Origin of the sequence: Algoriphagus chordae, from assembly GCF_003254055.1 — a bacterium.
In the GTDB taxonomy this organism is placed as follows: domain Bacteria; phylum Bacteroidota; class Bacteroidia; order Cytophagales; family Cyclobacteriaceae; genus Algoriphagus; species Algoriphagus chordae.
The window spans coordinates 1-57,671 of sequence record NZ_QKZT01000026.1 but is presented as its reverse complement, the minus strand read 5'-3'; the positions used below and the strand labels follow the sequence as shown (position 1 = coordinate 57,671).

Annotated in this window: 50 protein-coding genes and 1 pseudogene (1 of these 51 running past the window's edge); 17 read left to right on the top strand and 34 right to left on the bottom strand. The window is 41.1% G+C overall.

The genetic code is table 11. From position 1 onward, the window contains the following. The 8 genes from LV85_RS20210 to LV85_RS20175 all read right to left on the bottom strand — a co-directional run. Positions 1-900: the 5' portion of an adenosine kinase gene (locus LV85_RS20210; protein ID WP_111322842.1), read on the bottom strand. 96 nt of this gene lie to the left of the window's left edge; the window shows 900 of its 996 coding nt (coding positions 1-900); it begins with the start codon at positions 898-900; its stop codon lies off the left edge, out of view. Positions 901-1,146: 246 nt separating this feature from the next. Further along, positions 1,147-2,310 (bottom strand): hypothetical protein, encoded by a 1,164-nt coding sequence (locus LV85_RS20205; RefSeq protein ID WP_111322840.1) that lies wholly within the window; start codon positions 2,308-2,310, stop codon positions 1,147-1,149. Positions 2,311-2,444: 134 nt separating this feature from the next. Continuing rightward, the gene (locus LV85_RS20200) at positions 2,445-3,119 is read right to left on the bottom strand and encodes a LytR/AlgR family response regulator transcription factor (RefSeq protein ID WP_111322838.1); all 675 of its coding nucleotides are present in this window, start codon (positions 3,117-3,119) and stop codon (positions 2,445-2,447) included. After that, positions 3,116-4,117, bottom strand: coding sequence for a sensor histidine kinase (locus tag LV85_RS20195; RefSeq protein ID WP_111322836.1), 1,002 nt, complete (start codon positions 4,115-4,117; stop codon positions 3,116-3,118). Before LV85_RS20195 ends, LV85_RS20200 begins: the two co-directional genes overlap by 4 nt. Positions 4,118-4,125: 8 nt before the next feature. Continuing rightward, a complete protein-coding gene (locus LV85_RS20190) occupies positions 4,126-4,734 on the bottom strand; it encodes a hypothetical protein (RefSeq protein WP_111322834.1) in 609 nt (202 codons plus the stop codon). Between the two features lie 263 nt (positions 4,735-4,997). Beyond that, on the bottom strand, positions 4,998-5,543 hold the full coding sequence (locus LV85_RS20185) for an REP-associated tyrosine transposase (protein WP_111322832.1): 546 nt from the start codon (positions 5,541-5,543) through the stop codon (positions 4,998-5,000). 139 nt (positions 5,544-5,682) lie between these two features. After that, positions 5,683-6,996: a 30S ribosomal protein S12 methylthiotransferase RimO gene (gene rimO, locus LV85_RS20180; RefSeq protein ID WP_111322864.1), complete on the bottom strand. Its 1,314-nt coding sequence runs from the start codon at positions 6,994-6,996 to the stop codon at positions 5,683-5,685. A 369-nt stretch (positions 6,997-7,365) separates the two neighbouring features. Beyond that, positions 7,366-8,460 carry a hypothetical protein gene (locus tag LV85_RS20175; RefSeq protein WP_111322830.1) on the bottom strand — a complete coding sequence of 365 codons (1,095 nt, stop codon included), beginning with the start codon at positions 8,458-8,460 and terminating at the stop codon, positions 7,366-7,368. Positions 8,461-8,959: 499 nt separating this feature from the next. Between LV85_RS20175 and LV85_RS20170 the strand changes: the two genes are divergently transcribed. Beyond that, positions 8,960-10,960 carry an alpha-ketoacid dehydrogenase subunit alpha/beta gene (locus tag LV85_RS20170; RefSeq protein ID WP_111322828.1) on the top strand — a complete coding sequence of 667 codons (2,001 nt, stop codon included), beginning with the start codon at positions 8,960-8,962 and terminating at the stop codon, positions 10,958-10,960. Between the two features lie 173 nt (positions 10,961-11,133). Here the strand turns inward: LV85_RS20170 and LV85_RS20165 are convergent, their stop codons facing one another. The 7 genes from LV85_RS20165 to LV85_RS22420 all read right to left on the bottom strand — a co-directional run bounded on the left by LV85_RS20165 (position 11,134) and on the right by LV85_RS22420 (position 16,873). Next, positions 11,134-12,261 (bottom strand): hypothetical protein, encoded by a 1,128-nt coding sequence (locus LV85_RS20165; RefSeq protein ID WP_111322826.1) that lies wholly within the window; start codon positions 12,259-12,261, stop codon positions 11,134-11,136. Then, the gene (locus LV85_RS20160; protein WP_111322824.1) at positions 12,258-12,512 is read right to left on the bottom strand and encodes a hypothetical protein; all 255 of its coding nucleotides are present in this window, start codon (positions 12,510-12,512) and stop codon (positions 12,258-12,260) included. The genes LV85_RS20165 and LV85_RS20160 overlap by 4 nt, the downstream gene beginning before the upstream one ends. A 292-nt stretch (positions 12,513-12,804) precedes the next feature. Beyond that, positions 12,805-13,965: a cellulase family glycosylhydrolase gene (locus LV85_RS20155; RefSeq protein ID WP_111322822.1), complete on the bottom strand. Its 1,161-nt coding sequence runs from the start codon at positions 13,963-13,965 to the stop codon at positions 12,805-12,807. Positions 13,966-14,031: 66 nt separating this feature from the next. Then, positions 14,032-15,147: a hypothetical protein gene (locus tag LV85_RS20150; protein WP_111322820.1), complete on the bottom strand. Its 1,116-nt coding sequence runs from the start codon at positions 15,145-15,147 to the stop codon at positions 14,032-14,034. Next, positions 15,147-15,539 carry a hypothetical protein gene (locus tag LV85_RS20145; RefSeq protein WP_146260515.1) on the bottom strand — a complete coding sequence of 131 codons (393 nt, stop codon included), beginning with the start codon at positions 15,537-15,539 and terminating at the stop codon, positions 15,147-15,149. The genes LV85_RS20150 and LV85_RS20145 overlap by 1 nt, the downstream gene beginning before the upstream one ends. A 165-nt stretch (positions 15,540-15,704) precedes the next feature. Next, complete coding sequence (locus LV85_RS22425; RefSeq protein WP_317046475.1) at positions 15,705-16,370, bottom strand: glycoside hydrolase family 5 protein; 666 nt, start codon at positions 16,368-16,370, stop codon at positions 15,705-15,707. Continuing rightward, positions 16,328-16,873, bottom strand: a complete 546-nt coding sequence (locus tag LV85_RS22420; RefSeq protein ID WP_317046474.1) for a cellulase family glycosylhydrolase — start codon at positions 16,871-16,873, stop codon at positions 16,328-16,330. The genes LV85_RS22425 and LV85_RS22420 overlap by 43 nt, the downstream gene beginning before the upstream one ends. A 147-nt stretch (positions 16,874-17,020) precedes the next feature. Here LV85_RS22420 and LV85_RS20135 point away from each other — a divergent pair, with 147 nt between their 5' ends. After that, positions 17,021-17,671: an outer membrane beta-barrel protein gene (locus tag LV85_RS20135; protein WP_111322816.1), complete on the top strand. Its 651-nt coding sequence runs from the start codon at positions 17,021-17,023 to the stop codon at positions 17,669-17,671. A 60-nt stretch (positions 17,672-17,731) separates the two neighbouring features. Here LV85_RS20135 and LV85_RS20130 read toward each other — a convergent pair whose 3' ends face one another. Together LV85_RS20130 and LV85_RS20125 are read right to left on the bottom strand one after the other, a co-directional pair. Continuing rightward, positions 17,732-18,868, bottom strand: a complete 1,137-nt coding sequence (locus tag LV85_RS20130) for a hypothetical protein (RefSeq protein WP_111322814.1) — start codon at positions 18,866-18,868, stop codon at positions 17,732-17,734. 116 nt (positions 18,869-18,984) lie between these two features. Further along, the gene (locus LV85_RS20125; protein WP_111322812.1) at positions 18,985-20,175 is read right to left on the bottom strand and encodes a hypothetical protein; all 1,191 of its coding nucleotides are present in this window, start codon (positions 20,173-20,175) and stop codon (positions 18,985-18,987) included. A 202-nt stretch (positions 20,176-20,377) separates the two neighbouring features. Between LV85_RS20125 and LV85_RS20120 the strand changes: the two genes are divergently transcribed. Continuing rightward, complete coding sequence (locus tag LV85_RS20120) at positions 20,378-21,529, top strand: ATP-binding protein (protein ID WP_111322810.1); 1,152 nt, start codon at positions 20,378-20,380, stop codon at positions 21,527-21,529. A gap of 353 nt (positions 21,530-21,882) precedes the next feature. On the opposite strand, the gene LV85_RS20115 is transcribed toward LV85_RS20120, so the two are convergent. The 4 genes from LV85_RS20115 to LV85_RS20100 form a co-directional block, all read right to left on the bottom strand. Beyond that, positions 21,883-25,083, bottom strand: coding sequence for an efflux RND transporter permease subunit (locus tag LV85_RS20115; protein ID WP_111322808.1), 3,201 nt, complete (start codon positions 25,081-25,083; stop codon positions 21,883-21,885). Position 25,084: 1 nt separating this feature from the next. Then, positions 25,085-28,129, bottom strand: a complete 3,045-nt coding sequence (locus LV85_RS20110; protein ID WP_111322806.1) for an efflux RND transporter permease subunit — start codon at positions 28,127-28,129, stop codon at positions 25,085-25,087. 3 nt (positions 28,130-28,132) lie between these two features. Then, a complete protein-coding gene (locus tag LV85_RS20105) occupies positions 28,133-29,203 on the bottom strand; it encodes an efflux RND transporter periplasmic adaptor subunit (protein WP_111322804.1) in 1,071 nt (356 codons plus the stop codon). Positions 29,204-29,284: 81 nt separating this feature from the next. Then, positions 29,285-29,779, bottom strand: a complete 495-nt coding sequence (locus LV85_RS20100; RefSeq protein WP_111322862.1) for a septal ring lytic transglycosylase RlpA family protein — start codon at positions 29,777-29,779, stop codon at positions 29,285-29,287. 276 nt (positions 29,780-30,055) lie between these two features. Here LV85_RS20100 and LV85_RS20095 point away from each other — a divergent pair, with 276 nt between their 5' ends. Both LV85_RS20095 and LV85_RS20090 read left to right on the top strand, forming a co-directional pair. Continuing rightward, the gene (locus LV85_RS20095) at positions 30,056-31,285 is read left to right on the top strand and encodes a metallophosphoesterase family protein (RefSeq protein ID WP_211318449.1); all 1,230 of its coding nucleotides are present in this window, start codon (positions 30,056-30,058) and stop codon (positions 31,283-31,285) included. After that, positions 31,282-34,311, top strand: a complete 3,030-nt coding sequence (locus tag LV85_RS20090; RefSeq protein WP_111322802.1) for an SbcC/MukB-like Walker B domain-containing protein — start codon at positions 31,282-31,284, stop codon at positions 34,309-34,311. Before LV85_RS20095 ends, LV85_RS20090 begins: the two co-directional genes overlap by 4 nt. Positions 34,312-34,641: 330 nt before the next feature. Here the strand turns inward: LV85_RS20090 and LV85_RS20085 are convergent, their stop codons facing one another. The 6 genes from LV85_RS20085 to ettA form a co-directional block, all read right to left on the bottom strand. Continuing rightward, positions 34,642-35,838 (bottom strand): ATP-binding protein, encoded by a 1,197-nt coding sequence (locus LV85_RS20085; RefSeq protein WP_111322799.1) that lies wholly within the window; start codon positions 35,836-35,838, stop codon positions 34,642-34,644. A 245-nt stretch (positions 35,839-36,083) separates the two neighbouring features. Beyond that, positions 36,084-36,692 (bottom strand): alpha/beta hydrolase, encoded by a 609-nt coding sequence (locus LV85_RS20080; RefSeq protein ID WP_111322858.1) that lies wholly within the window; start codon positions 36,690-36,692, stop codon positions 36,084-36,086. Next, positions 36,685-37,635, bottom strand: a complete 951-nt coding sequence (locus LV85_RS20075) for a ring-cleaving dioxygenase (RefSeq protein WP_111322797.1) — start codon at positions 37,633-37,635, stop codon at positions 36,685-36,687. Before LV85_RS20075 ends, LV85_RS20080 begins: the two co-directional genes overlap by 8 nt. 111 nt (positions 37,636-37,746) lie before the next feature. Continuing rightward, positions 37,747-38,274: a YceI family protein gene (locus tag LV85_RS20070; protein WP_111322795.1), complete on the bottom strand. Its 528-nt coding sequence runs from the start codon at positions 38,272-38,274 to the stop codon at positions 37,747-37,749. Between the two features lie 77 nt (positions 38,275-38,351). After that, a complete protein-coding gene (locus LV85_RS20065) occupies positions 38,352-38,804 on the bottom strand; it encodes a MarR family winged helix-turn-helix transcriptional regulator (protein WP_111322793.1) in 453 nt (150 codons plus the stop codon). 327 nt (positions 38,805-39,131) lie between these two features. Further along, a complete protein-coding gene (gene ettA, locus LV85_RS20060; RefSeq protein ID WP_111322791.1) occupies positions 39,132-40,811 on the bottom strand; it encodes an energy-dependent translational throttle protein EttA in 1,680 nt (559 codons plus the stop codon). A gap of 132 nt (positions 40,812-40,943) precedes the next feature. Between ettA and LV85_RS20055 the strand changes: the two genes are divergently transcribed. Both LV85_RS20055 and LV85_RS20050 read left to right on the top strand, forming a co-directional pair. Then, positions 40,944-42,191 (top strand): DUF349 domain-containing protein, encoded by a 1,248-nt coding sequence (locus LV85_RS20055; protein ID WP_111322789.1) that lies wholly within the window; start codon positions 40,944-40,946, stop codon positions 42,189-42,191. A 78-nt stretch (positions 42,192-42,269) separates the two neighbouring features. Next, entirely contained in the window at positions 42,270-42,491 is a 222-nt protein-coding gene (locus LV85_RS20050; RefSeq protein ID WP_111322787.1) for a DUF2795 domain-containing protein, read from the top strand. Between the two features lie 288 nt (positions 42,492-42,779). On the opposite strand, the gene LV85_RS20045 is transcribed toward LV85_RS20050, so the two are convergent. From LV85_RS20045 to queA, 5 genes are all read right to left on the bottom strand, one after another. After that, positions 42,780-43,505, bottom strand: a complete 726-nt coding sequence (locus LV85_RS20045; RefSeq protein ID WP_111322785.1) for a LytR/AlgR family response regulator transcription factor — start codon at positions 43,503-43,505, stop codon at positions 42,780-42,782. After that, complete coding sequence (locus LV85_RS20040; RefSeq protein ID WP_245942389.1) at positions 43,502-44,542, bottom strand: sensor histidine kinase; 1,041 nt, start codon at positions 44,540-44,542, stop codon at positions 43,502-43,504. Before LV85_RS20040 ends, LV85_RS20045 begins: the two co-directional genes overlap by 4 nt. A 26-nt stretch (positions 44,543-44,568) precedes the next feature. Beyond that, entirely contained in the window at positions 44,569-45,399 is an 831-nt protein-coding gene (locus LV85_RS20035) for a LiaF transmembrane domain-containing protein (RefSeq protein ID WP_111322783.1), read from the bottom strand. Between the two features lie 127 nt (positions 45,400-45,526). After that, positions 45,527-46,216 carry a 2-C-methyl-D-erythritol 4-phosphate cytidylyltransferase gene (locus tag LV85_RS20030; RefSeq protein WP_111322781.1) on the bottom strand — a complete coding sequence of 230 codons (690 nt, stop codon included), beginning with the start codon at positions 46,214-46,216 and terminating at the stop codon, positions 45,527-45,529. 100 nt (positions 46,217-46,316) lie between these two features. Then, positions 46,317-47,366 (bottom strand): tRNA preQ1(34) S-adenosylmethionine ribosyltransferase-isomerase QueA, encoded by a 1,050-nt coding sequence (gene queA, locus LV85_RS20025; protein ID WP_111322779.1) that lies wholly within the window; start codon positions 47,364-47,366, stop codon positions 46,317-46,319. A 117-nt stretch (positions 47,367-47,483) separates the two neighbouring features. Between queA and LV85_RS20020 the strand changes: the two genes are divergently transcribed. Further along, the gene (locus tag LV85_RS20020; RefSeq protein ID WP_111322777.1) at positions 47,484-48,731 is read left to right on the top strand and encodes an ABC transporter permease; all 1,248 of its coding nucleotides are present in this window, start codon (positions 47,484-47,486) and stop codon (positions 48,729-48,731) included. Between the two features lie 88 nt (positions 48,732-48,819). On the opposite strand, the gene recA is transcribed toward LV85_RS20020, so the two are convergent. Next, positions 48,820-49,851: a recombinase RecA gene (recA, locus tag LV85_RS20015; protein ID WP_111322775.1), complete on the bottom strand. Its 1,032-nt coding sequence runs from the start codon at positions 49,849-49,851 to the stop codon at positions 48,820-48,822. A 181-nt stretch (positions 49,852-50,032) separates the two neighbouring features. Here recA and LV85_RS20010 point away from each other — a divergent pair, with 181 nt between their 5' ends. The 8 genes from LV85_RS20010 to tsf all read left to right on the top strand — a co-directional run bounded on the left by LV85_RS20010 (position 50,033) and on the right by tsf (position 56,380). Further along, the gene (locus LV85_RS20010) at positions 50,033-50,824 is read left to right on the top strand and encodes a DUF3108 domain-containing protein (protein WP_111322773.1); all 792 of its coding nucleotides are present in this window, start codon (positions 50,033-50,035) and stop codon (positions 50,822-50,824) included. A 140-nt stretch (positions 50,825-50,964) separates the two neighbouring features. Next, positions 50,965-51,648, top strand: a complete 684-nt coding sequence (locus tag LV85_RS20005; protein ID WP_111322771.1) for a response regulator transcription factor — start codon at positions 50,965-50,967, stop codon at positions 51,646-51,648. A 9-nt stretch (positions 51,649-51,657) separates the two neighbouring features. Continuing rightward, positions 51,658-52,734, top strand: coding sequence for a sensor histidine kinase (locus tag LV85_RS20000; protein WP_111322769.1), 1,077 nt, complete (start codon positions 51,658-51,660; stop codon positions 52,732-52,734). A gap of 78 nt (positions 52,735-52,812) precedes the next feature. Then, the gene (locus LV85_RS19995; protein ID WP_111322767.1) at positions 52,813-53,523 is read left to right on the top strand and encodes an RluA family pseudouridine synthase; all 711 of its coding nucleotides are present in this window, start codon (positions 52,813-52,815) and stop codon (positions 53,521-53,523) included. Between the two features lie 181 nt (positions 53,524-53,704). Further along, positions 53,705-54,148 (top strand): 50S ribosomal protein L13, encoded by a 444-nt coding sequence (rplM, locus tag LV85_RS19990; RefSeq protein WP_111322765.1) that lies wholly within the window; start codon positions 53,705-53,707, stop codon positions 54,146-54,148. 11 nt (positions 54,149-54,159) lie between these two features. Continuing rightward, positions 54,160-54,546: a 30S ribosomal protein S9 gene (rpsI, locus tag LV85_RS19985; RefSeq protein WP_111322763.1), complete on the top strand. Its 387-nt coding sequence runs from the start codon at positions 54,160-54,162 to the stop codon at positions 54,544-54,546. A 40-nt stretch (positions 54,547-54,586) separates the two neighbouring features. Beyond that, positions 54,587-55,348 (top strand): 30S ribosomal protein S2, encoded by a 762-nt coding sequence (gene rpsB / locus LV85_RS19980; protein ID WP_111322761.1) that lies wholly within the window; start codon positions 54,587-54,589, stop codon positions 55,346-55,348. 201 nt (positions 55,349-55,549) lie between these two features. Then, a complete protein-coding gene (gene tsf / locus LV85_RS19975; protein ID WP_111322759.1) occupies positions 55,550-56,380 on the top strand; it encodes a translation elongation factor Ts in 831 nt (276 codons plus the stop codon). A 95-nt stretch (positions 56,381-56,475) separates the two neighbouring features. Here tsf and LV85_RS19970 read toward each other — a convergent pair whose 3' ends face one another. Next, positions 56,476-57,321, bottom strand: coding sequence for a 6-bladed beta-propeller (locus LV85_RS19970; RefSeq protein WP_158531216.1), 846 nt, complete (start codon positions 57,319-57,321; stop codon positions 56,476-56,478). 113 nt (positions 57,322-57,434) lie between these two features. On the opposite strand from LV85_RS19970, the pseudogene LV85_RS19965 reads away from it, so the two are divergent. After that, positions 57,435-57,671, top strand: a pseudogene (locus tag LV85_RS19965) (hypothetical protein); the annotation flags it as partial.

Here is a 57,671-nt window from a genome sequence, read left to right as displayed (position 1 = left end):
TTTGCCACTGGAAGCATAGCTGTGTCCATTGGTGATGCCATACATAAAGGCTCCTGCAAACATATCTCCTGCTCCGTTGGAATCGATCGCCGTAGTCGCATAAGGCTCGATATCGATAAAAGTATCTCCATCGTAGATCATCGCGCCATTTTTGCCTTGTGTGATCACAAAGTGCTTGGCTACTTTCTTCAATTCTTCCCGTGCCTCCAACAAATTATCCTTACCAGTGAAAGTCATCGCTTCTTCTTCATTTGCAAAAAGCAAATCCACGCTTGCTCCCACGACTTCAGTCATTGGCTCTTTGAAATACTTTACCATCGCTGGATCAGAGAAAGTCAGGGCTACTTTTACGCCATTTTCTTCAGCAATTTTCTTGGCATGCTTCATCGCTTGCTTGCCATTCTCAGAAGTGATCAGGTAACCTTCTATATATAAATATTGCGAATCTTTGATTGCAGCTTCGTTTACATCAGCAGTAGAATAGGTCGCTGTAATGCCCAAGTAAGTATTCATTGTACGCTCAGCATCATCGGTCACCATCACGAGGCATTTACCTGTGATACCTTCAGCCAAATTGCTTTCGTTCAGATTATGAGAAACTCCAGCATCCTTCATGTCATTCATGTAGAAATAGCCTAGCTCATCATTGGCCACCTTGCAGGAATAGTAGGATTTGCCGCCAAACTGAGAGAGGGCAATCACCGTGTTACCGGCCGATCCACCACATTGTTTCTTGGCATGCTCAGTATCGATGACTTGCATCAAGGCGTTCTGGCGATCCTCATCTACCAAAGTCATCAAGCCTTTCTCTACACCATTGTCAGTAAAAAACTGATCTTTTACCTTGAATTCTATATCTACTAAGGCATTTCCTATGCCGGTTACGTCGTATTTTTTCATTTTTTATTCTGTATTGGAAAATTGAAATATTTTAAAATTGGAAGATTGGGTTTCAAAGGCGGTAAAGTTGAAAGATGGAACATGTCAGGCTGAGCGAAGTCGAAGTCTATAATCAAAGTCTACAATAAATAGTCCTCGACTTCGCTCGGACTGACACCAGTCAAAGTACATCTTGCTCACGATTCGAAAGGATAGAATTGGAAAATAGAGTCAAACACTACTTTGAATCTCGTACTTCGTAAATCGTCAATCAAATATGCGATGTCTCTCAAACTCTTTCTCTCTATCAAATAAGAACCTATACGTATGATGCGTCTTGTAAATATCTGCCAAAAGCTGTTCACAAACACGCATCATCTTTGGATTGAAATCTCCAATCCAGTTCATCTCGATGGTTTTGTATTGAAAATCAGGCTTGCCGCTCATCTTGTCGTAGGTGATGATCATTGCAGACTCCACCCCTTTTCCCTGATGCTCCGGCACTACTCCAAACACCAAACCAAGCATTTTGTTAGGCGGTGAAAAGGTTTTGTACCAAAGGAATTTGAGTTTACCGATCAAGTCCATTTTGCCATTCACATGCTTAAAGATCTGGTTGATTTCAGGAATCTGGATAAAGAAGGAAACGGGCTCGCCTTTATAAAAGCCAAAGTAAATCAGCTTTTCGTCGATGATCGGCTTCATTTTGGCAAACATCATCTGGGCTTCCTTGAGCGCAAGTGATTTGCCCATATGTCGCGCCCAGGCTTTATTATATACGGTCATGAAATATTCTGGAGCTTTTTCCTTCAGCTCCTTGCCTTTCAGGTAGTGAAATTCGTAATCCGGATTATCCGTAACCACCTTGGCTCTGGCGATCATTTTCTCATCAAAGCCTAAACCCTGAACATTTCTGGCGTAGGTAAATTGCTTGAAGTAAATCTGAAATCCATAATCCTCAAAGAATTTTTGGTAGTACTTGAAGTTCCACGGCATATTGTAGTTGGGCTCGGTGAATCCATCCACGAGCAATCCCCACCATTTGTCGCGCTCTCCAAAATTGATCGGGCCATCCATGGCTTCCATTCCTTCACTTTCAAGCCAGGATTTCGCCGTATCAAAAAGTAGAAAAGCTGCTGACTGATCATTGATACACTCGAAGAAGCCTAAACCTCCTGTAGGTTGTTTTTCCTTCATCTTTGGATTGATGAAAGCAGCTACACGACCGATGGTTTCTTGTTTGTCATTTTGCAAAAGCCAGCGCTTGGCTTTGGCTCCATTACGAAAAAGCTTGTTTGTTTCCTTGTGAAAAAGCCCCTCGATATCTGCGTCAAGAGGCCGGATCCAATTTTTTTCATTTTTATACAACCTGACCGCCATCTCGATAAATTCTTTCTGATGGGCTGGCGTGGTGACTTCGATCAATTGCATTCGGGTGATTTTAGAATGCTAAATTAGGCAGATCGGCTGAAAGGGCAAAAAGTGAGTTGTCCTGCTTCTCCAGAAGCTGGACTTAAAGGAGCTTTATGCTGCTTCTGGAGAAGCAGCATAACTCGCAATTCTCTTCAATTCAACTGCTTCAGCAGATTCTCACGGTACCGCATTCCAATTGGGATCATTTTACCTGCAATTTTGATCTGATTGCCTTCGATAAATTCCACTTTGGAAGTATTAATGATAAAGGATTTATGTGTTCGAACGAAAAGCTCCTTTGGTAATTCTGCCTCCATTTTTTTCATAGTCGAAGTAATGATCAACACCTGACTTTCCAAATACACTTTAGCATAATCTCCAAAAGCCTCAAAAAATAAAATATCCTCAAAAGCTGTACGATATAACTTCTTATCCACCTTCAGCATAATAAACTCAGGTGAATCCTGCTGAGTCTTCAGTCGCTCTTTTACCTTCTGAATGGCTTGCAAAAAGCGATCAAATGGAATAGGCTTCATCAGATAATCGACAGCATTGAGTTCGAAACCGTCCAAGGCAAATTCCGGATAAGCTGTAGTGAAAATCACCAGAGGTTTATTCGTTAAGCTTTTATAAAAATTGATACCAGAAAGCTTAGGAAGATTGATATCTAGCAGAAGCAAATCAACGGGATTTGACTCAATTCCAGGAATTGACTCTAGCGCATCTTTGTATTCCCCAGCTAGAATTAGATCTGGATGATCTGAGATAAATTGTCTTAATACATCTCGGCTAAGTGGTTCGTCATCTATGATGGCACATCTGATCATACAAGCGTTAAGTTAACCTGAAATTCGGTTTCGGTTTTTAGAATCTCCATTTGATGCCCATTCGGATAAATAAGTTCCAGTCTTCTTTTTACATTTTCTAGCCCAATTCCTCCATATTTTCCTTTTTCTATATCATCGATCTGTCCCAATTTATTCCTAATCGAGAAAGAGATAACTGTATCCACTTTCAGTCGGATATCAATAAATGCCTGTTCAGAATCATCTTTCATTCCATGTTTGAAGGCATTTTCCACCAATGGAAATAACAACAGCGGCGCAATCTGCACTCCGTTTAATTCACCTTCAAGAGCAAACCCGACTTTGGATCCCGCCTCCAATCTAAGTTTTTGCAACTCGATGTAATTTTCCAGCATTTCCACTTCTTTCTCCAAAGGCACTTTATCCTCCTCTACTTCATACAGCATGTATCGAAGTAAATTTGAAAGCTCCAAAACAGTCTCCGAAGTCTGATCGCTTTTGGCCAAAGCCTGAGAATAAATACTATTCAGGCTATTAAACAGAAAGTGAGGGTTAATCTGAGTTTTTAGCGAATTGAGTTCTAAAGACAATTTCTCTTTCTCCACCTGCTGCAGTGTGTACCAGGATTTTGACAATTTGATAAGTGTAGTCAATATCAAGTAAATCAAGAAAATACTCAGCAAGACCTGCCATTCTGTAAATGAAACCATGTAATAATCCGAATCAATCAGCGGAAACATCACCTCAAACGTGAGTTCATGAATCACATAGGTCGCCAATAAAAGTAACGGAATGCTCAGAAAGTAAAGCAGGTATTTTCCCCGGTCAAGAAATCTGGGAATCAGAACTCTCAAATTGACATAGACAAGAAAGAACAGCGGCACATGAAAAAGCAAGGCATATAAAATGTCTATAAACTTAAATATGCTCGATATAGAAAAATAATTAGCGAGGACATAAATGGAAAGCATCCAGAAAACTGGATGCTGGAACCATTTTGAATTGATAAGCTTGACCATAGGATTGATTAGCTAGCTCTTCTGTAAATCTCTGTGTCCTCAAACACCGACTCGTCATCAGAATATCGATCAATAAATTTCTGTATTTCGCTTGGTTGAGCAGTAATCAAAATCGACCCATCCACGTTTTCATGTCTCAGGCGGATCAGATTACTTTCGAATAGCTTGTTCAATTTTTCCAAGTCAAAGGAAGTCAGGTATAGTTGCTTTCCACTGACTTTTAATTTAACAAAAGTATGGACTGGAATCACGTTTGATAGTGATGCTCCACTAGAATAAGGATTATCAGGATAGAGGTCCAGAAATAAGTCATCTCCGATTTCAGCAATATTTCCGACAAACGACATTAATTCACTATCATCCATAATCTCCACATGGTATGCTTTCTCATTAGTTAAGTCCGTTGATTCAGAATTAGAAGAATCACCAAAAAGGTTTAGTTTGCGAGGATGACTAAACTCTACATAATCTTCCCCACCTTCCAAATCCCATCTACCAATTAATTCGGGGAAATACACCAGCGTGTCATCCGTATAAATAGGGAATAATGAATACACGCAGGAATTCAATAAGACGACCAGAAGTCCAAATACGAGAATTGATTTTACTTTTTGCATAATTAGAACAGTTGAGTTGTTGACAGGCTCAAATTGGCTAATTAACTAAGGTCGAGAAAAAAATCTCTATGAACACAGCAAATCTCCAGACGAACAAGGGATTTTGGCGATTTAGACTTTTTGGGAGCCATCAAAATCTGCATTATGAAAACAAAAAATGCTGCTTTCGGAAAAGCAGCATAACCAGTATCGTTGTGCTGCTTCTCCAGAAGCAGGACTTATTCCTTCGTTGTGCTGCTTCTCCAGAAGCAGCACAAAGTGAACTAATACAACTCAACCTTCACTAGTCCTTTTCTACCAGCATAATCTCTCGCGGAGCTGAACAAATATTCCTCAGGTTCATCTACTATCATAGCTCCAACCGGATTTTGATGAATGTAATGGAGTTTCTGTTCCAAAAATTGATTTGATTCTATTACTACTGCATGCAATCCATCAACCCAAAATTTATAATTAGTTATTCTATTTTGATTCGCTCCCTTCTCCTTAAAAGTTTTCAAAATCCATGCTGCTCTGGATTCAATTGATTCTCTTTCCATACTTGCTAAAATCTTTCTAGCAGTGAATTTTTTAAAATCTTGAATAGTATCACTTAATCTAAAAACCTCTTTTGATCTACATAACAAATGAAGGTGATTACTCATTAAGCACCAAGCAAAAATCTCTAATCCCTTTCTCTCAACACAGAAATTTAGACTCTCAACAACTTCTATCTTATATTCTTTCCTCGTAAAAACATCTATCCAGTCGACAATTGTTAATGTCAAAAAATAAACTGCATGCTGATCAGAAACTTGAAATGGTCTCATTATTAAAGTTTAAAAATTATTTCACAAATAATACGAAGTCAGTTGCATACTGAACTTTAAAAATAATGAAAATGCTGCTTCTGGAGAAGCAGCATAACACCTACTATCGTTGTTCTCCAGAAGCTGGAATTAATATATTTTACTCCTCCACATCCGCATACAGATCAAACTCTGTAGCATCAGTTACTTTCACATTTACAAAGTCTCCAACTCGGCAATAGAATTTTGAAGCATCAATCAGCACTTCATTATCCACTTCCACTGAATCGTATTCTGTACGGCCTACGAAGTGACCGCCTTCTTTTTTGTCGATCAATACTTTGAAAGACTTGCCGATTTTCTCCTGATTTAAGTCGTAAGAAATCTGCTCCTGAATCTCCATTAAGTTGTTTGCACGCTCCTGCTTCACTTCCTGAGGAATGTTGTCCTCCATAGAATAAGCATGCGTATTTTCCTCATGAGAATAGGTAAATACTCCCAAACGCTCAAATTTCATTCGCTCTACAAAGTCTACCATTTCCTGATATTCTTTTTCGCCCTCGCCTGGATGCCCAGCAATCAGCGTAGTACGGATCGCGATATCCGGCAAAATATCACGGATGTTATGGATTAAACTCTCCTGCTTTTCGCGAGTTGTACCTCGACGCATCGCTTTTAACACATCTGAAGAACCATGTTGCAAAGGAATATCCAGGTAATTACAGATATTATCACGCTCCTTCATCACCTCAATAACGTCCATTGGAAACCCAGTTGGATAGGCATAATGTAGGCGAATCCAGTCGATTCCCTCCACATCAGAAAGCCTGCGCATCAACTCTGCAAGATTTCTCTTTTTATAGATATCTAATCCATAATATGTAGAATCCTGAGCGATCAACAGCAATTCCTTGGTTCCACCAGCGGCTTTATGCTCCGCTTCCTTCACCAATTCTTCAATCGGTCTGGAGATATGCCCTCCACGCATAATAGGAATAGCGCAAAATGAGCAAGGTCTATCACATCCTTCTGAGATCTTCATATAAGCATAGTGAGAAGAGTGCGTCAACAAACGCTCTCCTACCAACTCATGCTTGTAATCTGCTTTGAATTTCTTCAAAATCGCAGGCAAATCCCTAGTACCAAAAAATGCATCGACCTGAGGAATTTCCTTTTCCAGATCGTCTTTGTACCGCTGCGAAAGACATCCTGTCACATAGACTTTGTCCACCAAACCTTGCTCTTTGGCATCCACATACTGCAAAATGGTGTCGATAGACTCCTGCTTTGCATTGTCGATAAACCCGCAAGTATTGATAATGATGATGTTATTGTCATCCGTTCCAGACTCGTGGGTAGCGTTGATGCCATTGCCTCGAAGCTGGGTAAGTAGCACCTCCGAATCAACAAGATTCTTTGAGCAACCCATGGTTACAATATTGACTTTGTCTTTTTTTAAGGTTCTCGCTTTCACAGTTTTCCTACTTTTTGAGGGGGCAAAGGTAGACAAAAAAGCGTGAAGCGATTTTTTTGAATTTAAAAATTAGAAAATTATAAAATTGGAAAATTCTTAGGAGCTGTCAATGCGGGGGAATAAGCTATTGCTCTTGATAGGTTTATGCGTTGATTTATATTTTTTTACCGCAAAGTAGCTGAGAACACGAAGCAAAACGCAAAGGTTATCGTTTCAATCTTTCAACAATGATAGAAGGCATAAAAAGAGTTGTAAACGACCTGTAGAAAAATCATTTTAATCTTTGCAATTCTTCTCTGCGAACTTAGCGCCTCAGCGGTAAAAAGAACCTCTCGCCATCTTTATGCAAATTTCAGAATATAAATTCCCTTAATACCCAGTTATCTCCTTCAGCAGCTCAAAAAACCCTTTCTTTCTCTCAGAATTAATCCCCCAATCCACTGGTACGCTCTGGTAGCCTTCTTCAAATCCCTCGTCTTTCATGCGGTAATCAAAATATCCCCAGGAAGCGTAGGCGGAAACTGCAGCGGTAAAGTTGTTCTTAGGCTGGTCAAAACTGAAGTGATCATCTTCATTGAAGACAATAGGCATAGGCTCGTAGCCTGAGACACTTCTGGTTTCCTCGACCATCTCCACAATTTTATCAGGATCCGACACCCCATTACCATGTAGCAAAATAAAGTCAGAAGCCCTCACCACATTTTCTTTAGGAATCGTGCCCCCACCATAGCTAGTACTGACCAATAATCTTCGTCCATCTCTCTCCCTACTTTTCACCAATTCGATCAATTCATGAACCCGCTCTGGTTGAAGAATCTCATGTTCATAATTCACATTGCACTCGTTGTTCACTTCTATGAGCACATTGGTATAGCCCTTCTCCAAAATCCAATCCACAGCATTGGTAACGGCATTAAACACTGCATTTTCGTCAGCTAGGCGATCATCCTGACCAAAATAAAACAAACCAATAATTGGCGCCATGCCCAATTCATCTGCCTTATCTAGAATTTTCTCTAGCCTCTTGAAATAGTCAGGTCTCAATTCACCAGTTTCTGTATAAGGAGAATTGATCCAAGGCTGATTCTGTGAATAGCCAAATGGACTCCCTCCTTGCAGATTCAGTGTAAATGACAACAGCCCATAAGACTTCCATATCGGCATATTAGCTACAAATTCATCCGTATTTCTGTCCGCATCCCATTTCTTAGTATCCGAATAATGCCAGTTTTTGACCGTCTCAGGATTCAAGTCATCAAACATCCCTTGCACCATTCTCGAATTCATCAACAATCCCTCCACCGAATGACCATTCCAGTTCCTGCCCGAATAGGTCAACTCATAGTTGATATAGAACTTATCTGCGGAAATGCTGACTACTGTTTTCCTAGTACTTTGACTGGAGGCTGAAAAGCCAAGAGAAAATGTAAGTGCCACAAAAAATAGAACTGATTTGAGTTTCATATATGTCAGGTTTTAGGTTAAAGTTAGGCTTGTAATTTCCTCTTTCTTTTGGACAGCAGCCTATTATCTGATATTTTTTTTTTAATCTTAGAGCAGGAGAAGTTTCCGCAGAGACCAGAATTCAATCTTTATTTAGCAGAAAGCTAAAAACTCATGCTTCATTAGTTTCACCTCGAAAAACCTACCTGTCAAGACCTTAGCAGATAAGAGAATCAAACTTTTGTATTCCAATTTCTGAAGTCTCAAATCATGAATTGTATCTAAGGAAAGCCAATATTATCTCAAGATCATTTCTCAAGACATATTGTTAAACTAAGCTTAACTCGCTTCCTGCTTTGGGGCGAGGGTCTTTTACTACTTTTGAGACGTACAGCAAACTTTTTAACTCCTTGCATTTATTTTTCGCCCCGGTTTCATACCGGGGCCACTTCGCAGGGCGAGATCTCATACTTTGCCTTTTTGCTAGCTTCCTGTAACTTAGAATGGAAATCACCACTCTATGGAAACCACCGCCCAATTTCTAACTTTCGATCGTAAAGATCTTTCTGACCAAAAACTATTGGAGCTATATGAATCGCTCATAATGCCTCGACGAATCGAAGAGAAAATGCTGATTCTGCTCCGTCAAGGCAAGATTTCCAAGTGGTTTAGCGGCTGGGGTCAGGAAGCTATTTCTATCGGAGTTGTCAATGCGCTGAATGCAGACGAGTTTATTCTTCCTATGCATAGAAACCTGGGGATTTTCACTGGAAGGAAAATGCCATTGGAACGACTTTTCGCTCAGTTCCAAGGAAAACTATCTGGTTTCACCAAAGGCCGTGACCGATCCTTTCACTTCGGATCGATTGAGCATCATGTGGTAGGAATGATTTCGCATTTGGGACCGCAACTCGCTATAGCAGATGGAATCGCCTTGGCCGATAAGCTCTCCAACGAAAAGAAAGTTACGGTAGTGTTTTCAGGAGATGGAGCAAGTTCTGAAGGGGATTTTCACGAAGGGTTGAATGTGGCAGCAGTCTGGAAATTGCCTGTGATTTTTGTCATTGAGCACAACGGCTACGGGCTTTCCACACCGAGCGAGGAGCAATTTGCTTTCAAGAACTTCACCGATAAAGGCCCTGGCTATGGAATGGAAAGCATCCGAATTCAAGGGAACAATGTACTGGAAGTCTATACTGCCATCAAAAGGCTTGCAGAAGATATTCGTGAAAATCCTCGCCCAGTACTCGTAGAAGCCATCACTTTCCGTATGCGAGGGCATGAAGAAGCTTCTGGCACCAAATACGTCCCGAAGCAACTCATAGAGGATTGGGCGAAATTGGATCCAGTTGATAACTACGAGCGCTATCTGGAAGAAATTGGAGTTCTCGATGAAAAGGCAAAAGAGCTACTGAATAAAAAAGTCAAGCAAGCCATCAACGATGCTTTAGAAATTGCCTTTGCTGAAGAAGCCATTTCTGCCAATCTTGATCAAGAGCTAGCTGATGTCTATGCGCCATTTTCACAGGAAATTAAACTACCATCAGCAAATGGCACCAAATCCGAAAAGCGACTAGTCGATGCGATCTCCGATGGATTGAGACAATCCATGGAAAAGTACCCGAACCTCATCCTCATGGGACAAGACATAGGAGAATACGGTGGGGTTTTCAAAATCACAGATGGGTTCAAAGCTCAATTCGGTGCTGATCGAGTTCGTAATACGCCGCTTTGCGAAAGTGCCATCATTGGTGCCGGACTTGGACTTTCCATCAAAGGTTTTAAAGCCATGGTAGAAATGCAGTTTGCAGATTTCGTCACCGTGGGTTTCAACCAAATCATAAACAACCTCGCCAAGATCCATTACCGCTGGGGACAGCAAGCCGACGTAGTAATCCGCATGCCTACGGGTGCTGGGATGGCCGCTGGACCTTTTCACTCCCAGTCCAACGAAGCTTGGTTTTTCCACACTCCGGGTTTGAAGATTGTGTATCCATCCAATCCATACGATGCCAAAGGCTTACTCAATGCCGCTTTTGAAGATTCAAATCCCTATCTCTATTTTGAGCATAAGGGAATGTATAGATCCATCAGCGCAGAGATTCCTGATGAATATTACACGGTGGAAATTGGCAAAGTAGCTTTGACACAGTCCGGCGGGCAAGTCTCCATTATAACCTACGGAATGGGCGTTCATTGGGCGGTTAAAGCAGTGGAAGAACTTGGGGTTTCTGCTGATATTCTGGATTTGCGTACGCTTTTGCCCTGGGACAAGGAAGCTGTAAAAGCCACGGTGAAAAAGACGGGCAAAGTGATTTTCCTTCAGGAAGATTGTCTAACGGGTGGAATCGGCGCGGAGATTTGTGCATGGATCTCCGAGCATTGCTTCCAGGATCTGGACGCTCCTGTGATGCGGCAAGGAAGTTTGGATACGCCTGTTCCTTTTGCACCAAATCTGGAAAAACAGTTTCTACCTGTGGAGCGGTTTAGGGTGAAACTGAGGGAATTGATGGAGTATTGATTTGGGAATTGTGAGATTGAGAGACTAGAGATTGGGAGAATAAGAGATTTGAGAATTGGGAGATTCCACGTTGCCGCTGTTAGTGTCTTCACGAACAGCAAAAGCAGCGTAGCATACATATTATTTCAGTGAGTAGAGAGACAATCCAAGGCGGAGATTATCTGAAACTAAAATCAGAGCTCATCCACCGAAATTAGATAATACTTAAATATATCCTCATCAGGATCTTTGGAGGATTGTATTAGGATTTTCCCTTCTACCGTGATATGAAACCATTTCAGATCAGGCTGTAGGGCTGTTAGATCAAACTCTCCAACCTTGTCAAATGAATTGTTAAATAATTCTAAATATACTTTCGAAGATCCAAGGTTTTCAAATACCATACGGTAAATCAATTTATCATTCAGTCTAGAAATAGATGCATAGTGGACATCATTATTCCATTTAGTAAACTCCTCGCTAAACTTTTCATAATCTGAATTATCTGTTTTGACGGGTAAGTCTTTCTGTGTTTTAAAAAGTTCTGACTCAAATAAATAGTCCGATTGTTTATTATCTTCCAAATTGAGAACACTAATTTTATTAAAAAACGGATAAGAGATAATTAATAAAGAATCAAATACTGTCAAATATGGCGCATAAGTATTTCTAATAGTTACAGATCCGTTTTTAAATTGTATATCCTGTTTCATCATTTGATCATCATCAAATGAAAAAGGTAAATCATGAAAATTTTTCGAATCAAAATCATAACTCATTAATGAATGAACATTCGTGTCATTATCATGGATAATTATTGAAAAATAACTCCCCAAATCTGAAGAAATTTGAAATGTACCATTTCTTCTATCAGCACCATATATAGACTTAATTGAGCTACTGCCATTATCTAGCTCATTAGTCATGTTCAATTTAACTGTGTAATCATCTTTATTGTAAAAAAAACTATTCCCATTCATGTAGATCACTCCAATGTACTTGTTATAGCTAAAAATATCAAAGGACGGAATACCACCTGGCCCCTCTTTTGAGACCTCTAAGCCAGATACTATTCTATTATTTTCCAGACTAAAAAAAACAGTATCTAAACGCCTAAAGAAGTTATTAAAAACAAGGAAAGATTCATTGTTATTATCCAAGGGAGAAATAGAAAAAGGCACTTCCGATGACATTCCCACTTCACTAAAGTCTAAGGCTACCTCTTCGCTGATGGAGATTTGGTATTTAAGCACTGAGGAGAACCTCTCCTCAGTGCATCCCCATATAGAGGCAATCAAAGCTAAAAGTGATAGTCTTTTCATTCTGGAATAACTGGCAACCCACCACAGCTACTATTTGGCCCATCATCTGCTATAACTACCGTTGCCATATGACCTCCATTGCAAATATCTTTAATGTAGTAAGTCCCCGAGCAGAGATTCTGACCCATTGCCGCAGCAACTACCACAACATCCGCCTGTCCACAGGCATTCCATGTGGCTCCATCTTCAGTTAGTGCAAACCCGGAAAAGCAAATAAAGCTAAATGCTAATCCAATTAATAATTTTTTCATAGTTGTTAAGAATAAAATAAAATTCCTTTCGCTTCGTGCAGGGTAGGAAAAAGCCCCTAAAAAATCGCATTTACCGGTAACCTTGAAATTTCATTTTCAATTTACCCCCCCCTATTTTATTTTTCAAAGCAATTAGTTAAATAATTCATCGATTTAGTTCACAAAACAATTTTGGTGTTTTGAAACACATTTTAAGAATCATTCACTGCACCAACCTCACCTTACAACTAGAGTATAAAAGCGAAATCGTTTCATGCTATCACGATGAGTAAACAAACGATGGGGAAAGAATTCAAATCTGTGACCTTAATAAATCCAAAAACTTCCGATCCAGCTTTTCCCCATACCAATCTTCGTATTCCACATCTTTTCGCCCGGAATTCAATACTCCAAAAGTTCCTGAAAATTCCCAGATGCCGAAGCCAATTCCATTTTCCTTCAAGACCGTCAACACATCTCCAAACCAGCTCAAAAACACGTCGTGAGGCGTTTCATTGTAACATCCACACTCTCCGCAATGCACCCCAATTCCCTGATCGATCAAGGTTTTCCAAGGCGCATAGTATTCACGGATATTTTCAATATCCAATAGCTTATCGACTTGCTGTAAAGGCCAATCAACAGGAGGCACGGTTGAGGGATCCTTATAAACCCAACTTGCCTTGTAGTGTGAAATCGGAAAAGGATGATAGCCCCTGCAGCTTTGCGCAAGCTCCAAATCAGCCAACTCCGGCATCGCAATGCCTCCACCACCATTTCCATCAGCGATTACCAATCGGGATTTTTTCACGGACTTGATGGTTCCCAAAGCAGCTTCGGCCACCCGATGATAATCTAACATATCCACGGGTCCTCCGGGGCTATGCTGATCATTTGGATCTGCTCGCTGATAAGGTTCATTGACCAAATCGAAGCTCAAGTTCTTCTTGGAGATTCCATTGTATCGGGTTGCCCACATATCCCAATGCGCACAGAATGCATCCAGCGCTTCCTGATCTTTCCAGAGATTATAGGGTTCTACAAAACCTGCATTAATGCAAAAGCCAGGTGCTCGATGGAGATTCAGGCTCACATGCAATCCTTGGGAAATACATCGCTCGACCAGTTCATCCACTTTCTCCAAGCGACTTTCGTCAAAGTTCAATACTTCATCTGGGCGAATCGGTCTGCTTCGATCTATATCCAGATAGCTGGGATAGGAAATCGGAATCCGGGCAAAATCGAATCCCCAGTCTGCGATCCATTGGATATATTCTGGTTTGGTCGGCCTGCCACCATTCGGATCATGGGAGAAAAAATCCAGTAGGTTGAAGCCTTTCCAGGCAGGTAGTTTGTTTTTGGATTTGGCAACTTCGGCAAAAGCCTTAAGGGAGGTACTGGCAGCTAAGCTAAGTCCTGAACCAAGCAAGGCAGATTTCTTAAGGAAATCTCTGCGAGAATCTGAGGTATTCATGGGTTACTGAAGGTTTGAAGTCTTTAAAATAAAGATCCAAATGGTCCACTGCAACCAAACTTCTCCTTAAATTGGATCAACCGATATCAAATAATACTTAAAAATATCCTCATCTGGATCTTTGGAAGATTGTATTAGGATTTTTCCCTCTACAGGTAAATATAAAGGACTCAAATTTGGTTCAATAGCTGACATAATGAATTCACCTACCTTATTGAATGAATTATCAAAAAGCTCTAAATACTTATGTCCTGTAGAACTGTAATCACTAACAAAACGAAATATTAGGTTCTTATTCAATCTGAATATTGACCCAAAATAAATACCGTTGTTCCACTCTGACCCTACTTCACTATATTCAGCCATATTTTCGAAACCGTTGGTTTTCTTCGGAACGTCCCTATGTGACTTAAACATACTAGATTCTGGTAAGACATCAAATTGCTTTCTGTCAGTTAAGGAAATAACACTTATTTTATTAAAAAAAGGATAAGAAACAACCAATGTAGAATCCATTACAGTTAAATAAGGATAAACTGCATTAGTGACGGTGGCTGGCCCTTGCTGGAAAGACATTTTATGTTTTCCCATTTGATTCAAATCAAATTGAAAAGGTATTTCTTCAAAACTTTCTGTATCAAAATTAAAGGTATTTAGTGTGAAATCACCTGTAGCCTTATTTTCAAAAATCAAAGATATATAATCACCAACAGTTGAAGCGAACTCAAAAACCCTAGTTTTCCCATTAGCACCTGAAATAGAATTTAGACTTCCATTTCCATCTTTTATGCTAATTTTTTTTGTGTCTCCAGCGTTAGAATAAAACATACTGCTGCCACTAAGGAAAACATTTCTCTCTTTAGCATTTGTGAAATAATAAAAATCAGGAATACTACCAGGACCCTCTTCTAAAATTTCTAACCCAGGCCCTATTCTCTTTTTATTTGGACTAAAGAAAATAGTATCTAACCTTCTGTAAAAACTATTAAAAACAAGGAAAGACTCATTGTTTTTATTCAATGTAGAAATAGAAAAGGGTACTTGTGAAGACATGCCAACTTCTCCGAAGTCCAAACTTAGTTCTTCGCTGAAGGAGATTTGGTAGCTAGGCACTGAGGATGTTTTCTCCTCAGTGCATCCCCATAAAGAGATAATTAAACCTATAAATAGAAGTTTTTTCATTATGGAAGAACTGGCAATCCACCACAACTACTGTTAGGTCCATCATAAGACATCGTAACATGATATTCATGAGGATCTCCGTTTGCATCAAGATCACAAATATCATGTATCTCATATTCACCTTCGCATAAATTCTGCTCAATTTGCATAACCATACTAGCAACGTTTTCAGCTCCACAAGCATTGTAAGGAGGTAATTCCAATGCAAACCCGGAAAAGCAAATAAAGCTAAATGCTAATCCAATTAATAATTTTTTCATAGTTGTTAAGAATAAAATAAAAATCCTTTCGCTTAGTGCAGGGAAGGAAAAAATCCCTAACACTAAAAAATCGCATTTACCGGTAACCTTGAAATTTCGTTTTAAATTTACCCCCCCTATTTTATTTTTCAAAATTTTTAGTTAATTAATTCATCGATTTAGTTCACAAAACAATTTTGGTGTTTTGAAATACATTTTAAAAATCATTCACTGCACCCAGCCTACCTTACCAATAGAGTATAAAAATGATATCGTTTCATGATATCACGCTGAGTAAACACCCACCAAAACAAGAATTCAAATCTGAGCTCTAAGCAATTCCAAAAACTTCCGATCGAGCTTCTCACCGTACCAATCTTCGTACTCCACATCTTTTCTGCCAGAGTTCATCACTCCGAAAGCACCAGAGAACTCCCAGATGCCGAAGCCAATTCCATTTTCTTTCAAGACAGTCAATACATCGCCAAACCAGCTTAGGAACACCTCGTGTGGAGTCTCATTGTAGCAACCACATTCCCCACAGTGTACGCCAACTCCCTGATCGATCAAGGCTTTCCAGGGCGCATAGTATTCACGGATATTATCAATATCCAAGACTCTTTCTCCCTGCGTCAATGGCCAATCTACAGGCGGTACCGTAGAAGGATCTTTATAAACCCAACCTGCTTTGTAGTGTGAAATAGGGAAAGGGTGGTATCCCCGACAGCTTTGCGCAAGCTCCAAATCAGCCAACTCCGGCATCGCAATGCCTCCACCACCATTCCCATCTGCGATCACCAACCGAGATTTTTTTACGGATTTGATGGTGTCCAAAGCAGCTTCGGCCACGCGACGGTAATCGACCATATCCACAGACCCGCCAGGACTGTGCTGATCATTGGGATCTTCTCGTTGAAAAGGTTCATTCACCAGATCAAAGCTCAGTTTCTTCTTGGAAATTCCCTTATATCGATTTGCCCACATATCCCAATGCGCACAGAATGCATCCAGCGCTTCCTGATCTTTCCAGAGATTATAGGGTTCAAGTAGGAAATAAAGCCTGCATTGATACAAAAGCCAGGTGCTCGATGTAGATTCAGGCTCACATGCAATCCTTGGGAAATACATCGCTCGACCAGTTCATCCACTTTCTCCAAACGACTTTCGTCAAAATTCAACACCTCATCTGGCCGAATCGGACGCGAACGATCAATATCCAGGTAGCTTGGATACGAAATAGGAATCCGGGCAAAATCAAATCCCCAATCGGCGATCCATTGGATATATTCGGGCTTGGTTGGCCTGCCCCCATTCGGATCATGGGAGAAAAAATCGAGTAGGTTAAAGCCTTTCCAGGCTGGGAGTTTATTTTTGGATTTGGCTGCTTCAGCGAAAGCCTGAAACGAGGTGCCAGCAGCTAAGCTTAGTCCTGTGCCTAGCAGAGCAGATTTCTTAATGAAATCCCTGCGGGTATCTGATGTGTTCATCGGTTATTTTAGGTTTGTTACCGTCAAGATACTAAAGGCATCAAGCCGATGGCTTGAACAATACATAAATGGCTTCTCCTTTATTTTTTTGGAATTCTCTAAACAAACCGACCTATTTATCCCGTATGCATAGCTAACTCTAAGCTCATGCGGAAATCTTTACTCATTCTTCTTTTTCTAGCCAGTGCTACAAGTCTTAAAGCGCAATTTTTCATAGCTGGAGGGTATCTCAATGGTGGCGTGCCTGTATCGAAGTTGAAGCAAGAAGTGGACAAAACATTTTTCCCAACCTTATCCGGAATACTATTGTATGAATTCTATGCTCAACCTATTCAAGTAGGAATGGAATTGAGCTATGGCATCTATGGCACCAAGGTAGAGGTGAGAAATGATTTTTATCCGGGGTATACAGTTGATTACAGACTCAGAAGGAACAATAATTATACTTCGGGTATGGCGGTATTCCGATACTTACCTTCACTGACCAGCAAATTGACTCCATTTATTGAAATCCAGGCAGGCGCTAACTACCTCTATTCCAGATTTAAAATACGCCCATCTATTTTTGAAAATGTAGTGGAAGCAGGAAAAGACATGCAGGACTGGGCTTTTGCCTATAAGATCGGCGGAGGAGTTCAATTTCCACTTCCGGGAATCGAGGGAGGAAAACTGGAATTAAGAATCAATTACCAAGATGGAGGAACCATGCGCTTCCTGACCAAGGGAGACACCAATTACTTACCGGATAAAGGCGATGGAGATTTGAATACAATCCCCGTCAAAATCCTCTACAGCTGATTACAGCTTCTGTGGGGATTGTGGTGTATGATGCGTTTAGGTGAGAAACATTGAATTGTACTAATTCACTCCTGCGGAATCAACAGATATCAGATAATACTTAAAAACATCCTCATCTGGATCTTTGGAGGATTGTATAAGGATTTTTCCTTCTACTGTGATATAAAATGGTTTCAGCTTTGACTGAATGGCTGTGAGATCAAATTCAATTATCTTTTTAAGTGAGTTATCAAATAACTCTAAAAATTTCTTAGGAGATTCATCTTGAGCTTCAAATACTATCCGATACAGCAAGCCATTATTTAATCTATATACAGATCCATAATTGACATCTTTGCTCCATCTAGAATTAATTTCCATAAATTCAGATAAATCCTTAAAATCATTTTTCTGCTCTGGCAAATCTTTCTGAGTCTTGAAAAGCATCGATTCATATAGAAAGTCTACTTGCTTCAGATCATCTAATCCAATCTTACTTATTTTATTCATAAACGGATAGGATACAATGAGCACAGAATCAGCGACAGTTAAATAAGGAGAAAAAGAATTTGAAACGGTAGATCCTTTAGCAAAGTCAAAAGAAATCCTATGTTTTGAAATCTGTTCCGAATCAAATGAAAAAGGTATTTCTTCAAAGGTTTCAAAATCATACTTCATAAGAGTATACTTTTCAGTTTCTGAATCCTTAACAATCATACTAATAAAATCTCCTTTAAATGAAGCTGACTTAAATATTCCGTTAGTTACATCATAGCCGTAAATTGACTTTAGTGATTTACTACCATCGCTAAATACTTCACTCATCCTAATCTTAATCGTCTCTCCATCTTTGAAATAGTAAAACTCATTAGGTGTAAAGAAAAGAATTCCCTGCTCTGTATAACTGAAAGTAGCAAAACCAGGAATACTACCCGGTCCCTCTTTGGGAACCTCCACACCAGGTACCATCCTCATTTTCTCTGGGCTAAATGATACAGTGTCTAATCGCCTATAGAAGGAATTAGAAACCAAAAACGACTCACTATTCTCGTCTAACGGAGAAATAGAAAAAGGCACTTCAGAAGACATCCCGACATCACCAAAGTCCAAGCTTAATTCCTCACTGAAGGAGATTTGGTAACTGGGCACTGAGGAGGATTTCTCCTCAGTGCATCCAAATAGAAAGGATATAATTCCCAAAAACAATAAATTCTTCATGTGTGTTCTACTCTATAAACCAAAAATATAAGTAACACAAACTAAAGGTTTTTCAGGAGTTAATACCTACGGAGGCTGTTAATAATTCTTAGGGGAAAGAGATAATGTCAGCCTTTTCACTCCTCCACCAACCTCACCTTATAAAACAGATTATAATCCCGCTCCACTTCTCCGTCAGCAGCTTTGACGATTAGCGTTCCGTCAGGAAGACCGAAATATATGTCTCCAAACATAGGAAGCTCATTTACTATACCGATCTGAACCCCGTTTTTCACTACGATATATTTCCGCTTTCTATATTTCTTCGCAGCCTCCCCAAAAGCTGGATCTTGCCAGTAGTTCTCTCCCTGAGCCCTAAATCCATTGAAAATATCCTCTGGCATAGCAGTTATAAATTGGATTAGCTGGTACTCACCAAAGATTTTGACATCATAAAATCCAGGATATACTGATGGGTTAGTATCTTCCTTTGCCTCAAATCCGGCTCTCTCAGGATGCGTCAATTCCACTGATTTTTCATAGACCAGGTCATTCCCTTTTAGGGTATAAACCCCCAGTTGATCCCCACTAGTGGGCAAAGAAACTACCGTTTTTGACGTAGGATCATAAGCTAAATACGGATAACTCACTCCCACCCAAGATTGGTTTTTCTTTGCTGCCCAATCATTGGGATAGGTATTGACAAATTGAACAGAATCCTGCCCTAAATCATAGATAAAACCCATGTTGGCCTTATTGTAAAAATCCGCCCCAATTTCATCATAGTCTATATCCGCTTTAGAAAAGGAATTAAACTCTTCCCCAAACAAAAATTTCTCTCCATCATGCTCATATACCGAAAAAGTCTGTCGATTGTTTGAGATAAAAATCGCCATCATTTCTTGCATAGTACCCTTAAACTTCCTGGTTTTCTGAAAATCCAAGTCAAACAAATTAAAATCCATAGTCGCAGAGAACTCTTTAAAAATATAGCCATCTTCTCCATAAAACCGGCCTTCTCCCACCATCTGAATCTGATTTGGCCCTTCGCCAGCTATATCCTTTTTGAGCAGTATTTCACCCTTACTATCTACGATAAATACTTCTCCTTTTCGAAGCTTTTTCATCAGATACTGATCCTTAGAAGGCAAGTAATCTAAGACCGCCAGATTTTCCAACTCGTCCACCATAATAGAATCTACCACTTCAAACTCCAATTCCTGAAAGGGATCGGTGGTTGTATCAGTAACTTCTTTATCGGATTCGGAGCAGGAGAAAAGTGTGATTGCAAAAAGTGTAGTGAGGGCTACAAAAGTAGATTTAGTCATGTGATTGTTTTTTTTTTAATGGCTATATAGAATCTCGTAGGATTTATAATCATCCCAGTCTGTAAAGCTGGAATCCTGCTCGATTTCATAGCAATGAGTTAAAGTTCTAAGTTAGTCGGGAAAGCTAGGAATTATAGGACAATGCCATAAAGAAAATTCATTTATCCCCGTATTTTTAAAATTTATTTTTAAATTTACGGGGATGATAAAGCGATTTATAGAAACCCTCTTCTTAAAATCAACTGCCCGTTTTCCTGTCACAGGAATTGTAGGACCTAGGCAAGTAGGTAAAACTACTGTCGCAAAACAGCTATTGCTTGATGCAAACACTATTTATCTTGATCTCGAAAAGAATTCAGACATCAACAAGCTCAAAGATCCTGAGTTATTTTTCTCCCAAAATGAAGACAAAACCATCATCCTAGATGAAATCCAACATCAGCCTGCTATTTTCCCTTTACTGAGAGCTCTCATTGATGAAAATAGAAAACCGGGGAGATTTGTAATTCTCGGATCTGCTTCACCTTCCTTACTTCGCCAAAGTTCCGAAAGTTTGGCCGGAAGAATCAACTACCTCGAAATGACTCCGCTTTCTATTTTGGAAATAGAAGGAAAAATAACAATACAAAATCTCTGGATTTATGGAGGATTTCCTGAGCCTGCCTTGTCACATGATTCGGATTTTGTCCAAGATTGGTACCGCAGTTTCACCACGAATTACATCCAGCGGGATTTACCACAATATGGATTACCAGCAGATCCTAGGGTGACAAGGCAATTCTTGATGATGATTGCCTCTGCGCATGGTGGAATTCTCAGCTATTCTACTTATGCCAAATCCTTAGGCTTATCTGTTCCTACCATCAAGACATATTTGGGATTTCTTTTGGATGCATTTCTATTGAGAGAGTTAACTGCCTGGTCAGTCAACACGAAGAAAAGATTGATCAAATCACCCAAACTTTACTTCCGTGATACAGGAATGCTGCACTATCTGCTTGGGATCAAGAATATGGACAGCATCTTTGGAAATGTCGTCTTGGGCAGTTCATGGGAAGCTTTTGTCATCAATCAAACCGCTGCGGTATTGAAATCCGATGACGAAATGTACTACTATAGAACACACGATGGCGCAGAAATTGACCTCTTGATCAGGCGTAATAACCAATGGCTTGCAGCCGCAGAAATCAAATTCAGCCTTAGCCCCAAGCTCACCAAAGGCACCTATCTAGCAATGGAAGATTTGGGAATAGAACTACTGCATGTCGTTATCCCCAGAGAAGAAAATTACCCCATGGCAAAAAACATTCAGGTGGTGGGGCTTACTCATTTCATCCAAATGATTTCTGGATAACGGTCATTTTCCTCTCCCATTCAAAAAAGGATTGGTGATCTTACTTTCTTCTATCTTTTTTCTCGCCCCTTTAGGGGCAAACTATGAATAGGAATACGTCATGATAATTATTTCAGCTGTGCCGTTAGGTACAGCCCTATTCCTACACCGGTTTAATAATGTATCAATTCAAAACCTTCGAGGAGATCCCCAAGTCTTCGACGTTGGGGATAACCTGTCTTCCGGTAGGCAGGCACCTCAACCGTTATCTAACGCTGCCACCGTGCCTTCCGAGCAAGAAAAACCATTTGCGCCTTTGTGTCTTAGCGAGAGATTAAACCCTCTACTCAAAACCTTCGAGGTTCAAAAAAAACTCAACCCTTATCCAACGCTGCGCCGCCGCGCCGCCGCGAGAAAAACCACTTTCGTTTATCCTTCTTGACAGAAATAGAATCGTCGCGCCGTTGCGCCGTTGCGAGAGATTTTTTCCACAACAACACCGGCAAGACCCAGAACACCCCAATCATACTGAAGATCAATCCGCCAATCGTCCCTATCGCTAGAGAGAACCAGAAAATCTCATTTTGACCCTCCATAATAAATGGAATCAAACCAAAACAGGTGGACAAAATTGTTAGTAATATCGGAACAGCCTTACCCGCTACAGACTTGAGCACATTTCTATTATATAGCCCCTGACTCCTATTATTAAGATCATTGACGATAAAGATCCCGGCATTCACAGCCAATCCTCCCAGCATCACAAAGGCAGCATAACCACCCTGATCGAAGTAAAAATCAAAGAGCGAAAAGATCAAAAACAGCCCAATGAAACTAATCGGGATAATCACGATGATATATACCGGCTGCTTCAGATTCTCAAACAACACTGAGCAAATCATAAAAATCCCGATGATCAACAAGCCCAACAATGAGTATTGACGTTTTTGTTGATCATAGTTCCAATTGTAGGAATCCTTCTTGGCTTCATAGCCGATCGGCATAATCTGCTTCATCTCATCGAGCACCTCTTCGAGGTACTCATTCCCAAATTTCCCTGATCCCATATATTCAAATGCCACTATACGGATATATTGACGATCCTCTTTGTTCAGGGAATTGGTTGTAGTCTCCTTGGTCAAGGTTCCATAATCAGAGATTTTGTAAATTCTATTCTCTCCGCCTATCAGCCCCTTTTGCTCCAAATCAAACTTGCTGAAGTCATCCGATTTGCGCTCCCGGATTACCAGGCCATAGTTCTTATCCTCCAAGGTCAGCATGTTGGATGCTCCCCGAGGTTTGGACATATCCTGCAAGGCAGTGATTACTTCGTATTGATTGGTTTGACCTAAGGCTATCTTATTCTGGTCCAGCCGTAGTACATATTCTTCCGTTTTCTGCTCGCCATAGCCCGCTCTCTCATTGGTTTTCACTTCCTGGATCCGCTTATGCACCAAGAGCTTTTCTGCCAACACATTCGCTTGCCGCTCCAACTCATCAAAATTGTAGCCCTTCATTTTCACCCGATAACTTGGAATCTGATCACTGGAACCTCCGGTATAAAAGCCCTGTCCTACGCCATACACATTCCACTGCGCTCCAGACCAATCGGTAGATTTCACCGAGAGTTTTCCCTTTAGCTGATACGGCAAAGCCCCATTTTCATAAGCCTCCTTGAAGGTGATTTCTATCCTAGCACTTTGACCTGAGTTCACCGAAGTCACAAACTGGTCTATCCCTTCCACATCCTTCAGGTAAGACTCAAACTCGCGCATGATAAAGTCCATTTGCTCCAGGGTATTCCCAAAAGGCAATCGGCAATTCACGTAAAGCCTAGTCTTGGCAGCCTCACGATAGCCACTTTTCTCATATACACCCCGCGTAAACATCCGCATGGAACCACCCAGTGCTTTGTCCACATAGGGCCTAACTTCTTCCTGATAGAAGGTATTTCCGATAGTCTTGTTGTACCATTCCTGATCTTCCCATTTGGCAGGAAGGAAAAAAATAGGCGTTCCAAAAAGCAAAATGAGTAAGGTGATGAATGTCTTTCTATAGTGCGCAGTCCAGGCTATTCCCTTCTCATAGCTTCGCAAAGCTCTCACACGTTTTCGCAACTTGGGGATGGTCAATTTCCTTCCTTGTGTTACGGATTCCTTGAACATCACTTGATAGAATGCCGGAGTAAAAACCAAGGCGATCAACAGCGAGATTCCCAGCATCACCGAAACAACTATGGAGAATTCTGTCAGGTTTTTGCGGTCTTCTTCTGGTAGGAAAAAGACAATCATCAGCGCAGCAATAGTAGTCAAGGAAGCGGCCATCAGCGCTAAGAAAACCCGACGGTTTTTGTGCTTGTGCAAGTGATCGATCATAATGATCGCATTGTCCACGATCAATCCAAAACTAATCGTCAATCCTGCCAAAGAATATAAATGGATATCCACTTTGAGGAAATACAGCACGATCGCACAGAGGCTGAGGTTTGCCAAAATCCCCAAAAACAGAATACTCAGATACTTGATATTTCTATTGATCAGAAAGATAAAAACCACCAAAATCAGGATCGAAAGTCCGGATCTCTTGTAGATTTTATTCAGTTCCTTTTCTAGGTATTCGGTGTCGTCATTTTCTAAACGCACTTCAAACCCCGCAGGAAGCAGCTTTCCAGCATCTTGGATAGCAAGCTTTAGGTTTTGCGCCAGCAAGACTTTATTAATCCCATCGCGGTTAAACACCGAAAGCGTCACCGAGTTATTTCCATTGATTCTATAGTATCGGGTAGGTTCGGCTTCTTCTAGCGTCAGACTTGCGACATCACGGAGTCGAATTTCCATCCCATCCCTTTCGCTTACAACCAAGGTCTCCAGTTGATCCTTATCCATCAGCGATCGATCCACTTGTACGAAAAGCGTTTTGCCTTCCTTGTTCATCACTGCTCCAGGAAAAGTCAATCCAAAGGCACTATTTATACTTGAACTCAGCTGACTTCTAGTGATGCCAAAAGCCTGCATCTTTTGAATATCGTAGGTAACAAAAAGCTGTAGATCATTTGCCCCGCGTACATCCACTTCCTCCACCTCTTCGTATCGTGTCAGTGCGGGTTTGAGTATATCCTCCGCTATTTTCTTGATCTCAAAGGAAGCAAATGGGCCATTGACACTATAGGTCAATATCGGTGTTTTCTCATCTGACCTCGCTTGAGATGATTGTGCGACGGTAGGATAACCAACCCGCTGATCCATCTGAGGATAAATCTGCCGGATCATGGAAGAGATTTCAAACTTCTTCATCTCCATATCCGACTTCTTGTCGAAGGTGAGTATAATGTACCCTCCGTTGTAATTGGAAGTTGATTTGATTTCCTTTAGCTCAGTCAGGCGGGAAAAAGCGCCTTCTAATGGCGAAGTAGCCAGTTTCTCCACGATTTCTGGAGAAGCATTATTGATTCCATAAGAGATAGACAAAATCGGCGATCGCTCCTTGGGATTCAAATCCACAGAAAGCATAGGGATCACCGCCAACCCTAGGATTGACACGACTACAAAGACTATCAGAATTCTGAATGGAGTCATATTAGGCCGCTTTCAAAGATTTCTTGGAAACAGTAAACCAGTAAGCTAATGGCACAAAGTACAGAGCAGTGAGCGTACCGATCGTCAAACCTCCAATTACTGCATATACCAGTGGTCGCTGCAAATCTGCTCCCAAACCAGAACTAAATACAATCGGAATCAATGCCAGAATCGTCGTAATAGAAGTCATCAAAATTGGCTTGAGACGAATCTGCCCAGCTTTATGCAGTGCCATTTCCAAAGCCTCAGCTGCTGAAATCGCGTCTGATTCCACATAAGTAGCGCGAAGTCGATTGATCGTATCGATCTTCAGGATCGCATCGTTGACCATGATTCCCAGCATCACCACCAGCCCGATCGCAGACATCACATTCAGCGAAGCACCGAAAAGTAACAGCACCAGAAATGCTCCTCCGATTCCCAGCGGAAGGGTGAATACCACAATTAGCGGCTGGATAAAACTCTCAAATTGTGCAGCCAAAATAAAGTACAGCAGCAAGACCGAAATAAGCAAAATCCCGATCAATTGACGGATATTCTCCTTATCTCTAAAGTATTGGCCGACTACCGTCACTCCTAGGTTTTTCTCCTGACCCCAGCGCAGGTAGTCACTGGCATTCTCATCAGGATTCTCAGTAGTTATATTCAGCGATTGATAAATACCGCCCTTGTCAGCAGTCACGTACTTGTAGTGATCCTCATATTGATATTCTACAAATTCACCGAGAATATAAGAAGTCGTATCCGAGGCGATCAATCGTGTATTGCGAAGAATATCTTCAAATCGCTCATTAGGCTCCTTCAGCCGAATTGGCGTGATTTCTCCAAACCGTCTGATATCAGTAATGGTGAAGCTTCCAAAAAGCTTGGCAATCTGATTTTGAACAGCATCTACAGGAATCTGATAGGTTGCCATTTTATCTGCCCGAAGTGTAAAGACCACCGAGGCTTCCTTCTGCAAGCCCGGTCCACGTTCCCATTCTTGAGTTGGAAACTGACTAAGCCAAGGGTCCATCTTTTCCTCGGGCACCGGTTCTTTTGCTGTCAGATCTTTCCAGCGCACTTCGTAATAAGGCATATTGGAACTGAATAGCTGATCAAAGGCATTTGGCGCATCGCCTAGGGTAAAGGATGCTTCGGGATAATTATTCTTTAGGTTAGCTTCCAATTCCTTGATCGCAACTTCTTTTTCTTCTACCGTAGGGAAGAGGAAATAAAGCAAGGACTGTTGGATGGAATTCTCCCCATCGAAAAGCAAAAACTGCTTCACTCCCACATCGGCTTCCACCTGATCATACTTGCCTTCCATGCTTTTCAAAAGTGTGAGCACTCGATCTCTATTTTCAGCAGCCGAAATCGGTTCGCTCCAATCCACATCTAGCGTGGCATCCAGTTTTTCGATCTCCGGCAAACCAGTTGTTTTCAGCAAAAGACTTACTGCCAATCCCAGTGGAATAAGCAATAGAAATACCATCAAGGCCACTTTCCTATTTCCGGCAATTTTGCGATAGCCAAATTCATAGGCTGCCAAGACCTTGGTGAAAAAAGCTCCCTCGCCATCATCATAGGCTTTTTGGCTTTTAGAGAAAAAGAGAAAATAAAGCATGGGAAGCAGAATAAAAGCCACCGCAAGAGAAACCGATAGAATCGCTGTCACCGCCACTGCCTGATCAAAGAACAAGGCTCCGGAAATCCCGCTCAAGAAAACCAGCGGAACAAACACCGCCAGCGTCGTCAACACAGAACTGACCAGCGCTCCCATCACCTCGTCTACGCCTTCCACGCAGGCATCGAAAAGCGGCAAGCCAGACTCGCGCTTTCGGGTAATATTATCCAAAACGATAATCGCATTATCAATCAGCATTCCGATCCCGAGTGCCAAACCCGACAGAGAAATGATATTAATAGAAAGGTCGAAAAAGTAGAAAATCAAAAATGATATCAACAAAGAAGACGGCAAACTCACCCCGATGATCAATGGAAGTCTGTAATCCTTCATAAAGAGAAAGAGCACTGCAAATGCGAAAACGCCTCCAAAAAGCAAGGAGGTTTCCAAATTAGAAATCGCGGCATTTAGGAGGTTTGACTGATCTTGGGTCAACTCAAAATCAACCTGAGCGTAATCCTCTTTGAATAATTCTAGCGCATCTTTCAGCGCAGGAATTAGCTCATTCATTTTGGCGGAAGCCTGTTTGTGGACCGTAATTACTAGACCTTCCTGCGTCCCAAACAGGTGGTAACCCAGCGTCTCCTGAGTTTCATAAGTCACCTCAGCTAATTTTCCCAATGGAATAATCACTCCAGAAGAAGCAGCCACTGGCAAGCTCTCAATGTCTGTGGGCGTGTCAACTCTTGTCGCCAGTCGAAGGTAGTAGCGGAATTGTCCATCTTTGACAGAAATCCCCGGTAGCTCAGAATTACCTGATTGAATGGCAGAAATCACGTTTTGCTGGGTCATGCCTAAGGCTGACAATGCCTCCTCATTAGGCTTTACGGTGATAATCCGCTCTTTTTTCCCATTAATATCCACCAGAGAAACTCCTGGAAGCTGCTCTATCCTTTTCTTTAGGACATTCTCTGCAAGCAAACTCACTTCTACTTCATCTGCTCCCTCCTTTGGCACCACCTGAACTCGGGCGACAGGAATATCAGAGGTGTTGATTCGGATAACTTCAGGACGACCCAGATCCTCAGGAAGACCATTAGTCATGCGGTCTATTTTCTCATTGACATCGATATAAGCCAGCTCCATTTTGGTACTGTAATCGAAAGTCAATCTGATGGTGCCCACTTCAGAACCAGCTTTGGAATCCATTTCCTCCAAGCCATTCAAGGTGATCAATCCTTCACGAATTCGGCTCAGAACATTTTGCTCTATAGCCTCAGGAGAGGCATTTGGATAAGATACTTTCACTACTATTTGCGGCACATCGATCGGTGGCAAAAGCGAAATCGGCAGGGTGCGCAGGACGATGAAGGAAAAAACCATCAGCGCCATAAAAGTCATAAAAACTGCTATCGGCCGGGCCAGTAAAAATCTAACCATGGCTTATTCTTTTATAATTTGAACTGGAGCCTGATGCGCGAGCTGTAAATTATTGGAAGTGATTACTGTGCTGTTTTCTTCAAGTCCATCCAATATCTCCACTTCTTCTCCATTGTCCTTGCCCACCTCCACGTAGTTCCATTTGGACTCTTTATTTTCTATGGAGAAAACTACCGCTCTGCCCGATCTATAGACGAGTGCATCCTTAGGAACGACCAGAGAATTATTTTGCGGAGCACGGATAATGGCTCTGGCATTCATTCCTGGAAGTAAAGCCTTGTTAGCTGCGAGGGTAATCGAAACTTGGACTAACCCAGATTCATCTACCCTAGGATTGATACCTGTTACCTTTCCATGCAGCGCAGTTTGGGTATTTGAGATCGGGTAAACTTCTGCTTTTTGATTAATGGAGATAAGACTGATATCTGATTCCAGCACTTTTACTTTTAGGATGAATTCACTGGTTCCCAATACCTGACAAAGCTCTGCATTGGCACTCACCAAACTACCCGCTTTGAATTTGAGGTCTGCTACTTGGCCAGAGATTGGCGCTTTTACTACTGATCTGTCAAAACTCATCTGCGCCTCCCGAAGCTCTACTTCTGCTAGGAATACACCAGATTTAGCTTTCAACTGCTCATCCACCACATCCTTTTGCTCAGAATTATCAGAAGAAAATAAGGTCTCATAGCCCATCTTTGCAGATTCATATTCTGCGTTGGCATTACGCAGAGAGATTTTTGCTTTTTCAAGTCTAAACTCCGGCTCCGTAGGATCTAGCTTGGCGATGATGTCTCCCTTTTTCACATACTGCCCTTCCCGGACATTGACTTCTAAGAGATAGCCAGCTTGCTCAATCACTGCCAAGACTTCTGCCCCAGCTTCAAGTTTGCCTGTGGCTTGGATTAAATAATCGAAACTTTTGCGTTCAGCCGTGGCAACATTCACTTCTGTAGCTGCAACTTCATTTCTAAAGGATTCTGTGGGAGCTTCTTCGACCTTTTCCTTGTCTTCCTGACAGGCGGAAAACAGGGTAATTAAAACACCGAAAAGTAGGAGTGTAGATTTTTTCATTGAAATAGTAGTTTCAGCTAATAAGAAACTAACTAATTTTTCAATCTCAAAATCTTTGGTATAATAAGGATGTTAATGATTCTAAAAAACTGGAATTGTTGTATCGATTTCTAAATTGGGGGGATTAATTGCGTCTTCTACAGGCCTTAAGCGCAAAGTGCTAGGCGGTTCATCACCAAAATACTCAATGAGCCTATCAATCTCCTGAAGATTTTCAGCCTCGATTCGAACCCTAGCAATTCCATCATGGAGAAGCCCTAACTGAGTTCCTGCTTTCCGGGACAAATCTATAACACGCTTAGAATTTTTGGGAAGCCGATCATTGATCCGCACCCAGACAAATTCTCCCGTATCAGGTCTTGTAACTTTAACTCTGGTATCAAAAGGAAGTGTTTTATGAGCTGCAGTGAGGCTATCCATGTGAAAGATCTCTCCATTGGAAGTCTTCCTCAAATGAAATCTGCGACCATAGTAGCTAGCCGTACCCTCTTGGATCAGCAAGGCATCAGGAGCCATGTCTGGCTGAGCGTACTCTGGCAAGAGTGACGCAACAAAAATAAGAAGCCAATTCCACATAAGCTGATCTGAATTATCGCCTGCCTTTCCAATAAAGATGCCAATTAATGTCAATTGTATCAAATGGCTTGCAGCTAGTTCTCTTGAGGAGTAACTTGGTGCTATACTTACCTGCAATTATACCATCACCTCTTTTCTCTTTGATTATCAGGCTGGAAGACCGATGACGGATGACCGAAGTATCCTCAAATTAAGAGTTTACCATATATTAGGCAGCTTTCACATCGTCTTGGTGCAATTGCGGTAACATAAAAAACATTCTTTTTTAGACAGCACATGATCAAAATCCTCCACACAGCAGATTGGCACTTGGGAAAAAGACTACAGGAATTCTCCAGACTGGAGGAGCAAAAACTGGTTTTGGAAGAAATCCAGCAGATCGCAGACCGTGAGAATGTAGATTTGATTCTGCTAGCCGGTGATATTTTTGACACCTTCAACCCCAGTCATGAAGCAGTAGAATTGCTCTACAAATCCCTCCGAAGACTCACGAACGGAGGAAAACGACCAATTATCGCCATCTCAGGAAATCATGATAGCACCCAGTTTGTCGAAGCTCCGGATCCTCTAGCTCGTGAGATGGGTATTTTTTTCTATGGAAAATATGACACCATCATTCCAACTGGAAAACTAGACAATGGTATAGAAATCACACAAGCTTCAGAAGGTTTTGTGGAAATGAAATTACCGCAATTTGATTTTCCAGTTCGTGTTATTTTGGCTCCATATGCCAATGAGGTTTCGATGAAAACTTATTTGGGGGAAGGAGATCGTGAGGAAGAATTCCGCTATTTGATGGGTGCAAATTGGAAGAAGATCGCTGATCAGTACTGCGATGATCAGGGCGTTAATCTCTTTGCCGGACACTTTTTCTTTATGAAAGAAGGTTCAACCCCAGAGGCCGAACCAGAATCTGAGCGACCAATCCTTCATGTAGGCGGAACTCAAGCGCTTTTCACCAGAAATATCCCGGCACAAATTCAGTACGCAGCATTGGGTCACCTGCATCGATATCATTCTGTCGGACACGAACACTGCCCTGTGGTCTATTCCAGTTCGCCTCTCGCCTACTCTTTCAGCGAAGCCGATCAGCAAAAGCAAGTAGTGATCATCGAAGCAGAACCAGGAAAGCCAATCACCTATACACCTCTCGGATTAAAAGAAGGGAGACCGCTCTATCGCAAAGCATTCGATAATCTGTCAGACACCTTAGCTTGGCTAGAAGAGAACCCTTACTGTTTTGTGGAATTGACCTACATCACCGAAAGCTCTATCGAAGCCGCCACTCGGAAAGCAATAATGAAAGCCCACGATGGCATTGTGAATTTGATTCCGCAGATCAAAAATCCTTTGGGAGTGGAAAATCAAAGTTTGAAGGTCGAAGACCTGGGAAAAGATATGGAAAGTCTATTTAAACTTTTCTACCAAAGTGATAAGGGTCAGGAGCCCAACGAGGAATTACTCACAATCTTCAAAGAAGTAATCAGTCAAAACGAGCAAGCATGATTCCTATTAAACTCGATATTCAGGGATTGTATTCCTACAAAGAGAAGCAGACAATAGAATTTGACAAGCTCACTGCAGCGGGATTATTTGGGATTTTCGGTGCAGTCGGATCTGGGAAATCATCCATTTTGGAGGCGGTTCTATTAGCCCTTTATGGCAGCACCGAGCGTCTTTCTGATCGTGGAGAAAAGAACAGCATGGTCAATCTCCAGAGCGATCAGCTCCTATTGAATTTCGAATTCAGTTCTGGAAGAAACAATGCCAAAACCTATTTGGCGCGCTATTCTGCCAAGAGGAATTCCAAAAACTTCGATGATATCAGACCCGCAGAGCATACCTTCTACGAAAAAGTAGATGGAAACTGGGAACCGATTACTGCAAGAGCTGAAGAGATCGTTGGTATGCGAAAGGAACACTTCAAACAAACGGTGATTATACCACAAGGGAAATTCCGTGAGTTCATCGATCAAAAGCCTCTCGATCAGGCGAAGATGATGAAGGAGCTTTTTGGTTTGGAACGATTTGATCTTTCATTCAAAACCGGGATTCTGCTCAAAGCTGTCAAAGAGCAGAAAATCCGTCTGGAAACACAATTGCAAAGTTTAGAGGAATACTCTGAAGATATTCTCGTCGAAAAGCAAAGTCAATTTTCAGAAATACAAACTCAAGCTGCCGCAGCTTCGCTAAAGCTAAAAAGTGCAGAAGCAGAAGTTCGACTTCAAGAAAATCGCAGAGCTAAACACCAGCAATTGCTCAAGTTCAGATCCGAACAAGAAAACCTTGTTTTGCAGCGCCCTAAGATAGAAGAACAACGTCAACTGCATTCCGAATTCATTACTGCCAAAACCTATCTACGACCCGTTTGGGAGCAGATTCGAGATACTAAGGCAGAGTTAGAAAAATATAAAATCAGCGTGATCGATTGTGAGCGTTTCAAAATTGAGTTTGCGAAGGAAGTAGCCGAGCTTGAAGAGCAGGAAGCTGATCTCAAAGCGAAAAACAAGGAAAGACCACAGCGTGAAGGCAAAATCCGTGACTTGAAAAAAGTCATAGAAATTCAAAGACTAGAAGCTCAGCGAGAACAGGCGAATGCCACGCTGCTCAATTTGCAACCAACCATTGAAAGTAAAAAGCAAACTCAGAAGGCATTGGAAACAAAAATCGCTGAGCTAGATAGTGAGGCTGAAAAGATCAGCTCAACAGATAGCTCAGTCTTAGCGAATTTGATGAGCTCCGCAAAAGACTGGAAACAGCTAGAAAATCAATTGAGTAAGATTCAATTGGAATCAAATGAAATAACTCAAGAAATTGAGAAGCTCAAGGGACTACTCGAAGCAGAGAAAATCACTATTCCTGGGAATGAAAGTTCGTTCGAAACTTGGCTAGCATCTCATAAAACAACTATACAAGAACTAGAGAAACAGCGTGATATCCTGATGCAAAAGCAGGGACTTGCAGCTCATGTTCATCTGCTTCATAATGGAGAGGCATGTCCACTTTGCGGTGCCTTAGAACATCCAAATCCACTTGATGGAGATGATGATGGTGGCTTAGCTCAAAAAGATCTTCAAATACGAGAAGCCAAATTACTTTTGGAACAGATTCAAGCTTCTAAATCCAAGTATAGTGAATTGGCCTTTCGGCTAGAAAATCATCAAAAAAACATAGCTGGAAAAAACCTTGAAATCCAAGAATCGAAACAGAATCTGAGCTCCATCAAAAGCAGTTTAGCAGAAAGCGGAATTGATAGTCAAGAAGAGCTTTTGGCAAAAATACAGGCCATAGAGCATAGCTCTCAAACTCGAGAGAAGCTTCTTCAAGAAGTAAAAACACATCGTAGAAACTGGGATTCTGAGCGAATCATCATAGATCAGTATGAAAAAGAACTTCAGCAGGCACAATTACAATTGCAATCTGTCCAGTCCAATATTTCCTCCAAAAAAGAAGAAATCAGAGACATGGCATTCTGTAAGCAATTTTTTGCCCGAGAAACTTCGCAGATCCAATCCGCTATAGATAAGGTAGAAAAAGACATCGAGGAGGCTCTTCAGGCACTAGAAGGTAAGCAAAAGCATCTTCGTGAGAAACGCAGTGTGACTGATAAGAACTTAGCTGATCTGATCAATTTCACTCAGCTTCGCGATCAAAGTTTGGTCAAGCTCGATAAGCTAAAATCAGAATTTGAAGCCTTGAAAATGCAGCATGGATTCGCAGATGAGGAGCGATTGATTCATTTATTCCAGCACTCACTCGATGCGGAGAAAGTAGCTCTTGAGATCAAGCAGTTCGATCAGAAGATCGCAATCGCTGAGGATCGAATTCAGGAACTGGAAGCTGAAGAAGGAGTAGTTTCTTTTCAAGAAGAAGCGTTTCAGGAGGTTAACACTTCATTTCAGAACTTAAAAGCCAATGCAGAGTCTTTCCAAAAACAAGTTCTTTTGCTCGATAAGGAAATCCAGGAAACAAGGAGTAAACTGGCCGAAAAGAAGATTCTTCAGGCAGACTTCGCCAAACTGGAAATTAGAGAAAGCTATCTCAAAGAGCTGGACAATATGTTCCGAGGTAGTGGTTTTGTGAAGTTTGTGAGTTCCATTTACCTACAGGAACTCTGCAACACTGCCAATGTGCGCTTTATGAAACTCTGCAAAAACCAACTTAGCCTGGAGATTGACGACAATAATACCTTCTGGGTGATTGATTACCTGAACGGAGGCAAGAAGCGCCTGCTTAAAACACTCTCCGGTGGACAGACTTTCCAAGCCTCACTTTGCCTCGCACTGGCACTTGCTGAGAAAGTAAAAGCCCTCAACCAAGCAGATCAAAGCTTCTTTTTTATGGATGAAGGTTTTGGGGCATTGGACAAGAATGCACTTCGAGTGGTCTTTGAAACTCTCAAGTCACTTCGCCATGAAAACCGGATCGTGGGAATCATCTCTCATGTGGAAGATCTGCAACAGGAAATCGGAGTCTTCGCGAATATAGAACTCGACCCAGAGCGAGGTTCTCAGGTGAGTTATTCTTATTAAAAATATTTCACACTACTTGCTGCGTAAAATTACTCATCACATTGAGTAAAATATTAAAAAGCACACTTAATTACTGATTATCAATTGATTATAAAATAATTTTTAAGGGAAAAACAGAGAAAAATGACAGTAGTAATTGGTAATTAGGAAGATTTTTCACTCAAAGGATAGCGAAAGATTTATTTAAACCCATTTATCAGCTTTCACAAACGCAGATGAAAGCACTTCCTAATCGACTAACAATCCGCGGAAACCCACGACTTTTTCCTGCGTCAATCTGCAGGAACTTCCCTGGACTTTCACAAAAAAAGACAGCCGTATGACTGTCTTTTAACTATATAAATCTAGCACATCCATCTGCAAGAACTCATCCCAGGGAATTCCGTCCGGGCCGATGACAAGTGACTTTTCGGGATGGTAAGTATTTGTGAAGGCATTCATACCTGTCAATCCTCCCAGCCTCGAAGTCTTCACTTCTAGGGCAATAATCCGCTTTTTGTACTCCACAACGAAGTCAACCTCGTCATTCCCTTCCCTCCAATAATAGATGTGCAACTTTCTCTCCTTGAAGGCCTGATTCACCAAGTGTGCTCCTACTGCTGACTCCACCCAGCGACCCCACGCCCGATGATCCGCCTGAAGCGTATCCATTGTTTCGTTAGACACACCCGACATGATCGCCGTGTTATGCACCATGAACTTAGGACTGGAAGAACGCTTCCGAACTAAATTGGGACTGTATTTCTCCAGCCCACTCAGTAGGCCTGCTTCACTCAGCAACTCAAGGTAATTAGCGAGTGTAGTGGTATTACCTGCATCAGCGAGCTGCCCCATAATCTTGGTGAAGCTAAGTACCTGTCCCGAATAAGATGAACCAATCTCGAAGAGTCGCTTCATCAGCGCAGGTTTATCCACCCGGGTGAGCATCAAAATATCCTTGGAAATACTACTCTCCAAAAGCGCATCCCGCACATAATTCTTCCAGCGGTCTTCATCTTCCTTGAGGAGAATCGCTCCAGGGTATCCGCCATACCAGATGAATTCTTCAGGTGAAAGGCCGAAAGCCTCTTTCATTTCTTTGTAAGACCAATGTCCCAAATACGTGGACTCGAACCTCCCCGCAAGTGATTCTGTCAATCCTTGCTGAAGCATCAATCGAGACGACCCCAAAAGCACCACTCGAATATCACGCTCTTCAGCTGTATCCTTATCCCATTCTGCTTTGACTTGCTCGCTCCAATTATCGATTTTCTGAACTTCATCGATCACTAGAATATATGGAACATCAGGCGCTGCGCTTTGCTTCATACGTGCATTTTCCCATTGCTGGGCTATCCACAACCTATCAGTTGCTGGTACGGCATCAGCCGCAACCAGTGTATGTGGCCAATTGATATCCTTCATGATCTGACGAATCATCGTAGTCTTACCTACTTGGCGAGGACCATAGATCACCTGAATGAACATTCGAGGCTCATCACGAAGACGTTTTTGAATTTGATTTTTCTCTGATCGTTGGTAACTCATATCATTTACTCTTTAAGCTACGTAAATTTACTCATTTCATTGAGTAAATTATTAAAATGCATCACATTTATTTTACTATCAGCATGTTACAAGATAATTTTTAAGACATTTTTTTAATCATTTTAACCATAAACGAAGCTTGCTAATAGTTAAAAAATCTGGATTGAATCTTAATTCGATAATTGGTGAGCAAAAAAAATCCTCTGACAAACTGCCAGAGGATTTTCGTAATTAAGAAAACCTATTTACAATATATTCCCATTGACCCATTCAATTTCTTCTTGACGGATCGTATGATTTGAATCTTTGAAAATCAATAATTTCACTCTCGCACCCATCCTGCTCAGTAGGGTTTCTGATTCTTTTATTCTCGAAAGTGGCACATGAACGTCTCTTTCGCTACTTCCAATAAAGACTGGTGTATCTTTAAAATCACCAGAATACTTTTCTTCCAGAATCTTCTCGCCAATTAGACCGCCAGTAAAGGCTATAACTCCCCCCAGCTTTTGGGCATTTTGGGCAGCAAACTCAAGACTCAGACAAGCCCCTTGAGAAAAGCCAATGAACACGACATTTTCTGGAAAAACACCTGATTCAATTACTTGATCCCATACTCCTCTGATCGTCTCTAAGGATTTTGTTAAAGCAGATTGATTTGCTAAATCTGGAGCCATAAAACTATATGGGTACCAGGTTCCATTCTCCGCTTCAGGCGCCAAAAGCGCATAATCATCCAGAGAAAGATATTGCGCGAGCGAAAGAATACTCTCTGCACTTGCTCCTCTTCCATGAATAAGAATTGCAGCTTTTTTAGCCTCCGGCAAGGACACGCCTGCTATTTTTATCTTAGTCATATTTATCAACATTCAACTTAACAGGCGTCAAACTCTCTTCTAGTTTTGCACGATTAGGCTCAGCCCATTCTGGCAATTTGATCAACTCGCCCAAGTGAGCTTCATTCTCATCAATCGTAAATCCTGGTTCATCTGTAGCCACTTCGAATAAAACTCCTCCTGGCTCACGGAAATAAATTGATGTGAAGTAATTCCTATCCTTCACCTCAGTCACCTGATAGCCGTTTCGCATCAGGATCTCCTGAACCAGAAGCTGCGAAGCAGCATTCTCAGTACGGAAAGCAATGTGATGGACAGTTCCAGCACTTTGAGAACCTCGATTTCCAGATTTATCAATGACGATATCCACGATATCTCCCGGTTTCCCAGCTGTACCATATCGGAATCTTCCATTTTCCTCTCCAATGTACCGATAATCCATATGCTCAGTGAGTAACTTTTCTGTTAAGTCCTTGTCCCGCAGATTCAAAGTAGCTCCATAGAAACCTTTGATCGAATGCTCAATCGGCACTTGACCATAAGACCAGCCGGTTCTATCATCCTGATCATTAGCCACCAACTCAATCCCCATACTGTCATGATCTTCAAAGCGAATCAATTGATCACCAAATCTCGTCAACACATCAGACACAGGTATACCATATTTCTTCAGGCGCTCAATCCAATAGTTCAAGGATCCAGATGGGATAGAAAAGGCAGTGTAAGTAACTTCACCAGCTCCCTTAGTACCTTTGCGGGCACCAGTAAATGGAAATGTAGTGAATACAGTTCCTGGTCGCCCCAACTCATCTCCAAAATAGAAATGATAGACACCAGGCGCATCGAAGTTGATCGTCTTTTTCACCAGCCTCAATCCGATAATACCAGTGTAGAAATCAATATTAGCTTGAGAATTGCCAGCAATCGCAGTGATATGATGGATTCCAGTGATTAATGGTTTCATGGTTATAAGAGAAATATTTAAGAGAATGAGTATTCGTTGAGATCTAACGATCTAATCAGTTCAAGTAAGACAAACCTTCAAGGTCTTTTAGTATCTCAAAGGTTAAGTTACTTAAGCTTGCTTTATAAGTTGTACACTCAAGATCAAACGAACCTGATCACTTACTACTACGCTTCCTGCTTCGGTCACTGCTGACCAAGTAAGGCCATATTCTTTACGGCTGATTTTTCCTTCAATCTCGAAGCCAGCTTTAGTTTGCCCGTAAGGATCACCAGCTATTCCACCGAAATCCACATCAAGTGTAAGTGGTTTTGTATTTCCTTTCACAGTCAAATCTCCTACTAACTTATAATCTCCACCTTCATTCACAATCTTTCCAGCGAAAGTCAATTTAGGATGGTTTTCTGCATCAAAGAAATCAGCAGACTTCAGGTGATTGTCTCTATCCGTCTGATTGGTACTGATGCTATCAATTGAAGTCGAGAATGATACGGTTGCTCCATCGAAATCATCAGAAGTGCTTTCTGCTGCTCCTTCAAATTCCTTGAAATAACCTGTCACCGTAGAAATTACCAGGTGTTTTACTTTGAAAGACACTTCAGAGTGTGTAGGGTCGATAATCCATTTTGTAGTACTCATAGCTTTTGTTGATTTAGTTTAAATTTTTTGTTTGTATTGATATTAAATGTATAGACACGTATTAGGATAAATTTTTTTTACCCTCTCAATTTATCTAGAAGCGAATTCAGCAAGCCCACTTCTTCCCCAGTCAAATTGATCACTTGATTATTGAAACCTTCCATATGAGTTTGCAAATCATTCAGTATTATTAATCCTTTATCAGTGATCATAATATCCACTTGACGACGGTCACTTGGACATTCTCTTCTTTCTACCAGTTGTTTTGCTTTCAACTTATCCACCAAACGGCTAGCATTTGACATTTTGTTCAGCATTCTATCTTGTATAGATGACACAGTCGTAGGAACTCCATTCTGCCCTCTCAAAATCCTGAGCACATTGTATTGCTCTGGAGAAAGGTCAAAAGGCTTCAAAATCCCATTCTGTGCTGACACCAAATAACTATGCGTGTAGAGAATATTGACCACTAATTTATTGTATGGGTCTTTGAACTCCTTCTGCTTGATTGCTTCTTCTAGACTCCCCATATCATTTGTTGTTGTATTTAATGTATATACATACAAATCCTCATAAAGGTTTCAAATGATTAAAAAAAAGTTGAAATATTCGATACAGGAAGATAAGACTCAGCTACCTACACACCCATAAAACTCTGGACAACAACAAAGTAAGAGATCAACTCGATTTTTCAGGAATTACAATTTATTTACATTATTAGAAAGACTTCCATCTGTTTTTTGGCGTTTTCCTGTAATGAATGCTATGCATAACACAAAAAAAATGGTCTGTGCGGACACAGACCATGGTTAATTGAATAATGTGCTGACTTATGAGTTTTTTAGATACCTCAAAGCTTATTTCAAATTCTTATATCGAATTCTTTTTGGCTCTACGTCACCAAGTCTTTTTTTCTTGTTCTCTTCGTAGTCGGAGAAATTACCTTCAAACCAAACCACTTGGGAATCACCTTCAAAAGCCAAGATATGTGTACAAATCCTATCCAGGAACCATCTATCGTGGGAAATCACCACGGCACAACCACCGAAGTTTTCCAGCGCCTCTTCCAGCGAACGAAGTGTGTTTACATCCAAATCGTTGGTAGGCTCATCGAGAAGTAACAAATTCCCACCTTCTTTAAGCGTCAAGGCTAGATGAACTCGATTACGCTCTCCACCGGAAAGCACACCTACTTTTTTCTCCTGATCTCCTCCACCGAAGTTGAACTTGGAAACATAAGCTCTAGAGTTCACTTCCTTATTACCCAGCATCATCAACTCATTTCCTTCGGAAATCGTCTGATAAACTGTTTTCTCTGGGTCTAGCGCATCGTGTCCTTGATCCACATAGGCCAATTGCACGGTCTCTCCAACTTCGAAATTCCCAGCATCGGCTTTTTCCTGCCCAGTGATCAACTTAAACAATGTGGATTTACCCGCACCATTTGGCCCGATCACACCTACAATTCCGCCTTGAGGCAAAGCAAAAGTTAGATTTTCGAAAAGCAACTTGTCTCCAAAAGCTTTCGAAACACCGTTCACTTCGATCACTTTCGATCCCAGACGAGGTCCAGGAGGAATAAATAGTTCCAGTTTGGCTTCTCTCTCTTTGGACTCCTCTCCCACCAATCTGTCGTAAGCACTCAATCTCGCCTTGCCTTTTGCTTGACGGGCTTTTGGAGTCATTCTGATCCATTCCAGCTCTCGCTCTAATGTTTTCTGACGCTTGGATTCTGTCTTTTCCTCTTGCTTCAATCGGTTTTGCTTCTGATCCAGCCAGGAAGAATAATTTCCTTTCCACGGAATACCTTCGCCTCGATCTAATTCTAGAATCCAACCGGCTACGTTATCCAAGAAATATCTATCGTGAGTTACTGCGATTACTGTTCCCTTGTAATTTTTCAAGTGTTGTTCCAACCAATGCACAGATTCTGCATCCAAGTGGTTGGTAGGCTCATCGAGTAGCAACACATCAGGCTCTTGTAGAAGCAAGCGACAAAGTGCCACTCTTCTCTTCTCACCACCCGAAAGGTTAGCTACGTTAGCATCACTAGGAGGAAGTCTAAGCGCATCCATGGCCTTGTCAAGCATAACATCAAGTTCCCAGGCATTCGCAGCATCCAGCTTCTCCTGCACCTCTCCTTGCTTCTCGATCAAGTCATTCATTGCATCAGGATCTTCCATCAGGGCAGGATCCATAAATTTCTCATTGATTGCTTCGAATTCCTTCAGCAAATCAACGGTTTCGGAAACAGCTTCTTCCACCACTTCTTTCACCGTTTTAGTCGGATCAAGTTTAGGCTCTTGCTCTAGCATGCCTACGGTGTAACCTGGCGACCAGACTACTTCTCCTTGGAATTCTTTGTCCATTCCGGCGATAATTTTCAAAAGAGAAGATTTACCCGAACCGTTCAAACCAAGAACCCCGATTTTGGCTCCGTAAAAAAATGAGAGATAAATATCCTTGAGTACTTTTTTCTGTGGCGGATAGATTTTTGAAACTCCTGCCATGGAAAAGATGATTTTTTCTGCGCTCATGCGTTATATTTTTACTTTAAAATTGCACTTAAGAATCAAAGATGGCAAAAAAACCGCTTTCTTAGGATAAGTGCTTTTGAATTAATTAATTTGCGGAAATTCGAAAACCGCCAACTAACCTACTGCAGAACCATGGAGCATCCGTATGGATATATCAAAAACAACAAAGTCTATTTGAAGGGATTTTTGGGGCAGGAAGATAGAATTATCGGTGAAGTAAAAGAAGATGAGGCCTCTACGCTTAAGTATTTCGAAGGGAGATTTGAACAGCTCAAAGAAAAAGTAAGCAAACTCAAAAATGACATTCAGGAAAACCAGAACAAAGGTTCTTTCCTAATGAAGCTCATTCACCTCAGAGAATCGCTTATGCAAGCCGACGCTTTGGGAGACTTCGAACCACTTATTTCTGAGCTTAGCGAACAAGAAAAGTACCTTAATGAAATCATACAGGTAAATCGCAACAAAAACCTTGAGGTCAAAAAAGCTTTGATACTCGAAGCGGAAGAGAAAAAAGACGACACTGACTGGAAAGAAACAACGGAATTCTATAAAGAACTCAAACTTCGCTGGATCAAAACTGGGCCTGTTGATAAGGAAAATCAAGAAGAAATAGAAACCACCTTCAACGATACGGTGCAGCATTTCTTCGAAAACAGAAGACATTTCTTTGAAGGACTAGCACTTCAAGCGGAAGAAAACATCAAAGTGTACGAGGCATTGGTAGTTCAGGCTAGAGAAGCACACGATTTCCCTGATGCTAAAACTGCATTTGATATCTCAAAAAAGATTCAACGACAGTGGAAAGAAGCTGGAAAAGTGCCTGCTGAAAAACGACAGCCTCTTTGGGACGAGTTTTCAAGATTAAACAATCGGATATTTTCACGCTACAAAAGAACACTCCAAACAGGTCCTCAAATGAACCCTCGGGAACTAATGCGGAAGGTGGAGACTTTGACAGAAGAGATCAAAGGTTTGGCAGGGAAACCTTCCAGCTATGAACTCATCGGAAGAGCTAAAGCAATTCAAGAAGAATGGAGAAAATTACCACCACGTAAACCAAGAGAAGCAAATTTGATCGTAAGATCTTTCCAATTTTTCTCAGACATCGTATTTGAGAAAGCTTTTCTAGAAAAATTGGTTCATGGTAAATATCCTGATTTTGACGAAAAACCAGAAGCGGAACAAACTCAGATAAAAACCGCTTTATTAAAAGATTTATTGCACAGAGATCAAACTGAGCTGGAAGCAGCACAAAATAATGCGGAGAATTTCCGCGTACAATCAGCTGATTTTGATATAATGATGAAGAAAAAATTATTTGCCGTGAAGAGAAAAGTGGATGTGAAAAATTATATTTTGAAACAACTTGCTTATAAATAGTCTGAACACCACTGAATATTTCAAAAAAAGAATAATTTTGCAACCCTTTAAACTCCGGAAATCCTTAAAATAAAGACTATGTACTGGACACTTGAACTCGCATCTTATTTAGAAGACGCACCCTGGCCAGCCACCAAGGATGAATTAATTGATTATGGCATCCGATCAGGCGCTCCTATGGAGGTAGTAGAAAATCTACAAGAACTTGAAGATGATGGGGAACCTTATGAGACCATCGAGGAGATCTGGCCGGATTATCCGACCAAAGACGATTTCTTCTTCAACGAAGACGAATATTAAATGCAAAAAGCCCTGATCACTCAGGGCTTTTTGCATTTAATATTGTTTTGAGTTCTGCTATTGATATTTGTAGCATGCGTGTGGACACGAGCGGTGCCATAGGTATTGGTTCAAATCTCATGACTTGACCCCATATTATTGAAGTCTTCAGACTTCTATTCCATTAGAAAATCTTTAGCAAATTGTATATAAGTAGGCATAAGTCTGAAGATTTACATCAGCATTCTCTACAATTGGCAGGTTTGGGCTAGCCTCTGACTAAAAACTGTGACTGATCACTTCCCCTCCCTACAAACCAAGCACCTGTCGCAGTCTAGCATAGCCCGTTTTGCTCACAGGCACCTTATCTCCTCCACGTAGTAGGACCATGTAGTTATCGCGCTCGTATGGCTCTATTTTGCTAATCTCATTTAAGTTGACCAAATATGATCTATGCACTCGTGCAAATTTGGCCGGATCTAGCGCTTCCTCCAGGGACTTCATGGTCATCTTCTTCAGGAATTTGCCAGAAGCGGTATGAATAGCGATGTAATCATCTTCAGCTTCAAAGAAACTCACTTCATGCGTGGGAATGATTTTAATTTCATTCTTGACACGCACGACCAGACGATTGCGCTTTTCCGCCAATTCATTCAATCGCTGAATGGATCCTTCATTGCCACCCTGCTGCCCCATGAACTTCTCTATAGCTTGCCCAAATCGCTCTTGAGAAAATGGCTTGAGTAAGTAATCGATAGCCATCGCATCGAAAGCTTGCAAAGCATATTCGTCAAAGGCCGTAGTGAAAATCACTGCAGGCGGTTCATCAAGTAATTCCAGCATCTCAAAGCCTGTGATTTTGGGCATCTGCACATCTAAAAAGATTAAATCCGGCTTATGTTCTTGAATGGCTTTCAAACCTTGAAATCCATTCTGACATACTGCTACAAGTTCAAATTGTGGAAAACCAGCCAAAAATTCTTGCACAATACTTGCCGCCAAAGGCTCGTCATCTATGATTAAAGTCTTGATCATTTCTGTTGGGGAATTTTTAAAATTACGGTAAAAAGGGAATCCTGGGCTTTAGATTCAAGCAAATCCTTTCTGCCAAAAAGCAAAAACAAGCGACGATCCACCGAGCTTAAACCAAAACCAGTCCCCTTTGGTGCAGCCATAGTGGGATCATAGGGATTTTCTATTTTCAACTTCAAATAATTTTGTTCTTTGAAAGCATGAAGGCTTATTTTCACATCTTCCGTAATACCATATAAGCCATGTTTGATTGCATTTTCGAGCAGCGGTTGAATTAGCAACTGAGGGAGTTGCATTTGTTTTACTTCATCATCGACATCAAATTCTATTGCCATTCGATGTCCAAATCGTACCCGTTCAATGTCTAGGTACATTTTGAGATAGCTCAATTCTTCTTCCAGACTCACCCATTGCTGATGATCCTTCCTGATTGTCCCCCGTAAGAAGTCTGAAAGTTGAAGAACCATCTCACGTGCTTTTAGTGGCTGGGAGACTGTCAAGGCACTGATAGAATTGAGACTATTAAACAGAAAATGGGGCTGAAGTTGCTGTCTGAGTTGGGACAACTCCGCTTCTCGAGATAGCTCATTCATCATTACCTCTCTCTTTTGTGCTTCATCCTCCTGCTCTAGTTTGGATACGACGATCGCAATCAAAGCAACTAATACCTCCGCCAAACCCAAAATCGCCCAGCGTAGGAAAAAGTGAGTTTTGAGAAAGACTTGATAAGCCTCCTTGTCTGAATATACCCAGGCTAGCAAATACTGATGAGCCAATACAGCTACGAAACTAAATAAAAGCGGCAAGCCCAACAGCAACCAATTGTTGCTACCATTAGGGATATAGAATCCAAAAACTCGATCCAGCACATTGACCCCTAGAAAAAAAAGCAAGGCGTAAATCAGTGCGTCTACGATAGCTGTAGATTGCTCAATCCCATAAAAAACTAGTAAACCAAAGGTACCAAGGAACCAGATTACTCCGGCTCCTTGGATGATCCAATTACTTTTAGAAGGGTTTGAAAATGCTCTAGAAAACAATGGCTTGGGGATTTATGGGAATTTCGTTAATAAGATTTGATTTCCAAACCTCCGAAGAACACCGTCCCTCTTATTACCAACACTTTATCCTGGTCCACCTCAGACTGACGGTAAGCACGCTTGTCCTCAACTCCTGCAGCGATATTGGTCACTTCCACCCTTACGTCCCAGTGCGGCGGTACTACCAGCTTGATGCCACCAAAGATCACATCTACCTGAAGAGTTACTATTCCAGTAAAGTCCGATTGGGTTAGATCAAGATCAATTCCACCAAAGGCCGCAGTCAATTTTCCACCCTGAAAGTTCTTGGTTAACATGCGTTTATTGATACCACTCATGATAGAATCTATGGAAACAGAATCTGAATAGCTTGTACCTGAGACTCCTGACATCCCAGCATAAGATTTGGCGCCGGTACCATAATCTGTAGCATAGGTCCCCTCTTCCTTGGCTTTCGTTTCCTCTCCAATGACGGCTGGCTTATTGGCTTTAGCTTTGATTTTCTCTTGAATATCTGACATCACCTGTTTCTCCTTTCGCTTCTGGGTGATCAGATAAATCCCTACTAAAATCAGCGCTATAGGGAAAATGAAGCGTTGTAGACCAAAGTCAAAATTAAACTCTCTCTCCAAGAGAAAGTACATACCTAAGCCCAGCATCATTACTCCAAAAAAACTTTTGAACTCGTGCTTCACGAGTGTAATCACCCCAACGGCAATTAATATCATCGGCCAGGAAAGTAACCAATCAGGATAAAAAACATCCAATTTTCTAAGTAGAATCAGGACACCTACTGCGAGGATTATGAATCCGAAGATCATTCCTCCATCATTATTGTTTATGCGATTTCGTTTCATCTGTTTATTGTTTAATTGATGATCGAAAGTAGTCTAAGCATTTACATCCTGAAATAAACAAAAGGCCAACACAACCAAAAAGTCGGTGAAAGCCACTAAAAAGTCGGTGAAATATCAGCGAGAAATCTTACCGATCCCTCAATTGCCTAGCAACCACAAATTCAGCATAGTCCATGTCTTCAGGTGTGGTAATCTTAATATTTTCTGGATTTCCTGAGATCAAGGTCACTTGCCAGCCCTGATTTTCATATACCGTGGCATCATCGGTAAACTGCTGAAGTTCTGTGACCGTAAAGGCTTTCTTGATTTTCTCCACTTGAAAAGTCTGGGGAGTTTGGACCAATCGGAAATATTGACGCTCCTCATAGAATGACTTACCGTCATCTCTTAGCTTTCTAATAGAATCCTTCAATGCAACCACAGCAATGGCAGACCCGCTTCGATCTGCCACCTCAAAACTCTCAAGGATGACTTTTTGATCTACAAAAGGCCTAACTCCATCATGGATAGCTACAAGTTTGGTTTCAGTTTTGAGAGAATCCAATCCATTTCTCACCGATTGAAACCTAGAATTTCCACCAGCGACTACACGATGAGGAATGGTGAATTTGTAATCCTCACATAATTCATCCCAGTACATAAAATCGCTTTTGGGCAATACCAAGATCAAGTCAATAGAAGAATCTACTTGATAAAAAACAGAAAGGGTACGCATCAATACCGGCTGCCCTGCGACAGGCAGATACTGTTTGGCCACAGGCCCTCCCATTCTTGTACCTCTTCCTCCTGCGACCAGGATTGCAGCTTTATTTGTCATACTTATTTTTTGCAAAAGTAAGAATTCAAACTTCCTTAGGATTTACTACAAAGTTAATTCTGTGTGAACATAAAAAAAGCTCCTTTCGGAGCTTTCAGTATTAAAGGATCAACATCGCATCTCCGTAGGAGAAGAATCGATATTTCTCTTTGATGGCTTCTTTGTATGCTTTCATCACCAAGTCGTAACCTCCAAAAGCTGATGCTGTCATTAGCAAGGTAGATTCTGGTAAGTGGAAATTGGTAATCAATGAATTAGCGATTTTGAACTCATAAGGAGGAATGATAAACTTATCTGTCCATCCACTACTTGCTTTCAATCGACCATTTGCAGTCACAGAGGACTCAATAGTTTTCAAAGACGTAGTACCCACAGCTACCACTCTCTTTTTGGCATCCAGTGATCTATTCACCAATTCAACCGTTCCATCAGGAATGCTGTAGTTTTCTGAATCCATTTTATGTTTCGTCAGATCTTCCACATCCACCTGTCGGAAAGTACCCAATCCCACATGTAGTGTAATAGGAGTCACATCCACACCTTGAAGTTCTAGCCGCTTCAACAAATGCGGAGTAAAGTGCAATCCAGCAGTAGGAGCAGCTACAGCACCCACATTCTGCGCAAACACAGTCTGGTATCTTTCTTTATCTTCTGCTTCTACTTTTCTTTCGATAAAATCTTTCAAAAGTGGCGTCTCACCAAGCGTATCAATGGTCTTATGGAATTCTTCTTCAGTTCCGTCAAACAAGAAACGTATGGTACGTCCTCTAGAAGTCGTATTGTCAATCACCTCAGCGACAAGATCTGAATCACCAAAATAAAGCTTGTTCCCAACTCTGATTTTACGAGCTGGATCCACCAATACATCCCAAAGTTTCAACTCAGCGTTAAGTTCTCTCAAGAGAAAAACTTCGATTTCAGCACCAGTTTTTTCCTTATTTCCATAAAGCCTCGCTGGAAAAACTTTTGTATCATTGGTAACAAAGACATCACCTTCACCGAAGTACTCGGTAATATCTTTAAAAATTCTGTGTTCGATTTTGCCCGTATCGCGATGGAGCACCATCAATCTGGATTCATCCCGATTGGCTTCTGGATAAAGAGCGACTAGTTTCTTTGGAACGTCAAATTTGAAATCCGATAATTTCATAGATAAGTTTTAGATGTCTTGAGTGATAATAGTATAACTCTAAAAAATGCAAAGATACTAACAATATCAGGTAATTTCAGCTAACTTGACAAATTGTTTTAAACCAACTAAACAGACATGCTATTTCTTAAACTCTCATGGGAAAGTTTTCGCTTCGCAATCTCAGCGTTAAAGACTAGCCTGACACGTACAATATTATCGCTTTTAGGTGTCACGGTCGGTATATTTGCTATTATCGCTGTTTTCACCTTAGTGGATTCACTCGAGAAAAACATCAAATCCTCCTTCTCTTTCTTAGGCACAAATGTAATGCGAGTGGATAGATTCCCCTTTGCAAATGGTCCTCAGGATTACCCGTGGTGGAAATATTTCCGCAGACCTCCCGGAACAGTAGAAGAATATAAATTCCTTCAAGAAAGGCTCACTTCTGCGGAAGCTGTCACTATCTCAGCCTCCTCCAATACTACTGTAAAAGCAGGTAGTAATGCCTATGAAGGCATGGCGCTCACGGGAGTTGTTTACTCCTATCAAGACGTGTATGAGATCTCACTGGAAGAAGGTAGATACTTCTCTCAATCCGAGATCAATGCTGCTAGAAACTTTGCAATCATAGGGAGGGAAATAGCAAACACTTTGTATCCGCAGCAAGAAGTAATCGGAAAGCAGATCAAAATCAAAGGCATGAAATTCGTCGTGATTGGGGTGTTTGAAGAAGAAGGCGAAGGATTGTTCGATGCTCCATCCAAGGACGAAGCCTGTTTGATACCATACGGCGCATTTAGCAAAATGTACTATACGGGGAGAAACGGCATGGAGCCAACCATAGCCGTTCAAGGCATGGAGGAAGATATAGGATTGGTCGCTTTAGAAAACGAAATGACTGGTTTGCTTCGTGCCAAAAGAGGACTTAAGCCAAGAGACGAGGATAACTTTGCCCTCAACAAAACAGAATTTATTCAAAATGCGATCGGATCTATTTTTGACGTAATCTCTGTGGCAGGCTGGGTAATTGGCGGTTTTTCAATACTTGTAGGTGGATTTGGAATCGCAAACATCATGTTCGTATCCGTCCGAGAAAGAACCAATATTATTGGAATTCAAAAATCACTTGGAGCCAAAAACTACTTTATCCTGTTCCAATTCCTTTTCGAATCAATATGTCTGAGTTTGATTGGTGGAATCACGGGGATAATTATTGTCTATTTCCTAACCTTTATCCAATTGGGTAGTTTGGAGATAGCCTTATCATTCAAAAACATCATGCTTGGCCTCGGCGTTTCTACCATTATCGGAGTTGTATCTGGTATTGTACCAGCTACACTTGCAGCGAGAATGGATCCTGTAGAAGCTATCAGAACCAATTAAGCTTCACAAAGCCTAGATACAAAAAGAGGTTGCTCATTAGTTGAGCAACCTCTTTTTTTATGATTAGAACCTAGCAGAATCGCTTTACTTATTCTTTCTCTGCTGTTGTCTTTTCCTCTTTACCTGATAGACCAGATGCTGCCTTGATCTTCACTTCAAGCTCTTCCATTAATTCTGGATTATCCAACAACAAGGTTTTTACAGATTCACGACCCTGACCTAGTTTCTCTCCATTATAAGAGAACCAGGAACCAGCCTTTTTGACAATATCGAGCTCTACGCCCAGATCAATGATTTCCCCTACTTTGGAGATCCCCTGTCCATACATGATATCAAACTCTACCACTTTAAACGGAGGAGCCACTTTATTCTTCACCACTTTCACCTTCGTTCTGTTACCCAGAATATTATCTGCACTTTCCTTGATCTGGCCGATTCTACGGATATCCAAACGTACAGATGCATAGAACTTCAATGCATTACCACCAGTAGTGGTCTCAGGATTACCGAACATCACACCGATCTTCTCACGAAGCTGATTGATGAAAATACAAGAACATCCAGTCTTATTGATCGCTCCGGTCAGCTTACGCAAAGCCTGAGACATCAACCTAGCCTGTAAGCCCATTTTGCTATCCCCCATATCGCCTTCCAGTTCACCTTTTGGCACCAAAGCAGCTACGGAGTCAATCACGATAATATCAATCGCTCCAGAGCGGATCAAATGCTCGGCGATTTCAAGAGCCTGCTCACCATTATCAGGCTGAGATATCAATAAGTTCTCTGTGTCGATCCCTAGCTTCTCCGCATAAGCCTTATCAAAGGCATGCTCTGCATCAATAAATGCCGCTAATCCACCCGCTTTCTGCGCTTCAGCTATACAATGCAAGGTCAAGGTGGTTTTACCAGAAGATTCCGGACCATAAATCTCTATCACACGGCCACGAGGTATACCCCCTATACCCAATGCGATATCCAAACCCAATGAACCGGTAGAAATAGCTGGGATATCCACCACTTTATTATCACTTAACTTCATAACGGTGCCTTTACCGTATGTTTTATCCAACTTATCTATAGTCAGCTGCAGGGCCTTTAATTTTTCAGCGTTGTTACTCATATGTTTTTGAATTTGTGAAAACAATTGTTTAGTGAAAGTAAATAAACAACAGACTATTACCAAGGAGGGCATGTCTATTGTTTTGGGATACTAAATTCGTAATTTTAATCGCCTTTCGGCACGCTTTTTCGTAATACCTATAGAATACTGCCCTTTTCGTCAGGTATTGTCAATATAATTTATGAAAAGAATCCTAGGATCACTTACACTTGTCATTTTACTTACTCTCTCAGAGCTAGCTGCACAGGGTTCAGTCGGCGATTCCCCTTTTACTTTTGGCGAAGAATTATCATTTGAGGTTTCCTATGGATGGTTGAATCTGGCTGATGCGAAGCTGCAGATCTCTAAAAGACCCCAAGAACAGAATAACAAACCCCACTATAAAATAGATGTCTATGGCAAGACCAAAGGTGCTGCCACGATTTTTGGAAAAGTAAATGATAACTGGGGGACTTACCTCGATGTAGAGACCAACCTACCCTCCTTGTCCTACCGCCACATCGAAGAGGGAAGTTACAGAAAACATGAGCTTGTTTACTTCGATCAGATAAACAAAAAGGCTACAATGGAGCTTTATGATAAGGAGAACAAGAACATCAAAGAAACAAAGGACTTCGATCTGAAAACTCAGGTGCAAGATCTCGTCAGCGGATTTTATTATCTGAGATTACAAGACCTGAAGGATATGAAGGCCGGAGAAGCCATAGAAATCAAAGGATTCTTTGATAAAGAAACATATAACATAAAGTTAATCTACGAAGGCACCGAGACCTTGGAAACTAATCTTGGTAAAAAGGAAACCTACATTTTTTCTCCGCAGGTACCCAAAAACAAAATTTTCCGAGGAGAATTTCCCGTGAAAGTATGGGTCACAAAGGACCAGAACAAAATCCCGGTGAAAATCAAAGCTAATCTCTTCATCGGCTCCTTAAATCTGGATATCATCTCCGCGAAGGGTTTAAAAAACAATTAATTCAACTAGATTTAACATAGCGGTAATATAGAGTTGATCTAATCAACAACCCCCATGCTATTCAAGCCTAAGCAGGGACTTCCAATTGACTTCAATCCTTAAATATTCCTTAATTTTAAGCCAAACATTAAGAAATCCTGATGAGCGATAAGCAAAAAATCAAAGTTCTGGTAGTTGACGATGAACCTGATATTGTTGAAATCCTGAAATACAATCTCGAAAAAGAAGGCTATGCAGTAGCTACTGCAGAAGATGGAATAAAGGCAGTAAAGACTGCTGCAAAATTTTTGCCTGATGTGATACTACTTGATATCATGATGCCTAATCAGGATGGCGTAGAGACATGTCTGCAGATCAGACAGATTCCCGAACTGAAAAACACCTTTATTATTTTCCTTACTGCCCGTATGGAAGAGTACTCAGAGGTAGCGGCATTCGATGTGGGAGCAGATGACTACATCACCAAGCCTATCAAACCAAGAGCGCTGATGAGTAGGATTTCAGCTTTGTTCAGACGGGAGTCCAAAAAAGAACAAGAACAGATCCAGGTCAAAATAAAAGATCTCATTATCGACCGAGGCAGCTATACGATAGACAAAGCTGGAAAGACAATCACCCTTCCCAAGAAAGAATTTGAGCTATTGTATTTCCTAGCCAAAAACCCTAATATCGTTTTCAGTAGAGACGAACTTCTTCAGAATATCTGGGGCGCTGACGTATTTGTATTGGCAAGAACCGTCGATGTACATATCCGGAAAGTGCGTGAGAAAATAGGCGAAGATTATATCACTACAGTAAAAGGCGTAGGTTACAAATTCGACTAAGCACAATCCATGTTTACCACTTCCAGAGGAATTTCTTTGATCCTGGCTTTAGCTATTTCGGCTCTGGTTGCGGCATTTTTGTCATTAATGGACGAGTCCAGCTTCCTCTTGCTATTGGTAGCTTGGGGGGTATCTTTTTCATCTGCATACCTACTGATCTCATTTACTCTGGAATTTTTCATTTTCAAAGAAATCGGAGATATCTATTCTCTGTTGGAAAAAATCCAACGGAAAGACCTGTCTGAAATCAGTGAAAAAGGCAAAAAAGCATCTATTTCTCCCCTGCGGAAAATCAACAAAGTCATCAACTCCTATGCGATTGCAAGACAGAAGGAAATAGACACTCTTCAGAAAAATGCGGAGTTTAGGCGGGAATTTATTGCTGATATTTCGCATGAGCTAAAGACCCCTATCTTCGCTACACAAGGCTATATTCATACGCTATTGGATGGAGCTATAGATGACAAGCAAGTTCGGATGCGATTCTTGAAGCGTGCCGCCAAAAGCTTGGATTCACTAGATATCCTAGTTCAGGATCTGCTCACGCTCAACCAGATGGAAAGCGGAGTCATCAAATTCAATTTCACTGAATTTGATCTCAAGGAGCTCATGGAGGAAGTAATGGAGGAGCTAGAACACAAAGCCTCCAAGCGGGATATGCATATCAAATTTGAGGTAGAACCGACTAAGCATTACCTCACTACTGGTGATAGACAGAAGATTTATCGTGTCTGCCAAAACCTGATCTTCAATGCCATGAAGTACAATCACAATGGTGGTGAGGTGAATGTTGCTCTTACAACGTTGAAGAACACGATCCAAGTAGATATCCAGGATGATGGACAAGGAATTCCACCAGAAGACCTTAAACGTATTTTCGAACGTTTCTACCGTGTGGAAAAAAGCAGATCCAAGGAAAAAGGCGGTACTGGCCTGGGATTAGCCATCGTCAAGCATATCCTCGAAGGACATAAAAGCAAGATTTCTGTAAGCTCCACTGTGGGCAAAGGATCTATTTTCAGCTTTTCATTGCCTTTGGTGAAAAACGAGGCTGATGAAGACAAACCTAAAGTGGTAAATCTCTAAGAATAAAAGCCGGAGAAGTTTTTTACCCATCCTTTTTTCCCTACTTTTGCAGCCTCAATTGAAGAGGCAGGAGAATCCATGAAGAAAGTAGATTTTGATAATCTTATTCTGTTTGAAAACGAGGATTACCTGGTAATCAATAAACCGCCGTACCTATCAAGCTTAGACGATAGGCACGAAGCGCAGAACATCCTAGACTTAGCCAAGGCACACACCCCCGATTCCCAGCTGTGTCATCGATTGGATAAGGAAACTTCAGGATGTCTAGTGATTGCCAAGAATCCAGCGGCCTACAGGCATTTGGCCATGCAGTTTGAAAGCAGAAAAGTAAACAAAGTCTATCATGCAGTGGTGGAAGGGATCAAGGAATTCAGCGATGAGCTTGTAGACCGAAATCTCTTAGCCAACAACAAAGGAATCGCCAAAGTAAGTAAAGACGGCAAGCCAGCGCAGACAGTTTTCAATACCTTGAAGACCTACTACGCACACACCTTGGTCGAGTGCAAACCCATCACTGGGAGACTGCATCAGATACGGGTTCATTTGGCCTACCTGAAGTCGCCCATTTGTGGAGACAGCTTATACGGAGGCAAGCCTTTATACCTATCTTCTATCAAGCGTCGCTTCAATTTAAAAAAAGAGACAGAAGAATTACCAATTATGCAGCGGGTTTCGCTTCATGCTTATTCGATTGGATTTAAGGGTATGGACGACACGGAAATATTCGTAAATGCGCCTTATCCGAAGGATTTCAAGGTTTTGGTTAATCAATTAGAGAAAACCAGCTAAGATTTTCAGATCGAAAAGCAGTAAGAAAAACCCAATTATGATTGGTAGTAAAAAGCTAAGCCTGTGAAAATTAGGACTTAGTATTGGAAATATTTTGCATCGAAAAAAAAATACTCCTATCTTTGTGTCCCTTTTTGAGGGTGAAATAAATTTAACAAGCTAAATATTAAACAGTTACACAGTGGATACTTTGAGCTATAAGACCGTATCAGCCAATGCCGCAACTGTAGAAAAGCAATGGGTGGTAGTGGATGCCCAAGCTGCAGTTTTAGGTAGATTGGCTAGTGAGGTAGCGAAAATCTTAAGAGGTAAGACGAAGCCAAGCTTCACTCCTCACGTTGATTGTGGTGACAATGTCATTGTAATCAATACAGACAAAATCAGACTAACTGGTGACAAGTGGGACTCCAAAGTATATGTGAGACACACAGGTTATCCAGGTGGACAGCGTATTTCTACGCCAAGATTATTGAAAGACAAGTCTTCAACAATCTTGATCGAGAAAGCTGTACGAGGCATGTTGCCTAAAAACAGATTGGGAAGAAAATTATACGGCAACTTGTACGTGTATGAAGGATCTGAGCATCCGCATGCAGCGCAGCAGCCTAAAACCATCACTCTTTAATCGTCTATTTCATGGAAATGATCAACAAAATCGGTAGAAGAAAAACCTCTGTAGCCAGAATTTACATGGCTCCAGGAAATGGTACTATCACCGTAAACAACAGATCTCTTGAAGTTCACTTCCCATTTGAACTTCACCAGATCGTAGTAAAGCAGCCGCTTACGCTAGTAGGCGTGGATGGCAACTACGACATCAAGATCAATGTAGATGGTGGCGGAAGTACAGGTCAGGCAGAAGCAGCCCGTATGGCTATCTCCAGGGCTTTGTGCGAATTCGACATCGAACACAGACCTGCCTTGAAAAAAGAAGGTTTCCTTACTCGTGACCCTAGAATGGTAGAACGTAAGAAGCCAGGACGTAGAAAAGCAAGAAGAAAGTTCCAGTTCTCTAAACGTTAATCTGGAGACTCCTCCTTATATAAGAAAAACACATTTTATAATGGCAAAATTAGAATATAAAGACTTACTAGATGCTGGTGTTCACTTCGGACACTTGACGAGAAAGTGGGATCCAAGAATGTCTCCATACATTTTCATGGAGAGAAATGGTATCCACATTATCGATCTTAACAAAACGCTTGTATGCCTCGACGAAGCATCTAACGCAATCAAGCAAATCGTACGTTCAGGCAAAAAAGTGATGTTCGTTGCTACTAAGAAGCAAGCGAAAGACCTTGTAGCTACTGAAGCGAAGAGACTTAACATGCCTTTCGTAACTGAAAGATGGTTAGGTGGTATGATGACCAACTTCGCAACTATCCGTAAATCATTGAAGAAAATGTCCGGTTTGGACAAATTGATGAAGGAGGAAGCTTACAAGAACCTTGCGAAGAAAGAGCGTTTGATGGTTTCACGTCAGAAAGACAAAATGGAAGATGTTCTTGGCGGTATCGCTGACTTGAGCAGACTACCTGCTGCGCTTTTCATCGTGGACATCAAAAGAGAACACATTGCAATTGCTGAAGCGAAAAAGCTTGGTATCCCTGTTTTCGCATTAGTAGATACGAACTCTAACCCGAACGAGGTTGATTTCCCTATCCCTGCTAATGACGATGCTTTCAAGTCCGTTTCTTTACTAGTTAAAGCGTTCGGTGCAGCTATCGAAGAAGGTCTTTCAGAACGTAAGAGAGACAAAGAAGAAGCTAAACTTTCTGAAGAGGAAGAAGCTAAGAAAGCTGTGGACGCTGAAACAAAAGAATAATCCACAACTTGATTTGAAATAAATTAAAAATTGAACATCAAGTTTCGGCTTATGTTCAATTTTTTTGTTTTATCCTATCCTTCAAGGTGCTAGCCACCAAGAAGTAACTATAATCAAGCCTTGGAGTACAGCCCCTCTTTGATGAGTTGAGCTCAAGGTTCCAAAAGAATTTATCCCGTTTTATTTTAAACTGATAACACAATGGCAATTACTGCACAAGAAGTAAACAAATTGAGACAAATGACCGGTGCCGGTATGATGGATTGCAAAAAAGCTCTTACCGAATCAGAAGGTGATTTCGAGAAAGCTGTTGACATCCTCAGAAAGAAAGGTCAAAAAGTATCTGCTTCCAGAGCTGATCGTGAGACTAAAGAAGGTGTGGCTGTAACAAGAATCTCTGCTGACGGCTCCAAAGGCTATATTCTTACATTGACTTGTGAAACAGATTTCGTAGCTAAAAACGAAGGTTTCGTGACTTTCGCCAATTCATTAATGGATATCGCAGTTGAAAACTCGGCTACGACTATCGAAGCAATACTTGCTCTTCCTTTCGAAGATCAGTTGGTAGCTGCTAAGATTACTGAAATGACTGGTAAAATCGGTGAAAAGCTTGAGATCTCTCACTTCGAAGTAATTGAAGCTGAAACAGTAGTTCCTTACATCCACTCTAATGGCAAATTAGGTGTATTGGTAGGTTTGACTAACACAAGCGGAACTAACGTAGAAGAAGCTGGAAAAGACGTAGCAATGCAAATTGCAGCGATGAACCCAGTTGCTCTTGACAAGGACGGAGTTGATTCTTCTGTAGTAGAAAGAGAAATCGCAGTAGGTAAAGAGCAAGCACTAGCGGAAGGTAAGCCAGAAGCAATGCTTGAGAAAATCGCTTTGGGTAAACTGAACAAATTCTACAAAGAGAACACACTTCTTAGCCAGACTTTTGTAAAAGATAACAGCAAAACTATCGCTCAATACCTTGACGGTGTAAGCAAAGGAATGACTGTATCTGCATTCAAAAGAGTTTCTATCGGTTAATCCGAAAAGATCTTTAATATAAAAAACCTCTTCAATTGATTTTGAAGAGGTTTTTTTTAGTTATAATATCCTAACTATTTCTAAGAATAAAAAAATCACTCATCCTTAATTTTGTACACAAATAGAACAGGATTACCATCTTCTTCTACATTATACTTAGATGCAAAATAATTGTAAGCATTATCATTCCCATTTTTATTATTCAAATATATCTTTAATTCTCTAGGAAATATTGCCCAAGTAATAAAACCAGGCATCATAGCATCAACAGGGATAGCACTAAAATCAGGGCATATTTCATCCATGTTATTACTAAAGGTTACAAGATTTGCAGTACTTCTACTTTTTACCCAGATACCTAATTCACGACGAGCTCCCTTATCTATATTGAAAAGCAAAATATTTTTGCTATCAATCATATGACTATTGATTGAGTATTGATTTTTATTTTTCAACTCCTTAACATAATCTGTCGCCTCATATGCAGTATGATTTGGAATGAATTCATTACTTGAAAAGGAAAAATTAATTTCTCGAAGAACCCTATTTTCAGAAAACTCAAATACGGAATTGCTCCCCCAATCCTTATAAAAGGCTGATTCCTCATCATGGGAAGGTGTAAAATAAGGAGGACTCATTCCTCTCGTAATTATTGTCCTATCCTTGTCATTGATATTAATTGCAGTTGTAATATTTGTAACCAAATCTAACTTTAGAACCTTTTCGTTTTGATCTACAGCTAATCCATCATAAAAAAATAATTCTCCATTCAAATTAATCAAATCATAGATGGAGAATCCCGTGAATTTCAATTCGCTTTTCCAGTTTCCTTCCAAATCGTAGGTTAAAAATTTCCCAAGTCTTCCGTCATAAACTACCAATTGATCTAATTCTTTGTTTATAGTGAAATCTCTGGCGGAATACAACTCATTTGGCCCCATCCCTTCAGACTCCTTTTTAAACCCCAATTATGCAATAGGAATAGTAAAGTGATCCAAAATCTTTGAAAGGGAATAGAAAACCACGATTTTTAATAGAATTAAATCTCACCAAAATGGTTAATCTGCCGATTGAGTATTCCGACAAGCCAGTCACACCCTTTGGGGGAATGAGTTTGATGAAGCGTTTTGTGGATCAGACTGGAATCAAGGAGTATCTCAGCTCCCTTGATTTACCTCAGCCGGGATCTAACAGAGGCTATGATCCGGCAGATATTGTGACCTCATTTTGGCTAAGCATCTGGACTGGGGCTAGCCGTTATATTCATTGTGACTGGCTGCGTTATGATACG

What these genes read in the sequence shown, in the direction of transcription:
- LV85_RS20205 (WP_111322840.1), bottom strand. Translation starts at nt 2,310, where the DNA reads ATGCAATTGATCGAAGTCACCACGCCAGCCCATCAGAAAGAATTTATC.
- LV85_RS20200 (WP_111322838.1), bottom strand. Translation starts at nt 3,119, where the DNA reads ATGATCAGATGTGCCATCATAGATGACGAACCACTTAGCCGAGATGTA.
- LV85_RS20195 (WP_111322836.1), bottom strand. Translation starts at nt 4,117, where the DNA reads ATGGTCAAGCTTATCAATTCAAAATGGTTCCAGCATCCAGTTTTCTGG.
- LV85_RS20190 (WP_111322834.1), bottom strand. Translation starts at nt 4,734, where the DNA reads ATGCAAAAAGTAAAATCAATTCTCGTATTTGGACTTCTGGTCGTCTTA.
- LV85_RS20185 (WP_111322832.1), bottom strand. Translation starts at nt 5,543, where the DNA reads ATGAGACCATTTCAAGTTTCTGATCAGCATGCAGTTTATTTTTTGACA.
- LV85_RS20175 (WP_111322830.1), bottom strand. Translation starts at nt 8,460, where the DNA reads ATGAAACTCAAATCAGTTCTATTTTTTGTGGCACTTACATTTTCTCTT.
- LV85_RS20170 (WP_111322828.1), top strand. Translation starts at nt 8,960, where the DNA reads ATGGAAACCACCGCCCAATTTCTAACTTTCGATCGTAAAGATCTTTCT.
- LV85_RS20165 (WP_111322826.1), bottom strand. Translation starts at nt 12,261, where the DNA reads ATGAAAAGACTATCACTTTTAGCTTTGATTGCCTCTATATGGGGATGC.
- LV85_RS20160 (WP_111322824.1), bottom strand. Translation starts at nt 12,512, where the DNA reads ATGAAAAAATTATTAATTGGATTAGCATTTAGCTTTATTTGCTTTTCC.
- LV85_RS20155 (WP_111322822.1), bottom strand. Translation starts at nt 13,965, where the DNA reads ATGAATACCTCAGATTCTCGCAGAGATTTCCTTAAGAAATCTGCCTTG.
- LV85_RS20150 (WP_111322820.1), bottom strand. Translation starts at nt 15,147, where the DNA reads ATGAAAAAACTTCTATTTATAGGTTTAATTATCTCTTTATGGGGATGC.
- LV85_RS22425 (WP_317046475.1), bottom strand. Translation starts at nt 16,370, where the DNA reads ATGTGGGCAAATCGATATAAGGGAATTTCCAAGAAGAAACTGAGCTTT.
- LV85_RS22420 (WP_317046474.1), bottom strand. Translation starts at nt 16,873, where the DNA reads ATGAACACATCAGATACCCGCAGGGATTTCATTAAGAAATCTGCTCTG.
- LV85_RS20135 (WP_111322816.1), top strand. Translation starts at nt 17,021, where the DNA reads ATGCGGAAATCTTTACTCATTCTTCTTTTTCTAGCCAGTGCTACAAGT.
- LV85_RS20130 (WP_111322814.1), bottom strand. Translation starts at nt 18,868, where the DNA reads ATGAAGAATTTATTGTTTTTGGGAATTATATCCTTTCTATTTGGATGC.
- LV85_RS20125 (WP_111322812.1), bottom strand. Translation starts at nt 20,175, where the DNA reads ATGACTAAATCTACTTTTGTAGCCCTCACTACACTTTTTGCAATCACA.
- LV85_RS20120 (WP_111322810.1), top strand. Translation starts at nt 20,378, where the DNA reads ATGATAAAGCGATTTATAGAAACCCTCTTCTTAAAATCAACTGCCCGT.
- LV85_RS20115 (WP_111322808.1), bottom strand. Translation starts at nt 25,083, where the DNA reads ATGACTCCATTCAGAATTCTGATAGTCTTTGTAGTCGTGTCAATCCTA.
- LV85_RS20110 (WP_111322806.1), bottom strand. Translation starts at nt 28,129, where the DNA reads ATGGTTAGATTTTTACTGGCCCGGCCGATAGCAGTTTTTATGACTTTT.
- LV85_RS20105 (WP_111322804.1), bottom strand. Translation starts at nt 29,203, where the DNA reads ATGAAAAAATCTACACTCCTACTTTTCGGTGTTTTAATTACCCTGTTT.
- LV85_RS20100 (WP_111322862.1), bottom strand. Translation starts at nt 29,779, where the DNA reads ATGTGGAATTGGCTTCTTATTTTTGTTGCGTCACTCTTGCCAGAGTAC.
- LV85_RS20095 (WP_211318449.1), top strand. Translation starts at nt 30,056, where the DNA reads ATGATCAAAATCCTCCACACAGCAGATTGGCACTTGGGAAAAAGACTA.
- LV85_RS20090 (WP_111322802.1), top strand. Translation starts at nt 31,282, where the DNA reads ATGATTCCTATTAAACTCGATATTCAGGGATTGTATTCCTACAAAGAG.
- LV85_RS20085 (WP_111322799.1), bottom strand. Translation starts at nt 35,838, where the DNA reads ATGAGTTACCAACGATCAGAGAAAAATCAAATTCAAAAACGTCTTCGT.
- LV85_RS20080 (WP_111322858.1), bottom strand. Translation starts at nt 36,692, where the DNA reads ATGACTAAGATAAAAATAGCAGGCGTGTCCTTGCCGGAGGCTAAAAAA.
- LV85_RS20075 (WP_111322797.1), bottom strand. Translation starts at nt 37,635, where the DNA reads ATGAAACCATTAATCACTGGAATCCATCATATCACTGCGATTGCTGGC.
- LV85_RS20070 (WP_111322795.1), bottom strand. Translation starts at nt 38,274, where the DNA reads ATGAGTACTACAAAATGGATTATCGACCCTACACACTCTGAAGTGTCT.
- LV85_RS20065 (WP_111322793.1), bottom strand. Translation starts at nt 38,804, where the DNA reads ATGGGGAGTCTAGAAGAAGCAATCAAGCAGAAGGAGTTCAAAGACCCA.
- ettA (WP_111322791.1), bottom strand. Translation starts at nt 40,811, where the DNA reads ATGAGCGCAGAAAAAATCATCTTTTCCATGGCAGGAGTTTCAAAAATC.
- LV85_RS20055 (WP_111322789.1), top strand. Translation starts at nt 40,944, where the DNA reads ATGGAGCATCCGTATGGATATATCAAAAACAACAAAGTCTATTTGAAG.
- LV85_RS20050 (WP_111322787.1), top strand. Translation starts at nt 42,270, where the DNA reads ATGTACTGGACACTTGAACTCGCATCTTATTTAGAAGACGCACCCTGG.
- LV85_RS20045 (WP_111322785.1), bottom strand. Translation starts at nt 43,505, where the DNA reads ATGATCAAGACTTTAATCATAGATGACGAGCCTTTGGCGGCAAGTATT.
- LV85_RS20035 (WP_111322783.1), bottom strand. Translation starts at nt 45,399, where the DNA reads ATGAAACGAAATCGCATAAACAATAATGATGGAGGAATGATCTTCGGA.
- LV85_RS20030 (WP_111322781.1), bottom strand. Translation starts at nt 46,216, where the DNA reads ATGACAAATAAAGCTGCAATCCTGGTCGCAGGAGGAAGAGGTACAAGA.
- queA (WP_111322779.1), bottom strand. Translation starts at nt 47,366, where the DNA reads ATGAAATTATCGGATTTCAAATTTGACGTTCCAAAGAAACTAGTCGCT.
- LV85_RS20020 (WP_111322777.1), top strand. Translation starts at nt 47,484, where the DNA reads ATGCTATTTCTTAAACTCTCATGGGAAAGTTTTCGCTTCGCAATCTCA.
- recA (WP_111322775.1), bottom strand. Translation starts at nt 49,851, where the DNA reads ATGAGTAACAACGCTGAAAAATTAAAGGCCCTGCAGCTGACTATAGAT.
- LV85_RS20010 (WP_111322773.1), top strand. Translation starts at nt 50,033, where the DNA reads ATGAAAAGAATCCTAGGATCACTTACACTTGTCATTTTACTTACTCTC.
- LV85_RS20005 (WP_111322771.1), top strand. Translation starts at nt 50,965, where the DNA reads ATGAGCGATAAGCAAAAAATCAAAGTTCTGGTAGTTGACGATGAACCT.
- LV85_RS20000 (WP_111322769.1), top strand. Translation starts at nt 51,658, where the DNA reads ATGTTTACCACTTCCAGAGGAATTTCTTTGATCCTGGCTTTAGCTATT.
- LV85_RS19995 (WP_111322767.1), top strand. Translation starts at nt 52,813, where the DNA reads ATGAAGAAAGTAGATTTTGATAATCTTATTCTGTTTGAAAACGAGGAT.
- rpsI (WP_111322763.1), top strand. Translation starts at nt 54,160, where the DNA reads ATGGAAATGATCAACAAAATCGGTAGAAGAAAAACCTCTGTAGCCAGA.
- rpsB (WP_111322761.1), top strand. Translation starts at nt 54,587, where the DNA reads ATGGCAAAATTAGAATATAAAGACTTACTAGATGCTGGTGTTCACTTC.
- tsf (WP_111322759.1), top strand. Translation starts at nt 55,550, where the DNA reads ATGGCAATTACTGCACAAGAAGTAAACAAATTGAGACAAATGACCGGT.
- LV85_RS19970 (WP_158531216.1), bottom strand. Translation starts at nt 57,321, where the DNA reads ATGGGGCCAAATGAGTTGTATTCCGCCAGAGATTTCACTATAAACAAA.